51 protein-coding genes and 1 pseudogene (2 of these 52 cut by a window edge) are annotated in these 57,671 nt (G+C 39.1%); 29 read left to right on the forward strand and 23 right to left on the reverse strand.

All coding sequences use genetic code 11. The annotated features are described in order from the left end of the window. The 5 genes from FTU75_RS07335 to FTU75_RS07355 all read left to right on the forward strand — a co-directional run. Positions 1-334 carry the 3' portion of a phosphatase PAP2 family protein gene (locus FTU75_RS07335; RefSeq protein WP_111884339.1) on the forward strand. Its footprint begins 263 nt before the window's first position, so 334 of the gene's 597 nt are visible here — the last part of the coding sequence; its start codon lies off the left edge, out of view; the stop codon is at positions 332-334. A gap of 515 nt (positions 335-849) precedes the next feature. Beyond that, positions 850-1,857: an SDR family NAD(P)-dependent oxidoreductase gene (locus tag FTU75_RS07340; RefSeq protein ID WP_180115566.1), complete on the forward strand. Its 1,008-nt coding sequence runs from the start codon at positions 850-852 to the stop codon at positions 1,855-1,857. 199 nt (positions 1,858-2,056) lie between these two features. Next, positions 2,057-3,451 carry a class II fumarate hydratase gene (gene fumC, locus FTU75_RS07345; RefSeq protein ID WP_078193830.1) on the forward strand — a complete coding sequence of 465 codons (1,395 nt, stop codon included), beginning with the start codon at positions 2,057-2,059 and terminating at the stop codon, positions 3,449-3,451. A 360-nt stretch (positions 3,452-3,811) separates the two neighbouring features. Continuing rightward, positions 3,812-4,312, forward strand: coding sequence for a hypothetical protein (locus tag FTU75_RS07350; RefSeq protein ID WP_180115567.1), 501 nt, complete (start codon positions 3,812-3,814; stop codon positions 4,310-4,312). Between the two features lie 196 nt (positions 4,313-4,508). Beyond that, positions 4,509-5,111: a nitroreductase family protein gene (locus FTU75_RS07355; protein ID WP_180115568.1), complete on the forward strand. Its 603-nt coding sequence runs from the start codon at positions 4,509-4,511 to the stop codon at positions 5,109-5,111. A gap of 154 nt (positions 5,112-5,265) precedes the next feature. Here the strand turns inward: FTU75_RS07355 and FTU75_RS07360 are convergent, their stop codons facing one another. Further along, a complete protein-coding gene (locus tag FTU75_RS07360) occupies positions 5,266-7,053 on the reverse strand; it encodes an acyl-CoA dehydrogenase (RefSeq protein ID WP_180115569.1) in 1,788 nt (595 codons plus the stop codon). Between the two features lie 122 nt (positions 7,054-7,175). Here FTU75_RS07360 and FTU75_RS07365 point away from each other — a divergent pair, with 122 nt between their 5' ends. Next, the gene (locus FTU75_RS07365; RefSeq protein ID WP_180115570.1) at positions 7,176-8,162 is read left to right on the forward strand and encodes a GlxA family transcriptional regulator; all 987 of its coding nucleotides are present in this window, start codon (positions 7,176-7,178) and stop codon (positions 8,160-8,162) included. 7 nt (positions 8,163-8,169) lie between these two features. Here the strand turns inward: FTU75_RS07365 and FTU75_RS07370 are convergent, their stop codons facing one another. The 5 genes from FTU75_RS07370 to FTU75_RS07390 all read right to left on the reverse strand — a co-directional run bounded on the left by FTU75_RS07370 (position 8,170) and on the right by FTU75_RS07390 (position 12,593). Beyond that, positions 8,170-9,369: an MFS transporter gene (locus tag FTU75_RS07370; protein ID WP_373685852.1), complete on the reverse strand. Its 1,200-nt coding sequence runs from the start codon at positions 9,367-9,369 to the stop codon at positions 8,170-8,172. Next, on the reverse strand, positions 9,353-9,799 hold the full coding sequence (locus FTU75_RS07375) for a MarR family winged helix-turn-helix transcriptional regulator (protein WP_180115572.1): 447 nt from the start codon (positions 9,797-9,799) through the stop codon (positions 9,353-9,355). Before FTU75_RS07375 ends, FTU75_RS07370 begins: the two co-directional genes overlap by 17 nt. A gap of 191 nt (positions 9,800-9,990) precedes the next feature. Then, positions 9,991-10,764, reverse strand: a complete 774-nt coding sequence (locus FTU75_RS07380; RefSeq protein ID WP_180115573.1) for a DUF805 domain-containing protein — start codon at positions 10,762-10,764, stop codon at positions 9,991-9,993. A gap of 139 nt (positions 10,765-10,903) precedes the next feature. Beyond that, positions 10,904-11,458 carry a thermonuclease family protein gene (locus tag FTU75_RS07385; protein WP_078193824.1) on the reverse strand — a complete coding sequence of 185 codons (555 nt, stop codon included), beginning with the start codon at positions 11,456-11,458 and terminating at the stop codon, positions 10,904-10,906. A gap of 217 nt (positions 11,459-11,675) precedes the next feature. Then, positions 11,676-12,593 (reverse strand): LysR family transcriptional regulator, encoded by a 918-nt coding sequence (locus FTU75_RS07390; protein ID WP_180115574.1) that lies wholly within the window; start codon positions 12,591-12,593, stop codon positions 11,676-11,678. A gap of 93 nt (positions 12,594-12,686) precedes the next feature. On the opposite strand from FTU75_RS07390, the gene FTU75_RS07395 reads away from it, so the two are divergent. The 5 genes from FTU75_RS07395 to FTU75_RS07415 all read left to right on the forward strand — a co-directional run bounded on the left by FTU75_RS07395 (position 12,687) and on the right by FTU75_RS07415 (position 17,959). After that, positions 12,687-13,928, forward strand: coding sequence for an acyl-CoA dehydrogenase family protein (locus FTU75_RS07395; RefSeq protein ID WP_180115575.1), 1,242 nt, complete (start codon positions 12,687-12,689; stop codon positions 13,926-13,928). 110 nt (positions 13,929-14,038) lie between these two features. Then, on the forward strand, positions 14,039-15,160 hold the full coding sequence (locus FTU75_RS07400) for a phosphotransferase family protein (protein WP_180107131.1): 1,122 nt from the start codon (positions 14,039-14,041) through the stop codon (positions 15,158-15,160). Continuing rightward, complete coding sequence (locus FTU75_RS07405; RefSeq protein WP_180115576.1) at positions 15,157-15,855, forward strand: histidine phosphatase family protein; 699 nt, start codon at positions 15,157-15,159, stop codon at positions 15,853-15,855. The genes FTU75_RS07400 and FTU75_RS07405 overlap by 4 nt, the downstream gene beginning before the upstream one ends. Before the next feature lie 19 nt (positions 15,856-15,874). After that, positions 15,875-16,618: an SDR family oxidoreductase gene (locus FTU75_RS07410; RefSeq protein WP_078193819.1), complete on the forward strand. Its 744-nt coding sequence runs from the start codon at positions 15,875-15,877 to the stop codon at positions 16,616-16,618. 294 nt (positions 16,619-16,912) lie between these two features. Then, positions 16,913-17,959, forward strand: coding sequence for a fatty acid desaturase (locus tag FTU75_RS07415; RefSeq protein WP_180115577.1), 1,047 nt, complete (start codon positions 16,913-16,915; stop codon positions 17,957-17,959). Between the two features lie 64 nt (positions 17,960-18,023). Here the strand turns inward: FTU75_RS07415 and FTU75_RS07420 are convergent, their stop codons facing one another. Further along, the gene (locus tag FTU75_RS07420; RefSeq protein ID WP_180115578.1) at positions 18,024-19,388 is read right to left on the reverse strand and encodes an alpha/beta hydrolase-fold protein; all 1,365 of its coding nucleotides are present in this window, start codon (positions 19,386-19,388) and stop codon (positions 18,024-18,026) included. 227 nt (positions 19,389-19,615) lie between these two features. Here FTU75_RS07420 and FTU75_RS07425 point away from each other — a divergent pair, with 227 nt between their 5' ends. Both FTU75_RS07425 and FTU75_RS07430 read left to right on the forward strand, forming a co-directional pair. Continuing rightward, a complete protein-coding gene (locus FTU75_RS07425; RefSeq protein ID WP_180115579.1) occupies positions 19,616-20,332 on the forward strand; it encodes an SGNH/GDSL hydrolase family protein in 717 nt (238 codons plus the stop codon). Positions 20,333-20,371: 39 nt separating this feature from the next. Then, positions 20,372-20,980 (forward strand): uracil-DNA glycosylase family protein, encoded by a 609-nt coding sequence (locus tag FTU75_RS07430; RefSeq protein WP_180115580.1) that lies wholly within the window; start codon positions 20,372-20,374, stop codon positions 20,978-20,980. A gap of 107 nt (positions 20,981-21,087) precedes the next feature. Here FTU75_RS07430 and FTU75_RS07435 read toward each other — a convergent pair whose 3' ends face one another. Next, positions 21,088-21,525, reverse strand: coding sequence for a hypothetical protein (locus FTU75_RS07435; protein WP_180035746.1), 438 nt, complete (start codon positions 21,523-21,525; stop codon positions 21,088-21,090). Between the two features lie 138 nt (positions 21,526-21,663). On the opposite strand from FTU75_RS07435, the gene FTU75_RS07440 reads away from it, so the two are divergent. After that, positions 21,664-22,332 carry a class I SAM-dependent methyltransferase gene (locus FTU75_RS07440; RefSeq protein ID WP_218948334.1) on the forward strand — a complete coding sequence of 223 codons (669 nt, stop codon included), beginning with the start codon at positions 21,664-21,666 and terminating at the stop codon, positions 22,330-22,332. A 92-nt stretch (positions 22,333-22,424) separates the two neighbouring features. On the opposite strand, the gene FTU75_RS07445 is transcribed toward FTU75_RS07440, so the two are convergent. Then, positions 22,425-23,981, reverse strand: a complete 1,557-nt coding sequence (locus FTU75_RS07445) for a phospholipase D family protein (protein WP_180115581.1) — start codon at positions 23,979-23,981, stop codon at positions 22,425-22,427. A 125-nt stretch (positions 23,982-24,106) separates the two neighbouring features. Here FTU75_RS07445 and FTU75_RS07450 point away from each other — a divergent pair, with 125 nt between their 5' ends. From FTU75_RS07450 to FTU75_RS07460, 3 genes are all read left to right on the forward strand, one after another. Continuing rightward, complete coding sequence (locus FTU75_RS07450) at positions 24,107-25,222, forward strand: S-(hydroxymethyl)glutathione dehydrogenase/class III alcohol dehydrogenase (protein ID WP_180035748.1); 1,116 nt, start codon at positions 24,107-24,109, stop codon at positions 25,220-25,222. A gap of 291 nt (positions 25,223-25,513) precedes the next feature. Then, the gene (locus tag FTU75_RS07455; RefSeq protein ID WP_180115582.1) at positions 25,514-26,533 is read left to right on the forward strand and encodes a flavin reductase family protein; all 1,020 of its coding nucleotides are present in this window, start codon (positions 25,514-25,516) and stop codon (positions 26,531-26,533) included. A gap of 35 nt (positions 26,534-26,568) precedes the next feature. Then, positions 26,569-27,738 carry an acyl-CoA desaturase gene (locus FTU75_RS07460; RefSeq protein WP_180115583.1) on the forward strand — a complete coding sequence of 390 codons (1,170 nt, stop codon included), beginning with the start codon at positions 26,569-26,571 and terminating at the stop codon, positions 27,736-27,738. 122 nt (positions 27,739-27,860) lie between these two features. Here the strand turns inward: FTU75_RS07460 and FTU75_RS07465 are convergent, their stop codons facing one another. After that, positions 27,861-29,444, reverse strand: coding sequence for an ATP-binding cassette domain-containing protein (locus tag FTU75_RS07465; protein WP_180115584.1), 1,584 nt, complete (start codon positions 29,442-29,444; stop codon positions 27,861-27,863). Positions 29,445-30,144: 700 nt separating this feature from the next. On the opposite strand from FTU75_RS07465, the gene FTU75_RS07470 reads away from it, so the two are divergent. Both FTU75_RS07470 and FTU75_RS07475 read left to right on the forward strand, forming a co-directional pair. Continuing rightward, positions 30,145-31,227 carry a 3-deoxy-7-phosphoheptulonate synthase gene (locus FTU75_RS07470; protein WP_180115585.1) on the forward strand — a complete coding sequence of 361 codons (1,083 nt, stop codon included), beginning with the start codon at positions 30,145-30,147 and terminating at the stop codon, positions 31,225-31,227. Positions 31,228-31,497: 270 nt separating this feature from the next. Then, positions 31,498-32,688 carry a PilT/PilU family type 4a pilus ATPase gene (locus FTU75_RS07475; protein WP_180115586.1) on the forward strand — a complete coding sequence of 397 codons (1,191 nt, stop codon included), beginning with the start codon at positions 31,498-31,500 and terminating at the stop codon, positions 32,686-32,688. Between the two features lie 97 nt (positions 32,689-32,785). On the opposite strand, the gene gcvH is transcribed toward FTU75_RS07475, so the two are convergent. From gcvH to FTU75_RS07530, 11 genes are all read right to left on the reverse strand, one after another. Further along, positions 32,786-33,160 carry a glycine cleavage system protein GcvH gene (gene gcvH / locus FTU75_RS07480; RefSeq protein ID WP_180115587.1) on the reverse strand — a complete coding sequence of 125 codons (375 nt, stop codon included), beginning with the start codon at positions 33,158-33,160 and terminating at the stop codon, positions 32,786-32,788. A 72-nt stretch (positions 33,161-33,232) separates the two neighbouring features. Beyond that, positions 33,233-34,261: an AraC family transcriptional regulator gene (locus FTU75_RS07485; RefSeq protein WP_078190954.1), complete on the reverse strand. Its 1,029-nt coding sequence runs from the start codon at positions 34,259-34,261 to the stop codon at positions 33,233-33,235. A gap of 149 nt (positions 34,262-34,410) precedes the next feature. Continuing rightward, positions 34,411-34,860, reverse strand: coding sequence for a MaoC family dehydratase (locus FTU75_RS07490; RefSeq protein WP_180115588.1), 450 nt, complete (start codon positions 34,858-34,860; stop codon positions 34,411-34,413). After that, positions 34,838-36,712 (reverse strand): ABC transporter ATP-binding protein, encoded by a 1,875-nt coding sequence (locus FTU75_RS07495; protein ID WP_168377532.1) that lies wholly within the window; start codon positions 36,710-36,712, stop codon positions 34,838-34,840. The genes FTU75_RS07490 and FTU75_RS07495 overlap by 23 nt, the downstream gene beginning before the upstream one ends. A gap of 99 nt (positions 36,713-36,811) precedes the next feature. Continuing rightward, on the reverse strand, positions 36,812-38,092 hold the full coding sequence (locus tag FTU75_RS07500) for a GGDEF domain-containing protein (RefSeq protein WP_257223738.1): 1,281 nt from the start codon (positions 38,090-38,092) through the stop codon (positions 36,812-36,814). 311 nt (positions 38,093-38,403) lie between these two features. After that, complete coding sequence (locus tag FTU75_RS07505) at positions 38,404-39,654, reverse strand: mechanosensitive ion channel family protein (RefSeq protein WP_180115589.1); 1,251 nt, start codon at positions 39,652-39,654, stop codon at positions 38,404-38,406. Positions 39,655-39,901: 247 nt separating this feature from the next. After that, entirely contained in the window at positions 39,902-40,438 is a 537-nt protein-coding gene (locus tag FTU75_RS07510; protein ID WP_180115590.1) for a DUF2058 domain-containing protein, read from the reverse strand. Between the two features lie 12 nt (positions 40,439-40,450). After that, entirely contained in the window at positions 40,451-41,125 is a 675-nt protein-coding gene (locus FTU75_RS07515; protein WP_078193804.1) for a YoaK family protein, read from the reverse strand. Positions 41,126-41,159: 34 nt separating this feature from the next. Continuing rightward, entirely contained in the window at positions 41,160-42,353 is a 1,194-nt protein-coding gene (sstT, locus tag FTU75_RS07520) for a serine/threonine transporter SstT (RefSeq protein ID WP_078193803.1), read from the reverse strand. 204 nt (positions 42,354-42,557) lie between these two features. Continuing rightward, complete coding sequence (locus FTU75_RS07525) at positions 42,558-44,294, reverse strand: SulP family inorganic anion transporter (protein ID WP_180115591.1); 1,737 nt, start codon at positions 44,292-44,294, stop codon at positions 42,558-42,560. Positions 44,295-44,602: 308 nt separating this feature from the next. After that, positions 44,603-44,920, reverse strand: a complete 318-nt coding sequence (locus tag FTU75_RS07530) for a helix-turn-helix transcriptional regulator (RefSeq protein WP_180115592.1) — start codon at positions 44,918-44,920, stop codon at positions 44,603-44,605. Positions 44,921-45,202: 282 nt separating this feature from the next. Here FTU75_RS07530 and cysK point away from each other — a divergent pair, with 282 nt between their 5' ends. From cysK to FTU75_RS07550, 5 genes and pseudogenes are all read left to right on the forward strand, one after another. Beyond that, a complete protein-coding gene (cysK, locus tag FTU75_RS07535) occupies positions 45,203-46,201 on the forward strand; it encodes a cysteine synthase A (protein ID WP_111884368.1) in 999 nt (332 codons plus the stop codon). A 625-nt stretch (positions 46,202-46,826) separates the two neighbouring features. Further along, positions 46,827-46,934: pseudogene (locus FTU75_RS18660) on the forward strand (cation transporter); the annotation flags it as partial. Positions 46,935-47,006: 72 nt separating this feature from the next. Beyond that, on the forward strand, positions 47,007-49,445 hold the full coding sequence (locus FTU75_RS07540; protein WP_373685854.1) for a copper-translocating P-type ATPase: 2,439 nt from the start codon (positions 47,007-47,009) through the stop codon (positions 49,443-49,445). Position 49,446: 1 nt separating this feature from the next. Further along, positions 49,447-49,866: a Cu(I)-responsive transcriptional regulator gene (gene cueR / locus FTU75_RS07545; protein ID WP_180115594.1), complete on the forward strand. Its 420-nt coding sequence runs from the start codon at positions 49,447-49,449 to the stop codon at positions 49,864-49,866. A gap of 66 nt (positions 49,867-49,932) precedes the next feature. Further along, on the forward strand, positions 49,933-50,127 hold the full coding sequence (locus tag FTU75_RS07550; RefSeq protein ID WP_078190942.1) for a heavy-metal-associated domain-containing protein: 195 nt from the start codon (positions 49,933-49,935) through the stop codon (positions 50,125-50,127). 68 nt (positions 50,128-50,195) lie between these two features. On the opposite strand, the gene FTU75_RS07555 is transcribed toward FTU75_RS07550, so the two are convergent. Beyond that, positions 50,196-50,801 (reverse strand): TetR/AcrR family transcriptional regulator, encoded by a 606-nt coding sequence (locus FTU75_RS07555; protein WP_078190941.1) that lies wholly within the window; start codon positions 50,799-50,801, stop codon positions 50,196-50,198. Positions 50,802-51,406: 605 nt separating this feature from the next. Here FTU75_RS07555 and FTU75_RS07560 point away from each other — a divergent pair. The 4 genes from FTU75_RS07560 to FTU75_RS07575 all read left to right on the forward strand — a co-directional run bounded on the left by FTU75_RS07560 (position 51,407) and on the right by FTU75_RS07575 (position 56,630). Next, complete coding sequence (locus FTU75_RS07560) at positions 51,407-53,185, forward strand: acyl-CoA dehydrogenase C-terminal domain-containing protein (protein WP_111884373.1); 1,779 nt, start codon at positions 51,407-51,409, stop codon at positions 53,183-53,185. A gap of 101 nt (positions 53,186-53,286) precedes the next feature. Further along, positions 53,287-54,456 (forward strand): thiolase family protein, encoded by a 1,170-nt coding sequence (locus FTU75_RS07565; RefSeq protein WP_180008861.1) that lies wholly within the window; start codon positions 53,287-53,289, stop codon positions 54,454-54,456. Positions 54,457-54,589: 133 nt separating this feature from the next. Next, complete coding sequence (locus FTU75_RS07570) at positions 54,590-56,089, forward strand: succinate CoA transferase (protein WP_180054798.1); 1,500 nt, start codon at positions 54,590-54,592, stop codon at positions 56,087-56,089. A gap of 223 nt (positions 56,090-56,312) precedes the next feature. Next, positions 56,313-56,630, forward strand: a complete 318-nt coding sequence (locus FTU75_RS07575; protein WP_373685855.1) for a hypothetical protein — start codon at positions 56,313-56,315, stop codon at positions 56,628-56,630. A 90-nt stretch (positions 56,631-56,720) separates the two neighbouring features. Here the strand turns inward: FTU75_RS07575 and FTU75_RS07580 are convergent, their stop codons facing one another. Then, on the reverse strand, positions 56,721-57,422 hold the full coding sequence (locus tag FTU75_RS07580) for an HAD family phosphatase (protein ID WP_180115595.1): 702 nt from the start codon (positions 57,420-57,422) through the stop codon (positions 56,721-56,723). A 190-nt stretch (positions 57,423-57,612) separates the two neighbouring features. Between FTU75_RS07580 and FTU75_RS07585 the strand changes: the two genes are divergently transcribed. Further along, positions 57,613-57,671: the beginning of a LysR substrate-binding domain-containing protein gene (locus FTU75_RS07585; protein WP_078190935.1), read on the forward strand. 835 nt of this gene lie beyond the right edge of the window; only the first 59 of its 894 coding nucleotides appear in the window; its start codon is at positions 57,613-57,615; the stop codon falls past the right edge of the window.

The raw sequence follows: 57,671 nt of genomic DNA on the forward strand, positions 1-57,671 counted from the left end.
CGTTGGACGCACGATTATAGAACATTCACCGAATGGATCCTTCCCGAGTGATCACATGCTGTTTTTTAGCACGATTGCATTTTCTTATATTTTTTCAAAGCAAAAAGCTGTCGGCTATGTATTTCTAGCTTTCGCTTTTCTTGTGGCGTGGTCGAGAGTCTATTTAGGTGTGCATTATCCAATGGATATGGCGGGAGCGCTGATCATTGCGGTTTTGCTGAATTTTGTTGGACTGTCTTTATGGCGAAAATATGGGTCTTATTTGGTGAGCATGATCTTAAAAGTTTACGAGTTCCTATTCTCAGCCATGATTAAAAAAGGCTATATCCGCTAAATTAAGTTTGCTAGATATTTGCGATTACAAACTTTTGCTGCTGCTATAGTTACATTGCCAACATCCTGCCAGATGAATATTTCTGATGATTCATCTGGCGTTCACATCCAGATCCTATACCTCAAAAAATAGTCAGACTGCTCAATTCAATTTGCTCATTCGATAAGATCATCTCTAATATTTTGTTGCTGTGTAATATGTTTGCAGTGAGACTATTTTTAAATATCTTCTTCTAAACGCGTTCACTCAAATGCCACGAAAACTTGTGATGTCTTCAAAATGGATCGCTAGCGAGGTCATTTGTCGTAAATCAAATACAGTTAATATCCATAACTGCAACACAGTCAAAATTCTAAAGCAGTAAGATAAAACTAGAATGCTCTTGCAGATTGTTCGGCTCATGAAAAATGCTGAGGCGAAGTTTCAAAATTTAGATCTGTATAAAAGTTGGTGACGACACCAAGATGATGCCAAAGAGTTGTAAAAGCTTGATAACTATAAGGAGTATCTAAACAATGATTTTAGTGACTGGTGGTTTAGGCTTTATAGGCTCACATATAGCCTTGAGTTTAATGGCTCAAGGTCAAGAAGTCATTATTGTGGATAATTTATCCAATGCAAATTTACAAACACTTGAACGACTAGAATTTATTTCAGGCATGTATGTGCCTTTTGTCAAACTCGATATTCGCAATACTCCCGCACTCAATAAAGTATTTGAACAATATAACGTCGATGCTGTCATTCATACGGCAGGCTTTAAGTCATTGGAAGAATCCGTCCTTAAACCACTTGAATATTATAATGATAATGTCAGTTGTATCATGAGTTTGCTGCGTGCTATGCAGCGAACAGGTGTACGAACACTGATCCATTTATCAAGTTTAGCGGTATATGGTCAGTCGTCGGCAGAATTAACAGAAGACACAGAAATCAATTTTACCTATCCAAATCCCTATGTGAAATCTCAACAAATGGTGGAAGAAATTATACGGGATACGGCACGTACTGATAATGAGTGGAAAATTGCGATTTTGCGTTTAGGAAACGTCGCAGGTGCTTTCGAGCATGCAGTTTTAGGTGAGTTTGTAGCGCCATTGCCAAAAAATATCGTACCACTAGCGATGCAAGTCGGGGCTTTACAACGAGACTTTATTGAACTTCGCAAACAAGCCAAAACTGAAGATGGTACTGTGGAAAGGAGTTTCTTGCATGTACTCGACTGCTGTAAGGCGGTGTGGCAATGTTTGCAATGGTTGTCGCAGCAACAATTTACTTGCGAGGCCTTTAATATTTCAGGTGAATTGGTTTCGATACAGCAACTGTTGGATACGCTTTCAGAAGTGACACAGGCGGAGATTAAGACGGTCGAATCTAGTTTTTACCCAAGCCATGAATATGACCAGCTTGGGGCAAGTACACAGAAAGCGAAAAGTACTTTTGATTGGCAGCCTGAACAAGATTTAAAGAAAATGCTAGAAGATGAATGGCGTTTCTATCAACAAACATTAAGAGGGAATTAACTCGTCTTGTATTGGGTAAATTTAATCGTCGTGCATGATTTTCTTTATAAAATCACAATAAAGATGATCAAATAAACCACTTATAATTGATAATGGTTATTATTTACAAATCTAAACAAGTTACCTAAACTGTATTTATCAGCAGAGTTTGATTCTGCACAGACGTTCAAGTTTTATAAATAAGGATATGAGGTCATTTATGCAAACACGTATTGAACATGACACAATGGGCGATGTTGAAGTACCTAGCGATGCGATGTGGGGTGCACAAACACAGCGTAGTTTGCAAAACTTTAAAATTGGTGGTGAACGTTTACCACGTCCAATGATTCGTGCAATGGGTCTCGTGAAAAAATCAGCTGCGATCACCAACGCAGCATTGGGTCAAATCCCTCAGGAACTTTCTGGTTATATCGTCAATGCAGCCGAAGAAGTGATCTCAGGACAGTGGGATGCACAATTTCCACTGGTAGTTTGGCAAACTGGTTCAGGTACGCAAAGTAACATGAACTGTAATGAGGTAATTGCCAATATTGCCAATCAAAAACTGGGTAATCCGTTGGGCTCACAAAAACCTGTCCATCCAAATGATCATGTCAATCGTGCGCAATCGACCAACGATTCATTCCCAACCGCAATTCATGTGGCTGCAAGTCTACAAATCAATGAGCTTTTAATTCCTGCAGTAACAAAACTGCGTAATACCTTAGAAGCTAAATCTAACGATTTTAAAGATATTGTTAAAATTGGCCGTACACATTTACAGGATGCAACGCCTTTAACATTAGGCCAAGAGTTTAGCGGCTATGTTTCACAGCTCGATCATGGTTTGAAGCGTTTAAATCAAGCTTTAGAAGGACTGTATGAATTACCACTAGGCGGAACAGCGGTCGGCACAGGTCTGAATGCACATCCTGAATATGCTGTAAAAGCAGCAGCAGAACTTGCGAAACAAACGGGTCTGCCATTTGTCACTGCACCCAACAAATTTGAAGCACTTGCAGGACGTGATGCTGCTGTATTTGCATCGGGGGCGTTAAAAACACTTGCTGTAAGTTTAAATAAAATCGCCAATGACGTGCGCTGGTTAGCCAGTGGCCCACGCTGTGGTTTTGGTGAGCTACGCATTCCAGAAAATGAACCAGGTTCAAGCATCATGCCAGGTAAGGTTAATCCAACTCAAAGTGAAGCTATGACGATGGTGGTTGCTCAAGTACTTGGAAATGACACAACCATTAATGTTGCTGGGGCATCGGGTAACTTTGAATTAAACGTGTTTATGCCGGTTATTGCCTTTAACTTATTGCAATCTATTCAACTCCTCGGTGATGCATGTAATAGCTTTAATGACCACTGTGCAGTAGGCATTGAGCCAAACCGTGAAAAAATCGATCATTTCTTACATGATTCATTAATGTTAGTTACGGCGCTCAACCCAGTAATTGGTTATGAAAACGCTGCAAAAGTTGCTAAAACTGCATATAAAGAAGGCAAAACTCTAAAACAAGTTGCGGTAGAACTCGGTTTAGTCACTGCAGAGCAATTTGATGAAGTGGTTCGTCCTGAGCAAATGGTTTCACCAAATACCAAATAAATTTTTTGAGATCATTCATCTAGAGTGTTTGAAAATAAAAAGAGGGGCTGATTCATATTCAGCCTCTCTTTTTATTGGATAACTTTTTAATTCTTTTTATCGCTGAATACTGGCTAACACATATTTTTTTGAATCATAGTCATCTTGAAATGTATGTATATAAACAGGACTGTTTATTAAAAATAGGGCAACGAACAAAATGCAGCAAGGCCGGAGTATGAAGCAAGTAATTCATAGGATTGGGCTTTGAATTCATTGGCACACTTGTTAAAATGCCTTTCTTTTTCTGTTTTCGTTGCTATTTGACATTTGTTTGAATAAATATTTGCAAGACAGTGTTTTATTTAAGGATTTCCCCCAATGCTCACCATCTATTTGACAGATGTCCAAAAGAACGTTCAATTTAAAGACTATCCGGGCGAGCATCCTGTTAAATTTGTTTTGAATTTTAAAAAGATTTTCCCAAGTGTTATGGAGCTTTTGCTACCAGTTTTGCCTGAGAATGAAAATCTAGAAGAAATGAGCTGGGAATCTACTACTACTGATTTTGAAAAATTCAAATTACTACTCAGTGGTTGGGGCGTAATCGAACTGCGTTTGAATGCTATTGCGCAATATAAAGACCGTGCTTATGCAGATAACTTGGTAAAAAAAGCACAGCAAAAGCGCAAAGAATATAAAAAAGCACAGTCAAAATTACAAACTGTTGAACTGGATTATCTATTCATGCACGAAGTTCATGGTTTGATTGATGCAGAGTTGGTTGAGCTAGGTGAAAAATTCTATCTACCGACTTTACGTGAGCTTTGGAAAAACAAAGTGTCAGCGAATGTGCTAGAAGCAAAATTCTATACTTCATAAGGTTTTAGTCGAAAAATCCTCCGCTTAGGAGGATTTTTTATATGTACAGCAGAACTTCAGATTTACTTCGACAAGTGACTGTTTCATAGTGACCCATCAAGTAACTGAAGCATTCCAACATTTGGAAAGTCGCGATACTTATCATTCCAAATGTTTCTGACTCATCTGCACATTATATTCTAAAGGATCATTTTATATGTCAAATCAGTTTATTGACCTGATAAGCAAACGTCGCACTATTTATGCTATTGGGGACAATGTAAGCCTAAGCACAGAATATTTAACTGATTTGATCCAAACAGCGATTAAACAAAGCCCATCTTCATTTAACTCACAATCTTCTCGTGCTGTTATTTTATTTAATGGTGAAAGCGAAAAATTTTGGGGCTTAGTCGCTGACAAATTAAAATCTTATGCAAAAGATGAAGCAAGTGCTGCGAAGACGACAGCTAAAATGGCAAGTTTTGCAGCAGGTTTAGGTACAGTTCTGTTCTTTGAAGATTTGGATGTGGTCAGTGGCCTACAAGCACAGTTTCCTTCTTATGCAGAAAACTTTCCGATTTGGGCCGAACATTCAACTGCCATTGCCCAATTTGCGACTTGGACCGCATTGCACACCGAAGGTTTAGGCGCATCATTACAGCATTACAACCCAATTGTGGATGAACAAGCGCATGCTAAATGGGACATTCCTGCGCATTGGAAACTTCGTGCTCAATTGGTTTTTGGTTCAGTGGAAGGTGAAGCGAAAGAAAAAGGCTATATGGAAGATGCCGCTCGTTTTAAAGTCTTCCAATAATTGCAGTGTATAACACTCAATTTTGATAAAAAAGGAACGAAAACTAAGTTCCTTTTTTATTGCAATTTTATTGAAATAGATAGGGTTGGACAAGATTTTCATCCGTGAAAACCTTGTCCAGATTAGCCCATTGAGGACTGAGCTAAACGGGTGACTAGAACCAACTTTCTTGCATGTTGAGGCAAGTATCATCAAGTTCTAGCAATAACTTGGCTTGGTGCTCTATTTCAGGTAATTCCCAGCGGATAAAATATTGCGCGGCTTGTAATTTACCGGCTAAGAATTGTTGATCTTCAGCTAAATCTGAATGTTCAAATTTCACTAGGGCTTGATTAGCCATTTCAAGCCATAGCCATGAAATGATGACTTTGCCCATCATGTCTAGATACAACGCAGAATTTCCCAGTGCCTGATCGACACGACCTTGGGCGAGGACTTGTCCCAAACTTTGTGTGGTTTTCTTCACCGTGTTTAAATGCGCTGAAAAAATCGCTGCAAGCGCTTCCGTTTTTGGATGTTGAGCTTGATCAATCGTATTTTGCATACGTTGTAATAACAGCATCAAACCTTTGCTGTTGTGCTGCCAAAGCTTACGACCCAACAAATCCAAAGATTGAATCCCAAATGTGCCTTCATGGATCGGATTTAAGCGGTTGTCGCGATAGCATTGTTCAAGCGGATATTCACGGGTATAGCCAGCGCCACCTAAAACTTGGATGGCTAAATCATTGGCTTTTAGTCCATAGGCAGAAGGGAATGATTTGACGACAGGGATAATCAAATCTAATAACAGTGCACTGTCATCATTGTTAGCGGCTTGATGTTCATCAATTAATCGTGCAGCAAATAGGCATAATGCGAGTGCGCCTTCCACATAGGATTTTTGTGCCAAAAGCATCCGTTTAACATCTGTATGTTGAATGATATTGACAGGTTTCGCAGCAGGATTTTTATCTGATACTATGCGACCTTGTGGGCGGTTTTTGGCATATTCGAGTGACTCTAAATAGCCACGGTACCCAATCATGGCTGCACCTAAGCCGACACCCACTCGTGCTTCATTCATCATCTTAAACATATATTTAAGACCAGCACCTGCTTCACCAATCAGATAGCCAGTACATTGATCTTTTTCACCAAAGCTCAGTACTGTCGATGTTGTACCTCGGTAGCCCATTTTATGTAATAAGCCAGCCAGTTGAACGTCATTGGCGCCTGCAAATGAACCATCGCTCAGGGTTTTAAACTTCGGAACAATAAATAGAGATATACCTTTTACGCCCTGAGGTGCATCTTGGATGCGAGCAAGGACCAAATGCACGATATTTTCAGTGATGTCTTGATCACCCCCTGAAATAAACATCTTTTGGCCTTTGATGAGGTAGGTACCATCAGCTTGCGGTATGGCTTTTGTGGTCAAATCACCTAAAGATGAACCCACATCAGGTTCAGTCATGGCCATCGTTCCAGCAAAGCGACCACTGAACATATGCGGTACAAACCTATCTTTTTGTTCAGTCGTACCGAAAGCCTGAATCACATTTGCAGCCGCAGCGGTTAGAAATGAATAAGCCACTGACGATGGATTTGCCGACATGAAATAGGCATTAGCAGCCATGTTGATCAAAGTCGGAAGTTGCATACCGCCTACATCATAATCATGCTGCGCACAAAGCAAGCCGGCATCTGCAAATTGTTTCCACGCCGTTTTGACTTCTGCAATGGTTTTAACCTGTTGACCATCAAAGGTTGGTTCGTTTTGATCGGCTGTTGCGTTATGGGGTGCAAAAAAGTCTTGAGCAATACCTTGTGCAATTTCTAGGATGCTTTTGAAGGTTTCAGCATCATGTTCGGCAAAACGTGGGTAATGCGTTAAGTCTTGCGCTTTAAACACGTCAAATAGCAAAAAATTTAAATCTTTGTCATTGATTAACTGCGCCATTGATCAATCTCTAATCGGGTTGAATTTTATGCATCAAGACTAGCAGTTGATTTTTAGATATAGAATTGTCAATAATGACACTTAATAAGTCAAAAATGACATTTTGATAATTTGAAATTTAAATGAAGAAAATCATAATTTTAGCATTTGATGGTGCTTTGGCTTCTGCGATTACAGGGGTTGTTGATCTATTTGCAATGGCGGGGGTCAGTTGGAACCGGATTCAAAAACAAAATGTGCAGCGGCTATTTCAGGTTAAAATTGCCTCACAACATGGTCAAGCTGTGCAATGTATCAATGGCATCAAGCTTTATGCAGATTTAGCTTTTTCTGAAATAACAGATGCAGATATCATCATTGTCCCAACGATAGGCGCGCCGATCTTAGATGTTTTAGCACAAAATGCAGCACTGATCGAGTTATTAAAAACTCGTCAATTACAAAGCGGACTGATCGCAGGAAATTGTACGGGTAATTTTTTTCTGGCAGAAGCAGGGCTTTTAGATGGTAAGCAGGCAACGACGCATTGGGGCTTTCAGCAAATGTTTCGTGAACGCTATCCTTTGGTGAAACTGAATGCAGATCAGCTCATTAGCCATGACCAAAATATTTACTGTGCAGGCGGGGGCTTAGCATGGTTTGATTTGGGACTACACCTAATAGAACGTTTTTATGGTTTTGAAACGGCAATCCATACTGCAAAATCATTTGTATTGGATTATCGTCGTGACAGTCAGTTGTCCTATTCATTATTGAAAATATCTAAACCGCATCAGGATGGTTTGGTGCAAAAAGTTCAAGATTGGTTAGAACAGCATTATCATGAAAATATTGTCTTAGATGATCTTGCGGCGCAGTTTAATGTGACAACGAGGACATTGATTCGTCATTTTAAAGGCGCTTTGGATATTCCACCGAATCAATACTTACAATCGATACGGATTGAAGCTGCACGAAAGCGTTTAGAAGAATCGGGACATGCTTTAGATCTGATTATGCGAGATGTTGGCTATAGTGACCCAAGCTCATTTCGACGGTTATTTCAGAAAAAAACTGGGTTGAGCCCCTTAGAATATCGTCGACGTTTCAGCCGACGATTTGATGTTTAAATACAGTTTAAGCGGTTCGAACGGCATAACGACCATGTAAAATGTAGTAGGCACCCATACATGCAAAGGCAGCAAATGCGCTATACAAATACAATTGCGAGTAGCCAATATGGTCGAGCAATTTACCGATAAAGTATGGTCCAAAGCCTAAGCCAGCATCCAAAAAGATAAAGAAAGTCGAAGTGGCAAAGCCCATACGTTCAAGCGGCGCACTTTTCACGGCAACTGTTTGGCAGACCGACTGAATATTTCCATAACCGAGTCCAAGTAGGCCTGCACAAAGTAAAAGCATCCATGAACTCTGAGTGATGCTGAGTAATACCAATGCCACGCCCATAATCACAAAAGCAGGGTAGATCACTACATTTTCACCTTTACGGTCCATTAACGGGCCTGTAAATGGGCGAGAAATTAAAATCGCAATGGCATACATCAAAAAGAAAAACGAGGCTGTTTCAACCAAATCGATTTCTTTGGCATAGAAGTTAATGAAAGATAAAACACCTGAATAGCAGATTGAAGCGAAAAGCATGATGAATGATATAGGTAATGCTTTAGGCTCTACAAATTGAGCAATCCAACTTAGTTTTTTGACGGCTTCAACAGTATCGAGGGGTTTATTGATTTTGGGTAAATCGGGCACTTGAATCAGCAAGGCAACCAATAGGCAGCTCAATGCGATAATCGTAGAAACGATAAAAATCGCGTGATAACCAATGTGTAACATCATCCAAATTGCAAGAAATGGCCCAATAGCCGTACCTAACGTACTACTCATGCTGTAGTAGCCAATGCCTTCACCGCGACGTGTCGCTGGTAAGATTTGGGCAATTAAGGTACCCAGCACTGTTGATGCCATACCCATCATAAAGCCATGCATAAAGCGTATGAAGAGCAACATGCCGACGCCAGACTGAATGAAGTAAAAACCAGAAAAGACTAAAAAGCCAATTAAACCAACGATCAGTGTCGTTTTACGTCCAAAGCGTTCTAGGAACTTGCCTACCAATAAACGCCCGACCAATGTGCCGACAATGAACAATCCTGAAACTAAACCTGCTTGGGCTGTAGTCGCACCCAATTCAGCCACCGCATAGCCCACGATCACCACAACCAAGAGATAAAAGGTTAAAACCAATTGGAAGTTAATGGTGCTAACTAAAATAAAATTTCGAGTCCAAAGTGGTGCGTTATCTTGCATGATCATCACCTACAGTGTTTTGTTCAAGTTCTTGCATGACACGGTGTAAAATTTGAATGGAATGTTGGATATCTTGGCTTGCTAATGGCGCGATCAGGCGCTGCTCAAAGGCATTTATGTCTTTTGCACATTGCTGAAATAACTCACGTCCAGTCTCGCTGAGCATCATTTTCTTTTGACGTTTATCGTCAGTTTGTACATGACTCAAAATATCCATCTGCGCAAGAATTTTGACACGCTTAGTGATGGATGGCTTGGATACGTTTAAATATTCAGCCATTTCAATAGATGTACAAGCGGTTTTTTCACGGATGACAAACATGACTTGCCAAAGCGAATAGTTCAATTGATAGGGCAATAAAATCGTGTTGATTTCATCACTCATCAAACGCGCACAGCGCAGAAGTGAAGAGCGGAAACCTAATGAGGTATTCATGATAGTTAACTAGGGTAACTAAATTATTGGCAACTTTACGCCTAATTTATTTTCAATTCAAGTGAACAACTCAAAGCATAAAAAACAGGTATAAAAAAACCTGTGCGCACACAGGTTTTCTTGCATAACATTTCATTTAAAGCTTATCGTTCAATGCATATCGTTGAATTGATACCTTAAACAATACGTGTTTATTCTACAGAAGCTTCTGCAGCTGCAATTGCTGCATCTTCCGCTGCGCTGTCTGAGTTTTCTGAAATTTCTACACTTTCACCATCTGCATAAGCAAGTTCTTCACCTTCTGATTCAGCTTGCTCTAAATAAGCCGCAATTTGTTCATCCGTTAATTCAGGTTCACCTTCAGACATCATCGCTTGTTCTTGTAATTGCGCTTGTTCTAAATTGTTCATCATACTTTGCATATTGAACATCAATGGGATCATGACCAATAAATAAACAATCATCAGGATTAGATACAATGACCCAATAACTTTCTCTGTTTGTTCCGTTGGACGTTTTATGCCATATTTATTTTTACCTTCGGTGCCTTTTGCAGCCATCACATAAATGCTAAAGATGGTACCGACCAGTGGAATGAGAAAAATTAAACAGAGCCAACCGCTTTTATTTAGATCATGTAAACGACGAATCGTAATGCGGATCATTGCGACAAACATTGCAACGATGGAAACGACAATGAGAGCGATCGCACTGAGTCCTAAAAATGAATTAAAAAGTGCTTCAATACTACGTTCTGCTGAATTGAAAAATGCAAAAAGACCCAGCGCGACGCTGATGCCTAATAGGCAGGTATAAATCATACTAATGATAAATAACCACGCTAAATAGGACAGGCGGCCAAAACGTCCTTCAGGAGACAAGGGATGATCGGCTTTTTGAATTTGAGGCTGAATATTTTGATCTTGTTGAAACGGATTCAATTCGCTTGAAGTAAGTTCAGTCATTATTATTCCAATTTTAATTATCTAATTTATTTTCTATGCCCAAAAGGGCAGCATTATTGTATAGCGAAGTAAAAAAAGGTCAAATATTAGACATGGCTAAGTCATCAAATATTCCTTAGCCATGCTGCACTGTGGTCTGTTATTTATGTAATTTACGATACTCTTTAGGGCGCATTGGACGACTGGCTTTCCACAAACCTTTCTTTTGTTTACGTGCTTTGCTTTGTAAATTCATCATATAGTGCAAATGCTTTTGGTCACGGATGTATTCTTCGTACACCCACGCAGCACCACGTTTTACCATTTCTTCATTCATGCATTTACGATAGCGATAAATAACCCCAACGCAGCGGCCATAACGGTCTACATCAGTGATTTTTACGCGGACAAATTTCTTATAAACCATGGATTTGATCAGGCGGGCTGACTCTTTACCGTAAGCTTGTGTCGATTCTGGCGCATCCACATAAGCAAAGCGAAGTTTGGTTTTAGAACGTCTCAGATTCATCCGATAACAGGTGAGGGTGTCGCCATCACTAATATCAGATACACGGCAGAGGTAAGATTTTCCTTTCTTAAAAGGTTGAAAAAAATCCTTTAAGAATATAGTGACTTTATAGAGAACATAGACTGTGATCAGGCACAATACTGCACCTAACGCCATGAGCCAATTCGCGGAGAGATTTGAAAGCATACACAATGATATGAACGAGCTCATATCGCATAAAAACAGGAATTTAGATTTTATAAGAACTCATGATTTATGGCTGTCGAATAAACCGACGGTCAGTTAAAAATACCTTAAATAATCAGCATTTGATCTATAAATATACAGCAAGTTTCATCACCCAGAATTCAATCTAAACCCATTTAAATAGCCTAAGCAAATTGATATACCATCATAAAATAGCCTAAGTAAAAATTTTAGAAATTTCGCTTCGCAAAAAAACATGCCGTGAATTTAATTCCAAATCATTATGCCAATACATCCCTAGTTTAATTTTCGGTAAGTAGACAGGTACATCAAAAATATTCAGTTCGGGAGCAACCTGTAAATGCGTCAAAATATTTTGTGGAATCGTCAATATTGCCTTGGGTTGCTGTGCCAAAATTTGTAGCGCAGTAGAGTAATGCTGACAGCGTAAAAAAATCTCTCTAGAGTGTTTTTTACGGTTTAAATAAATATCCTCGACTAATACTCCTGCACGTCGTGAAGAAACCCCAATGTGTGGTGCAGACAGGTAAATATGTTCATCCATCTTAGGATGTTGACTACAAACCACGAATTGATCTTCTACTAAAGTTTGAAAATTTATTTTTTCACCAAAGTTTTGCTCAAGGTCAATCGCAAAATCAATTTGCTGTGCAGCAAGGTCAGCCACAATGGTTTTGCGGTCTAATTTAATACTGGAAAATTGGATCTGAAACTGTTGCTGTTGAAAATGTTCAACTAACTTGGGAAAAATAATCGGTTCAATTTCATCATGTACCGCAATTTTTAAGCTCTGCACCATCGACGGAGTAAATTGTTGTTTTTGGATAGAAATGCTTTGAATCGCAATAAGCGCATTTTTAATTACGGGATAAATCTGCTCGGCAAATGGCGTCGGAAGCATTTTTGCTCCCGCACGTACAAATAAGTCATCGTGTAAATGTTGTCTTAACCGTTGAAGTGCATGACTCGCTGCAGATTGAGTAATACACAAAATTTGCGCAGCTTTTGAAATGCTTTTTTGTTCATAAATTGCGATATACAGCGGATATAAATTGATATCCATACGGTGGAAAACACCCATATCGATGACGGTATTTTTATGAATACTATTCATGTTCATCTATTGAATTAAATCATTTTGTTCATATTAGATTTCAGGTTATGGTGTTGTAAAGCGTAAAGAACATAATATTTAAAGGATGTTGTCATGTTTGAACTTTCAGCACGTGCACAAGATTATATTGAAAGAACAAAAAAATTTATTAAAGATGAAATTGAGCCTGTAGAAACTGAGTTTTGGGCAGAAGTTCATGAGCTGAACCAAGGTGGTGATTGGACCAAATGGCAATGGCCGGCACAGTTAGAGGTCTTAAAAGGTAAAGCCAAAGCTGCGGGCTTATGGAATATGTTCTTACCTTGTTCTGAACTTGGGCAAGGCTTATCTGTACAAGAATATGCGCACATCGCAGAACTTTCAGGCCGTAGCTTACTTGCACCTACGGTATTCAATTGCAATGCACCTGACAGCGGCAATATGGAAGTGATTTGGCGTTATGGCACGGAACAACAAAAGCAGCAATGGTTAACACCATTACTGGACGGCAAAATCCGTTCAGTATTTTGTATGACAGAACCTGCTGTTGCTTCAAGTGATGCCACCAATATGGAAGCTACAGCTGTCGTTGAAGGCGACGAAATTGTGTTAAATGGCCGTAAATGGTGGTCTTCAGGTTTAGGTGATCCAAATGCCAAAATCATTATTTTTATGGCGCATACACCTGATGAAAGCAAAGACCGTCACCATCAGCATTCTATGGTTTTAGTACCTGTTGAAACTGCTGGAGTCAAAATCGAACGTATGTTACCTGTGTTTGGCGACTATGATGCGCCACATGGACATGGTGAAATTAGCTTCACAAATGTTCGTGTTCCTGTTGCAAACTTCATTGGCGGCGCAGGTCAAGGTTTTGAAATTGCACAAGGTCGTTTAGGCCCAGGCCGTATTCATCATTGTATGCGTTGTATTGGTGCTGCCGAAAAATCGCTAGAACTGATGATTGACCGTGGTATGAGCCGTACTGCTTTTGGTAAAGAAATTTTAAAACTCGGTGGCAATTTAGAACGCGTAGCAGAAGCACGTGTTGCGATTGATCAGGCACGTTTACTGACCCTTTATGCAGCATATAAAATGGATACTCTAGGGAATATGGCTGCATTAACCGAGATTTCTGCAATTAAAGTAGTTGCGCCGAGTGTCTTAGAAAAAGTTGTCGATATGGCGATTCAAATCCACGGTGGTGCTGGAGTTTCTCGAGATACACCGCTCACAGGTTTCTTTGCGCAAGCACGTTCACTGCGTCTAGCTGATGGCCCTGATGAAGTGCATAAAGGTATGATTGCTAAATTAGAATTGGCAAAGCGCGGTTACAGCAGCCGCCGTAAAAAATAAACAAGTTGTAGTCACATATTTGGCATGGCAACCCTGAGTTGTCCATGCTATAAAACTATAGAAAATTATATTTTTATCATCATGATAGATTCAAGTTTAGGAAGAAAAGCATGTCAGTGATCGATGTAGGCGGTTCAGTTCGTGAGGGTGAAGAACTGGATGTACGTGCTGTAGGAAATTGGTTGATTGAACATGGCGTTGAAATAGAAGGGCCTGTAGAAGTCACTCAATATTCAGGTGGCGCGTCAAATTGGACTTATCGCTTAAAATACGACAATGCTGATTTAATCTTACGTCGTCCTCCAAAAGGCACCAAAGCCAAGTCTGCACATGATATGGCACGTGAATATAACGTACAGAAAGCATTATCTGAATTTTATCCTGTGCTCCCTGAAATGGTGGCACTATGTCAGGACGAATCAGTGATTGGCTGTGATTTCTACGTGATGAAACGCGTAGAAGGCATCATTCCACGTGCAAACTTACCCAAAGAAATCAATTTTGATGAAACTCAAGTTCGAGCGTTGTGTACCAACGTCATCGATAAGTTAATTGAACTGCATCAAGTGCCTTATGAAGGCACCTCTTTAGAAAAAATAGGCAAGGGCGACGGATACTGTCGTCGTCAAGTGGAAGGTTGGGACGCACGCTATGAAAAAGCCAAAACCTTAAATGTTCCTTCTTTTAAATATGTCCGTAATTGGCTCAAAGACAATATTCCTGCTGACTCTAAAACCTGTGTAATTCATAACGATTGGCGTTTTGACAACGTCATTTTAGATCCAAATGATCCTACCCAAGTGATTGGCGTATTGGATTGGGAAATGGCAACGCTTGGCGATCCGCTGATGGACTTAGGTTCAGCTTTAGCGTATTGGGTTGAAAGTGGCGATAACGCAATTTTTAAAGCGACACGCCGTCAGCCGACTAACTTGAAAGGCATGTTTAGCCGTAAAGAAGTCGTTGAATATTACTTAGAAAAAACTGGTCTTCAAACGGACAATTGGACCTTTTATGAAGTGTTCGGCATTTTTCGTTTGGCTGTGATCGCACAGCAAATTTATTATCGCTTTTACCACAAGCAAACCAATAATCCGGCATTCAAAGATTTTTGGATTGTGATCCATGCTTTACATATTCGTGCCTTAAAACTTATTGGTTTGCAAAAACTTGAAGCCAATGATGTGGCACAAAAATATATTGAAAAAATGAAGGATATTTTAGGGAAATGACCACGATATATTTAATTCGGCACGGTCAGGCTTCTTTTGGTGCAGAAAGCTATGACAAGCTTTCTCCCAACGGTGAGCTACAGGCTAAGGTGCTGGGACAGTATTTCGACCGTATTTTAAAAGAAAGTCCTTATGTGGTTGCGGGCTCCATGCAACGTCATCAACAAACAGCCAATCTTGCATTGGCTGAATGCTTTCCAGAAGCACAAGTTGATACAGATAACGCGTGGAATGAATTTAATCATCAGCAAGTTTTTGCTCAATATGAACCTCGATTTAACCAGCCGCATTTATTAAAAGAAGATGTATCGAAGCATGAAAACCCGCGTGCTTATTTATCTAAAATTTTTGAAGGTGCCATTGAACGTTGGACAGGCGGAGAATTTCATCATGAATACGATGAATCTTGGCCACATTTTAAAAATCGAGTCGAAACAGCGCTAGAAAAGTTATGCAGTCAACTGGCTGAAACCAAACCACGTTATGCCGTTGTGTTTACTTCAGGTGGAGTGATCTCCGTTGCAGTCGGTAAAATTTTAGGGCTGAGTCCTGAAAAAACATTTGCACTTAATTGGGCCATTGCCAATACCAGTATGACAACACTGCGTTTGGTTGGAAATGAACCGCAATTACTCAGTTTAAATGAACATCATTTTATAAAAGCAGTTGATCCAAATTTATTGACTTGGATCTAAGATAAACAAAGGAATTATCATGGCTAAAACAATTTTAATTACAGGTGCAAGCTCAGGGATTGGTGCAGGAATGGCACGCGAGTTTGCACAAAAAGGCTACAACTTAGCCATTTGTGCACGTCGTTTAGAGCGTCTAGAAACGCTAAAAAATGAACTAGAAAGCCAATATGGCATCAAAGTGATTGCGAAAACCCTCGATGTCACAAATTACGATCAAGTGTTTGAAGTATTCCGTGCCTTTAAAGCAGATTTTGGCAGTATTGATCGTGTTATTGTCAACGCAGGTGTCGGTGAAGGTCGTCGTATTGGTAAAGGCAATTTTGAAATTAACCGTGCCACAGTTGAAACTAACTTTATCTCTGCATTAGCGCAATGTGAAGCTGCGGTTGAAATTTTCCGTAGCCAAAATGCAGGGCATTTGGTGGTGATTTCTTCGATGAGTGCTATGCGCGGCATGCCTAAACATTTAACGGCTTATGGTGCGAGTAAAGCAGGTGTTGCTGCTCTAGCTGAAGGTATTCGTGCAGAGCTGATTGATACCCCAATTAAAGTGACGACTATTTTCCCTGGTTATATTCGTACGGAGATCAATGAAGGTGCGAAAAAACTACCATTTGAAGTCGATGAAAAAACGGGTTCACATCTTTTAGCAAAAGCCATTGAGAAAGCACCAGTTAAAGCTTATGTACCACAATGGCCGTGGTTGCCTTTAGGTCTTGCGATGAAAGTATTGCCGTTGAAGATCGTGAATAAATTAGGTTAATTCTTTATATAATACAAAAGCTCCAATATTGGGGCTTTTTTATTCTCAAATGATATTCGCCATCCTCTGTAGGTTAAAAAGGAATACATAAAACCTGTGATGAAAAGACATTAAAAGCAACCGATTTTGCAAAGAAAAAATGGAGTAAATACTCAGATTATTTATAAATAAGATATTGAAAATAAATAAAATGTTGAATATTTGAACAGACGATGATTTGTTCTCAAAATAGCGATTTCCTTTTTTTTAATTTGCTTTAATGTACAACTGTTCATTAATTTTTAGGTTTGTACTATGTCTATGTCTTCCGATATGACAGATCAACAGCGAATTAACAAAGTCAGAACTGTCGTAACGAAAGCTGGTGAAGACTTACGTCAGCAATATCCCATTTTAAAACATCAAAACTTTATAGGCGCAACCATCCTTATTTTTGCGCTACTAGGAATGTTGGGTTCAGCTTGGGCGTTTGCTGTTGGCATTTTACCGGCATGGGCTTGTGTGATTTTGGTGGCGATGTTTGCTTCACTGACACATGAATTAGAACATGACCTGATTCATTATATGTACTTTAAAAAGACGCCGTGGGCTCACCATCTCATGTTGGCCTTGGTGTGGTTAGCACGTCCGAATACCATTAGTCCTTGGGCACGTCGTCGTTTGCATCTCAACCACCATAAATATTCAGGTTCACAATACGATTTGGAAGAACGGGGCATTAGTAATGGCATGCCGTGGGGATTACGTCGAATATTGGTCATTAGCGATCAATTGATGACGGTGTATTTGCGCCCATTTCAAATGTTTAAAATGATTGGGAAATTCATTGAAAAACAACCTGAAAAAGAACGTAAAACGGCATTATTCTCTCAATTGACTGGATTTTTCCCTTTAAGTTTTGTTTATTACGGTATTTGGTATGTATTTGTCATTTATCATGTGGTGAATGGTATTGCTCCAATGTTAGGACAAAGTATTAGTTGGTCAGTCAATTTAGTGAAATTAATTCCAACGATTAATTTTCTAGCAGTGGTTTGGATTATCCCGAACTTTGTACGCTCTTTTTGCTTACAATTTATCAGCTCAAATATGCATTATTATGGTGATATTGACCCACGTGATGTCATTAAACAAACTCAGGTGTTAAATCCTTGGTGGTTGTTCCCAATGCAATTATTTTGCTTTAACTTCGGTTCTACCCATGCCATTCACCATTTTGTGGTAAAAGAGCCGTTTTATATTCGTCATCTAACCGCAAAAACTGCACACCAAGTCATGCGTGAGGTTGGTGTACGTTTCAATGATTTTGGAACCTTTAAACGCATAAATCGCTGGAATTAAATCAGTACTAGCTTCAAAAAAAGCCCTCAATTGAGGGCTTTTTTATGATCTAAACTTTTATAAATTACTTGTGTGCAAAAAAATGCTTGAGCGCATCTTGCAAGGCAACTTGCCATACCGCGTAGGAATGTCCGCCGATATATGATTGGTAATGCACATCATGACCTTTATTTTTTAAATCGGCTGCAACAATAGGTGAAGTCTCTAAAATACTCAGTTCATTATTATTTCGAGAGCTTTCATAACTATTGGCAGTAATAAACCAATGCTGTTTAGGTTGTGAGGTTTTATCACGAATGATTTTACTCATGCCATTAGGGAGGTCTGTCGGCGCATTTTGCCACCAAAATGATCCAGATAACGGTACGACGTGACTAATTTGATTTGGATTTTCTAAGGCTAAATAAGCTGAACTTAAACCGCCAAGACTTGACCCAAGTAGTACCGTTTTCTTCGAATCGACTTTTGCAGGTGCTTTTTTTTGAATCCAAGGCATCAGTTCATCACTAAAAAATGCTGAAAATTTTGCATTAGGTGTTAATTCTTTAGGTCGTTCCTGATCATTCGGTGGAGAAACAAATATGGCTTGAATTGGTGGCAATTGACCTTGTCCAACTAAAATGTCTAACGCCTTTGGAACATTCAGTAATTCATTATATTGCTGACCATCAAAAAATATAGCGGTGATATAGCTTTGATTTTTCTTAGCTTTAGATTGGTAAATTTGGATTTTACGTGAGTTATTCAAAATTTTGCTGTCTAGAACAAACTCTTGTAATTGGGGCTGGTGCACATTTGGATATTGTTTTGGATCAATAAAAGGCGGGGCATCTTTAAGCGCCACTAAATTTTCATTACGCAAGCCTGATGTGTCATCACTTGCGAGATAAGTGTTTTTGTTGAAAGGATCGATGCGTTGTACTTGTATCACAGCACGACGCTGCGTTCTTGATTCTTTAAGTTTAGGATTAAGATGCGGACAATAATTTGACAGATAGCCTTCTAAGTTCGGTAAATCGACAGCAAAGCTATAACTGCCAATATAACGATGATCAATAATCGATTCTTTAAACCAAATATCGGTATTTGGTAGGCGTGTTAACCATTCATGGTCATTACTTGGGCCACCAATAAGGCGAACATTATGCTGCGCACCTTTCCATAAAAAAATTATATGGTCATGTTTTTCATCATAGTTTTCAATGATTGGTGTACCTATAAGCTCTACACGCTTCCAAAAATCTTCAAGAATTTGAGCATGTTGTTTTGGATTTTGATTTAACTGATGTTGTAGGTTTAATAATATTTGGCTTTGCGCTTTGACATCTTCACATGCAGCAGCATAAGGGAAATGTTTTTTTTCTGTTGTATCGGTTATAGCGGGTGAATTTTGAGTTTGGGCAAAAGCAGAAGAAACAGCAAAGCTCATAGAACAAGCCAAAAAAAGTAGGGAAAGTTTTTTCATTGAAATAATAAAATAGATAGAATGAAATCAGATAAATGATAATCATTATTAATATAAAAAACTAGCAATATGCCGCAGAATGGTGCTTTTAAAAAAAGAAAATGTAGAAAAATAACAATAGAGTCAATGCTTTGTTTTTTAAAATAATTAAAATAATGCAGTCGACAAGCTCTCAATCATTGCTAAATATTATGCTACTCAAAGTATCAACACTGCTGCTGTTACCTGCATTACTGATCCAAGGTTACCGTGTGAAAAAAAATACCCCACGTTTAGCAGAACCGATGGGAGAACGTTGTGGGATGAGTGGTCAGGGTAATCGACCATTATCGCTATTAATACTAGGTGATTCAGCAGCAGCAGGTGTCGGCGTCGAGCATCAGTCAGATGCGCTATTGGGACAATTGCTTAAAATTTTATCGCCTGATTATCAAGTTCACTTTTGCCTTGAAGCCACAACGGGGCATAACAGCCAGCAAATCATCAATGCTTTGGACAATGTCACTACGCAGAACTTTGATGTCGTGATCAGCTCTGTCGGTGTCAATGATGTCACAGCTTTAAAACAGCCAGACCAATGGTTGAAGCTCCAGCAGCGTTTATATCAAGCTGTCGAGGAAAAGTTTCATCCACAGCTATTGATCATTTCAGGTGTGCCACCAATGGATGCGTTTCCAGCTTTACCGTTTCCATTGTCATGGTTGTTTGGACAATATTCTCAAAAGATGAATGCGCTTTTAAAAAATTATGTTAATACTCAAGCGAATATGCGATTAATTGAATACGATTTACATGAGTACCGTGAAAAAAATTTACAAATGGCCAAAGACGGCTTTCACCCGAGTAAAGAAATTTATCAGTTATGGGCTGAAAAAATAGCTAAACATATCACTGAACAATTTTCATAGATAATATATGATTCAATCACTTGGTGAAGTTACATCTATATGAGTAAAGATATTTCAGACGTGAATCCGCAAATCGAAACGCATCCTTTAGCGCCATTTTTGCCATCAAATGGGAAACTCTTGATGCTAGGGAGTTTTCCTCCACCCAAAACACGCTGGAAGATGGATTTTTATTATCCAAATTTCCAAAATGATATGTGGAAAATCTTTGGCCTATGTTTTTTTCAGGATAAAAATCATTTTCTCAATGTAGAGAGCAAGACATTTAAAGAACAGCTCATTCGAGATTTTTTAAATGAAAAAGGTATAGGCATTTTTGATACGGCCTATCAAGTGATTCGTTTGAAAGGCAATGCATCAGACAAGTTTTTACAGATCCATCAGCCAACCGATATTACGAAACTACTTCAAAAAATGCCGAATTGTCACAGTATTATGACAACGGGAGACAAGGCGACTGATACTTTAATGCTCTCTATGCCAGAAAATACGGAAAAACCACACATTGGGCATGCTGTTCGTACCGAATTTGCAGGCAGAGATTTGACTTTATACCGCATGCCATCATCATCTAGGGCTTATCCACTGGCACTGGAAAAAAAAGCTAAAGCCTACCAAAGCTTATTTAAAGATATAGGCTTACTTTAGGGAAGTTTGCGTTATTGTGAGATACCTTGAAATTTATGTCTCATTTAAACAGGCAAACATTCAATGATTAAAAGGTGGCATCTTAATAATGGATAAACACCAATTCCTTAGCCATCATATTCAACATAATCCCAAAGGTTTAAACGCGCTTTAATTTCTTTGCGAATATGAGGCAGCATAGGCAGTAAAGTGCCATCGATCCATAAACTCAGAGTCTGGGATGAAACTTTTTTGTTTGCATCATCTACAATTTGCGCGCCTTTCACGATCACCAAAGTTTCTTCGCTAGCTGCAGTTTCAATGCCTTTAAATAAAAGCTGTAATTCATGACCTGTATCTTGAATTAACCATTCCAACTCAATTTGAATATTGTGATTAGATTTAAGTACAGCTTGGCCTTCAATTATGTCATTGTCAGATAAGCAGTCATGCTCAACCCGAACTTTCGACAAAAACCATTCTTGATGACCAAGTTCAGGAAGTGTCGTAAAAGGCGTTAAAATATCACTTAAATTAAATTGGCGGCTTAAATCAAAAAATTGCATTGGAAAACTTTAGGGGGAGATAAAACAAAATAAGCGGTGGATGTTAAAGCATCATCAAGTGTGAGTAAAACCTTTGCTTTTATTGAGATATTTTATGTATAAATAGCATTCAATCTATCTAAATTAAGTCTAAGATAAATGAATTGCGAAAATAATATTCACATAAATGATGTGCACAGCCCCATAGACTTAAAAGATCCAATCGAAGCTAAACAATGGGCCGCTGAAGTGAATCTTAAACGACCGTGGCGTTATGACATCTTTCAAATGTATGTCGACTCTATTTTGGCTTTAAACCCGAATGCGCACGTGCTTGAACTCGGTTCAGGCCCAGGCTATTTGGCAGAGTTTTTAATCAATCATTGTCCAAATATAGATTACACAGCATTTGATTTTTCCGAAGCTATGCATGACTTGGCAAAAGGAAAACTAAGTGCAGCGCAACGCTTAAAATGTAATTTTATAACAGGGGATTTCAAACAATCTGCTTGGGAAGAATCACTTCACTTCAATCAAAACAGCACCTTTGATGCGATTATTATTCATCAGGCCTTACATGAATTGAGGCATAAGGCGTATGCAGCAGAGTTTCATCGGACTGTAAAAACGTTGTTAAACACACAAGGCGTGTATTTTGTATGTGATCATTTATATGCACCACATGCACAGCAAAATCATGAGTTGTATATGTCAGTTGAGGAACATTTAGCCGCGCTGAAAGCAGCCAATTATGGCCAAGTGGAATGTCTGGGTGAAGTCAATGGTTTGGTTCTTTTCAAAAGCCAGCACTCATATGAACGAGACTGATTAAGACCGTTTTTGACTTGATCGAACTTATCAGAATATTTCAATAAATAGCCTCGACGAGGGCAATTCAATCATTTAGCAGTACGTTGTCATTACATCATCCATTCAATCGGAAGGTATGACACTGCTTTTATACTAAATCGTTGGAATCGAGTTGTTTCAGGTTCATGGGTATAGGTTTTGGTTTTTCCATTTTTTTGATGCTCTAACCAAATGATTTCGCCGTTTTCATCCAGTTTTAATTCATACGCAATTTGCGGTAAATATTGGTTTAATGCCGCCGAAATATCGTTTTGTAATCGATCAGACTTAACGACAAGGCCAACTTCCGAATTTAAATTTGCGGAACGTGGATCAAAGTTAAATGATCCAATAAACACCATTCCGTCGATATCGAAAAATTTTGCATGCAAACTAGAGGCATTTTTGCCTTTTGCAGGGATGATATTTCCAGTTATGACCTCATACCATGTGCGTTTTGAACGCTCTATATAAGGTTTAAATTCATATAGTTTCACGCCATTTTCGAGTAAGTCTTTGCGATATTTTTGATAAAACGCATGAACGACAGCGACGTCATTGGCTAAAAATGAATTGGTTAACACACGGACTTCTACATTTTTACCTGCAAGGCCCATCAGAAAGTCAGTTCCTTGTTGCGTGGGAACAAAATAAGCTGAAACCAACTCCATGCGTTCTTTGGGCTGTCCCATTAAGGTGGAAAATTGGTTATAAATTAATTCTTGCTCTTTAGCCTCACCACGAATTTTATTCGGACTATCCGCAATGAAATGTGCTTCGGCCCAATTTACCGGTCTAAGTTTAAGCTGAGCCGCCAGTTGTTGCTGTGCATAGTTAATGCGCTGTTGATCTTTAGTCAACGTTGTAGAGTTTTCTTGGTACGTTTGTCTTAATTGATTTAAGTCTTCTTTTGTACCTGCACCAATCCATTGCTGAACAGAATAACTTAAATCATCATTCCAAAAGTTCAAAAACACTTGATTGGCTTGTTGAATGGCTTCCCCATAGAAAAGGATATCCAAATCTGTAAATTGAAAACTTTCACTGGCATCAAAATATTCATTACTGATGTTACGACCACCAGTTACTCCCATAAAACCATCGGCAATAATTAATTTATTATGCATACGATGGTTAATATGCTTTAAGCGAAATGCATAATCAATGACACGTAATTTTCTAAATTTATAGGGATTAAACAGTTTGATTGAAATATTGGGATGAGCTGAAAGGGATTGTAAGGTCGGATCGAGTTTCGTCCCGTTTTGATCATCAATTAGTAGCCTTACTTTTACCCCACGGTCAGCAGCATGCAGTAATTCTTGAAACATCAGATGCCCAATAGCATCATTTTCCCAAATGTAATATTGCAAATCGATGGTGTATTTTGCGTTTCGAATCAAATGCAGGCGAGATGCAATGCTTAAGAAGGCATCATCTAAGGCTAAATAAGCCGTTTGTTTTTGTTGTAATTTTTCTAAATCCTTAGCAGACGTAATCCATTTTTCTGCATGTGATTGTATAGGGACATCTTTTTTTGACTGATTGCTAGGTAAGCTGCATCCAGTTAATAGGCTGATCGAAACAGTTAAACCGACAGTACAACTTATTTCACGTAATTGTATCATTCGAATAGCATTAATCATTCCTTGAAAAATTCATCATAACATCATGTTTTAAGGTTGTATCTAGGCTTAAAAAGAGGTTACTGTAACTCATCTGTTAATATAAGCCATACAGGATGTTTTTAGACATGAAATCACGTGCAGCCGTTGCTTTTGGACCGGGTCAGCCTTTAGAAATTGTTGAAATTGATGTGGCACCACCTAAAGCAGGTGAGGTTTTAGTCAAAATTAGCCATACAGGTGTGTGTCATACAGATGCATTTACATTGTCAGGTGATGATCCTGAAGGCGTATTTCCAGCAATTTTAGGGCATGAAGGTGCAGGTGTTGTGGTTGAAGTCGGTGAAGGTGTGACTTCAGTGCAACCGGGTGATCATGTTATTCCACTTTATACTGCAGAATGTGGTGAATGTTTATTCTGTAAATCGGGTAAAACGAATCTTTGTGTATCTGTACGAGCAACACAAGGCAAAGGTTTAATGCCGGATGGCACAACACGTTTTTCTTATAATGGTCAGCCGATTTATCACTATATGGGCTGTTCAACATTCTCTGAATATACTGTGGTTGCAGAAGTGTCTTTGGCAAAAATTAACCCTGATGCGAACCATGAGCATGTGTGTTTGTTGGGTTGCGGTGTAACTACAGGCTTAGGTGCAGTTAAAAATACCGCTAAAGTTCAGGAAGGTGATTCAGTTGCAGTCTTTGGTTTAGGTGGAATTGGTTTGGCTGTGGTACAAGGTGCTAAAAAAGCCAAAGCAGGTCGTATCATTGCCGTAGATACCAATCCTGACAAATTCAAACTGGCTGAAGAATTTGGCGCGACGGATTTTGTTAATCCAAAAGATTATGATCGTCCAGTTCAAGAAGTGATTGTAGAAATGACGGGTTGGGGCGTCGACCATTCATTTGAATGTATTGGCAATACCAATGTGATGCGCTCTGCTTTGGAATGTGCTCACCGTGGTTGGGGGCAATCTGTGATTATTGGTGTGGCAGGTGCAGGTCAAGAAATTTCAACGCGTCCATTCCAATTGGTTACAGGTCGTACTTGGAAAGGCACTGCTTTCGGTGGTGTTAAAGGTCGTTCACAATTACCGGGTATGGTAGAAGAAGCCATGTCAGGCGAGATCAAACTTGAACCATTCGTGACCCATACCATGGGGCTGGATAAAATCAATGAAGCCTTTGATTTAATGCATGAAGGTAAATCAATTCGCTCTGTTGTACATTTTGAAGATTAAACATTTATTTAAATATTTTTGATTAAACGACTAATCATTTAAATATTAATGCGTTAATTTTCACTGTTTTAAAAACTAGGCTTTGGCCTAGTTTTTTTATTTGTGTCGTTATAACAAATCAAAACTTCAAATTAGGATTTGCAAAAAGTGACAGATTGTTAGACATAAAATGATAAAAAATGCCAAATGATAGATTTTGTCCCGAATTCACATGGTGGGAAATTAGCACTAAACTTAAGGTAAGCATAATTTAAAAACAAATGTATATTAATGCATTATCCGAGGCAAAAAATGACAACTACAAGTTATAAGCCTGAGTGGATTCGGGAAGATTTTATTGATTTTATTGCAGAAAAAATTGATGCAATTTGGGCCTACAAACGTGTTAAAGCGCAATTGGTCAAATCACGTTGTGTGGGGATCGGATTTTATGAACTGAGTTTTTTAGCGAATCACAACTTTAAAGCAGAAAATTATCGACCAGGCCAATGTATTCTAGTGACAGTGGTCAAAGATGGTGTACGTCATCAACGTAGCTATAGCATCGTCGAAATCAATACATCAGGTCATGTGGTCATCGCAGTCAAACAACAAGGCAAAGTGTCCAACTACCTGACGCAATTAAAAACAGGTGATGTTGTTGAATTATCGCAACCGCAAGGTGAGTTTGGCTTAAAGCTAAATTCGGATCGACCAATTTTACTGCTTGCTTCAGGTAGTGGTATTACCTCAATCATGGCTTTGTTTAAACAAGCGATTCAGCTTGGGCGTACGGTTGACCTGATTTACTTCAATCGAGATGATGCGTATTTGGATGAATTGATTCAACTAGCGAAGCAATTAAACCATGCACACTTACATGCGATTAATACGCTGAAAACTAAATTACATATCTCACCAGAGGTGCTAAACCACATGGTCCCCGATTTTAAGCAGCGAGATTGCTATGCCTGTGGTGCAGCGCCAATGATGCAAAGCATTGAACAACTGTATCGTGAGTTTAAGCTTTCTGAATATTTAAATACTGAATATTTTCAGATGATTGCTGATGATTCAGTGCCTGCTCAACCTGTCACTTTTAGTTTAGCCCAACAAGATTTTTTAGCAGAAGGTAACTTACTTGAAAGTGCTGAAAAAGCCGGTTTAAAACCTGCGCATGGTTGTCGGATGGGTATTTGTAATACTTGTTCGTGTACGAAATTGCAGGGTTCAGTGAAAAACTTACTTACTGGCGAAATCGATCATGCGAATAACACACAAATCAAATTATGTGTCTCTCAGGCAATTTCACCTGTACGTATTCAACTCTAATCCTAGCCGCATAAAAAAAAATCAGGGGCATCACCATGAATCAATCGATATATATTCGTCCGAATAGTAAGTCACGTTATTTATCACCCGAGCAAACTGCTGAATTTGGCGAAAAAGTCGAGCAAATACGACGTGAAATCATGCAGAGTGTAGGTGAAAAAGATGCAGCGTATATTTATAAAATTCGTAATTTTGTCCGTTATAGCGAGATCGCATCTCGTGGCATGTTGATGTTTGTAGGTTGGATTCCACCAGTTTGGTTAATGAGTACGGGTTTATTGGGTATTTCTAAAATTGTAGAGAACATGGAACTCGGTCATAATGTGATGCATGGTCAGTTTGATTGGTTAAATGACCCGAGTTTAAATGGTGCTAATTATGATTGGGATACCATTGCCACAGGTCAAGACTGGAAATATACCCATAACTATGTGCATCATACCTATACCAATATTGTCGGTATGGACCATGATATCGGCTATGGCTTAATCCGTGTAAGTGAATCGCAAAAGTGGGAGCCACGTTTCCTTTTTAATATTCCACTGGCTGCCCAACTCATGGTTTTCTTTGAGTGGTATGTCGGCATTCAACGTTTACATTTAGAAGATGTTATTGCGTATAAAACCAAAACTTGGAAAAATGTATGGCATGAAGCGGCCGATGTACGTCAGAAAATTAAGCGCCAAGTGATTAAAGATTATGTATTTTTCCCGCTTATTGCAGGTCCCAATGCGATTCCTGTATTTGCAGGAAATGCGGTAGCCAACGTGATTCGTAGCTTATGGGCTTCCGCTGTCATCTTTAATGGCCATTTTACAGAAGATGCGGAAAACTTTGAGATGGATAATACCGAAAATGAAACTCGAGCAGAGTGGTATCTCCGTCAAATTCGTGGCTCAAGTAATTTTAGTGGAACACAATGGTTGCATATACTCAGTGGTAATTTGAGTCACCAAATTGAACACCATTTATTCCCAGATATGCCTGCAAACCGCTATGCAGAAGCCGCACCTAAAATTAAAGCACTCTGTGAGGAATATGGTATTCACTACAACGAAGCCAGTTTTATCAAACAGTTTGCCAGCGTTTGGGTTCGACTCGCGAAATGTTCAGTGCCAAATGACTGGCGTGCCGAGCTTAAGGAACGTTCAGCTTCACTTCAGCAGCGCCTTAAACAAAAAATCATGAAGAAAATCGGGTGTTAAAATACAGTATTGTTTAGCAATATTGCCCTTAATGCTTCCAATGGATGATTTCTAAAGCATTAAATTCGCCAAAGTAGCGTTCATCTACTTTGGCTTTTTTAGATATATCTAGCGAGCGAGAGTTATTCAACTAATTGCACGCTATTCTGAATGCCACAAGATTCTACAAAATATGCATCATGTGAAACGAGGATTACCGCACCTGTATAATGCTGAATGGCTTGAGCCAATAACATTCTAGACTCTATATCTAAGTGATTTTCAGGTTCATCTAACAATAAAAGCTCAATATTCGGTGTTAAATAATTTAAGCCCAACAAGGTCACTTTTAAACGCTCACCACCACTTAAACAGTGAAATGGCAGTTCCGCTTTTTGACCACGGATTCTAAGTTGACCGAGTTGATTACGCCATTCCGTTGATGAAACCTCAGGATTAAACTTTGCCAAATTATCCAAAACACTCAGTTCTGGTGATAAATCACTCAAGTTTTGGTCTAAATACAGGGTATGCACAGACAAAAATAATTCATGGCTAGACTGTGATGTGACCTGACTCAAATACTTTAGAAATGTAGATTTACCAATACAATTTTTTCCTTTTAAATGAATTTTTTCACCTGCCTGTAAGGCCAAGTCGAAAGGCTGGTGCTGAGATGTTTTGCGATGAAAATGTTTAACTCTTAAGATTTCTCCTGTTTTTTCAGCGTGATGTTGAAAAACGAATTGCTGCTCTTTAACATGCTCAAGTTGTTGCTGTGACTGAATCAGTTGAGATCTCTTTTCTTCCAATTGCTTCTGCTGTTGCGTTTGAACTGTCGCGAGGCTTTGACCAGCTTGTTCCTTTTTGAAATCAAGTAATATTTTAGCTTGTGAGCTTGACTTGCGTAGTGCATGACCTTGTTGTTCTCGTTTTTGCGCTTTCATCTGTGTTTCGTGTTGCTGTAATTTGAGTTGTTTTAACTCACGCTGATGCTGTAAAGCATTACGCTGTAAGGCTTTATTTTGCAGATCATTTTGTTGAACGTAGTCTTCATAGTTTCCAGTAACATGACTGAGTCCAAACTCATTTAAAGCATAGATATGCTCTACATGTTGCAGCAATCCTCGATCATGACTGACGACGAATGCACCCGCAGGATGGTTTTTTAAACGATCGATGAGCCATATACGTGAAGATGCATCTAAATGGTTACTAGGTTCATCCAAAAGTAAATAATGGTCAGTTTTTAAAAATAATGCACACAAAGCCAATTTGGTTTTTTGACCTTCACTCAGCTGAGCGAGTGGAAAATTTAAATCTATTGGTAATGAAGCTTGCTTAAGTTGTTGCTGCCATAGTGCAGGACGGTGCCACTGGTTTTCAGTCAGCTCAAAGTCTTCAAAACTTGCGCTGCCTATTTCGATACGTTGAAATGCGTCATATAAGTCTTCAACACCGAGTCCAGAAGCAATCGTGTCAGCTTCTAGTCGAGAAAATTGTGATAAATAGGCATGTGGTACATTCCATGAAATTTCACCTTCATAGGGGAGATCTTTCAGATTTTGCTCATGTAAGATTTTAAGGATGCAGGACTTTCCTAAACCATTGCGACCAATACATGCCGAAAGCTGTTGTTGATTGAGGTTAAATTTCAGGTTTTTAAAAAGTGTTTTTGATGGATATTCCAAGCTAAATTTGGAAATTGTACAAGCCGTTTGAGTCATAGATGCACCTTGCGATAGCAAAGATGCGCAATACAAATAACTAATTTTATTCTATAAAAAAGACAATATTTGAGAAAATGCAGTCGAAGTCATTAGCCATGTGTTTGCACATCAAAAAAATGGATTTGATGATGAAAAAAACAGGGCTTACTTCATTGGCAAATACTCGAATTAAAAATAAATGGAAAAAAGCTTAAGACAGCCTAATGTTGTGCAGTCTAATAAATGTTCATTTATTAATCAATACATCAAATTTTAAAAATAGGTCGCAATTATTTACAGCAGCGTTATTTAATACAACAAAATAGCAAAAAACTATTGTCAAACCGATGAATACAGCGTATTTTAATTTTCAGACAGATACTTTTTGATGAAATCAATATGTTAAAGCAACCTTTAATCTCAAACGCATATTATTACTTCTGGCAGTTTAGATAATTGCCTGAACGCGTTCGGGCATGAAAAAGGTTGCCCACCAAGTTTATACCTGATCGGCAACCCTGATCAGGTTTTTTTATGTCTTGATTTTTATAATATTTTTGGAGAAATCTCATGTTTACAGTAAATAATTCATATTTTAGCAACGGTTATTGGTTTTACTTTAGTCAGTCTATGTCTAAAGCCTTGAAGTCCCAAAGTCCCATAACGCTCAGATAAAAGATCGGACTGTTTATACGTACAGTCCAAAGGAATAGAACCAATGAATGCGCTAAATACAGCTTTACAACAAACTCAAAATTCAGAAATTCAGAAATCTACTCGGCCAAAAGAAACGCTTTTGAGCTTGCCACATCAACTGAAACAACAATTACCTTTATCAGTTCATGCTGCAGAACAAATTGCTGCACATCGTGCAACTATTCAAAATATTTTGACGGGTCAAGACCCGCGTCTAATGATTATTACAGGTCCATGTTCAATCCATGATCCGATTGCTGCTTTGGAATATGCTGAAAAATTAAAACAATTACAGGCACAGGTTTCAGATCAAATTTTTCTTGTGATGCGCGCATACATTGAAAAACCACGTACTACATTGGGCTGGAAAGGCTATATGTATGACCCAAGTTTAGATGGTTCATCTAATATGCAGTTGGGCTTAGAAAAATCACGTGAGCTGTACTTACAAATTATTGAAATGGGTTTGCCGATTGCCTCTGAAATTTTAAGCCCAATGGCGGCTGGTTATTTTGATGACCTATTGGCGTGGGGTGCAATCGGTGCGCGTACCAGCGAATCACAAATTCATCGTGAAATCTCAAGTCATATGCCATACAGCATCGGTTTCAAAAACGGAACAGATGGTTCAATCCAAATTGCACTAGATGCCATTCAATCTGCTTCGCATCCACACCAGTTTTTAGGTATGAGCCAAACTGGCTTACCGTGTATTTTAGAATCCGTTGGCAACCCGCAAGCACATTTGATTTTACGTGGTTCCAATACAGGTCCAAATTATAGTTTGGCTGAAATAGACAAAATTCGCAGAAAAGTAAAAGGCGATTTACCAGCTTTAGTAATCGATTGTAGTCATGGCAATAGCCATAAAGACCCAATGAAGCAACCTGAAGTATTACGCACAATTGTTGCGGACCGTGAGCATACCCAAGTGCGTGGTGTGATGTTAGAAAGTCATTTAGTGGATGGTAATCAAAAAATTAGTTGTGAAATGACTTATGGTCAATCTGTAACAGATGGATGCTTAGGTTGGGACAAAACCATTGATTTGATTCAACAGGTTGCGAATGAACTTCGTGTATCACAAATCAAACGTAGTGCTTAACAATCCAGAGCATACTCAGTCTGAATTGATGTAGCCCAAAGCCTTAGAATATTGATTGTTCTAAGGCTTTTATTTTGAAAAATCCTTTGTTGCTTACTTCAATATAAAAATTGAAATATGGCCTATATTTTAAAATATATACTGATAATTCAGTATTTTATGTTTGAGTGAATCAAATTTTTTATGCACAATAATGTCTAAGCCCAATACAGCGCCTGAAATAATGACAATCTGTGCTTGGGTGTTTGAAATTTTATATTGGGGAAGTTGATGTACACTGCTGAATTGCTGGAAGAAGCACGCCGTTTTATGTTCCACATGTTAACCAAAGTGGTTGAATATGGTGGTTCTGATTTATTTATTACGGCAGATTTTCCACCAAGTATTAAACATCAAGGCATGATGAAACCCTTTGGGCAGCAAGAGCTTGATGCTGAGAAAACAAAGCTTTTCGCCTATAGTCTGATGAATGAGAAGCAGCGCAAAGAGTTTGAAACAGAATTAGAATGTAACTTTGCGATTAGTGTGCCAAACGTTTCACGTTTTCGTGTCAATGTATTTCAGCAACAGTTACATGTAGGTATGGTCATTCGTACTATTAGCGCAGAAATTCCAAATTTTGAAAAGCTTAAATTACCGGCTTCGCTTAAGCACGTGATTATGGAAAAACGTGGTTTGGTTTTAGTGGTTGGTGGTACAGGTTCGGGTAAATCAACCTCTTTAGCGGCGCTGATTGATTATCGAAATGAAAATAGTGCAGGCCATATCATCACTGTTGAAGACCCAGTGGAATATGTTCATAAACATAAAAAATCTATGATTACGCATCGTGAAGTTGGTGTAGATAGTCATTCGTGGCATAACGCCTTAAAAAATACACTACGACAAGCGCCAGATGTGATTTTAATTGGTGAAATTCGTGACACCGAGACTATGGAACATGCGATTGCCTTTGCTGAAACAGGGCATTTATGTTTAGGTACGCTACACTCAAATAACGCCAATCAAACCCTAGATCGAATCATTAACTTCTTCCCAGAAGAGCGAAGAAATCAATTGCTTATGGATTTATCGAGCAATATGAAAGCGATTGTTTCGCAGCGATTAATCCGGACTGAAGATGGCAAAGGACGACGTGCAGCCGTTGAAATCATGTTAAATACACCGCTTATTTCAGATTTGATTTTGAAAGATGAGTTTCATGAATTAAAAGCGATCATGGCAAAATCTCGTGAACTTGGGATGCAAACATTCGACCAAGCTTTATTTGATTTATATAATGACGGCGCAATTTCTTATGAAGAGGCCTTAAGAAATGCCGATTCAACCAATGAATTACGTTTGCAAATTAAACTGAAAAGTTCACGTGCAAATGGTGCTTCAGCGGCTGCGCAATCCTTTAGTATGTTTGAAGAAAAGAAAGAAGAACCTGAAAGTACCGAAGCTTCGGAAGAAATATAAGCTGCATATTCATGCAAATGGTATATAAGCCAATTCAGCTATCATATTGAAATAAAAAAATCAGCCTGATGGCTGATTTTTTAGATATTAGAAATATTTACAGACCAGCTTCGTATTGTTCGCTGGTCAATAAAGCATCTAAATCAGCCATATTGTCTGGTTTAATTTTATAAATCCAACCTTTGCTATAAGGTGCATCATTTACAAAATCAGGATCATCTTCAAGGTCTGGATTGACTTCAACAACCACACCAGAAACCGGTGCATGAATATCAGAAGCGGTTTTTACCGACTCGACCACACCCGCTTGTTCGCCAGCAGTGATATGTTGACCCACATCTGGTGCTTCAACATAAACTAAATCACCCAATGCGTCTTGTGCATGATCAGAAATGCCTGTAACAACAAGGTCACCTTCAATTCGCACCCATTCATGTGTACTTGCGTACTTTAAATCTGAAGGATGATTCATTGATAACTCCTTAAATCCATTAAATTCATTTTTGGCATGAGTTATACATGCTTTTTACTTAAAACAAAAGACTTATAAGTACGGATCTTTACGCCAATTGCTTGGGCTACGACCACTCCAACGCTTAAAAGCACGGCTAAAATTGGCGACATCGCTATAGCCCAATTCATCAGCAATTTGCTCTAAGGTAAAATCAGTCCGTGATAGAAGCGAAGTAGCATGACGGTAGCGAACTTCGTCAACCAATGTTGAAAATGAAGTCCCTTCGGCAGCAAGTTGGCGTTTAAGGGTTCGATCGGACATGTGTAGCCGTTCAGCAACACTTTCAATACTTAAATAGTGCTGCTCAGAGTTAGTTAAAATGTCACGAACGCGCATGGCAATACGGTGGCGTTCGCCCAAAGCAGAAAGTTCAGCTTCACATTGATTAATGGCGATTTGACTGGCAATCGGGTCTGCATGGACCAATTTATTGGTTAAATATTGCTTATCAAAACTAAGTAAGAGATGTGGCTGATCAAATCTAAATTGGTGTCGTGGATATTTGGCAATAAACCGCTCAAAACCTTCAGGTTGAGGGAAATCAAAATCAATTTCTCCCGCAGAATAATCCACACCAGTAATTGCTTTGCCCATGCTGATCATGCCAAAAATTAAGGCAATTGAAATCTCAGTACGCAAAGGCTCAATCGTAACGTCGGTTTGTAGTTGAACAGTAGCTTTGGTTCCAAAAGTTGAGAAAAAAAGCTGTAAAAAGGGCATGCGTAACTGAATAAAACGGTTTGCCAAGACTAAGGCATCAGTTATGTCCTTCGCCGTCATGATGGCATAGCCAATAAAACCATGAATTGAGATGCGCATTTGGTTGCCTAAATGAAAACCTAGAGTTGGCTCACCAGTTAATCGTAGTGCGTGCTCTACCAATTGATTGGCGATGGGTGTTGGAATACGGAAATCTGGTTCAGCCAATTGTTCGCTGTTTAATCCGAAGGGACTAAATAATGTCTCTGCAGTGTAGCCCCATCGAGAGACCACATCTAATAGGAGCAATCCATATACTCCGGGAATACCCTGATCCTGACGGGAATTAATTGTTTTCATAGCGTTCCGTTGCAATGCGGGTTTTTCTTTTGTTCAAGCTTATATTGGCATGATTCTGTGTTGTATCCCACAAAAATTGTTGGACAAACTGACTAGGCTCAATTATTTATAGCGGCCTACCTTAGCGTTGTAAAGTAGGCCGTTAAGGATTAATTCGATTTAAAATCTTTGGAAAAGACCACAATTTTGGTCGTAGACATATAAAGAACGTCATTGTGCTGATTGAGCGCTTGAGTAACATAGGTCACAATGCCGCGGTCTGTCTTACTTTTCGACGGAGTAATTGCAGATATTTCAACTTCTACACGAATTTTATCCCCCGGACGTGTTGGGCGCGGCCAACGCAGACTTGATTCAGAGCCAATTAAGCCATAAGCCACAGGGAAACATTCAGTCCATAAGCGCATTGTTACAGCAGCAGTATGCCAACCACTTGCCGCTAGCCCTTGAAAGATCGGGTGCTGTTGGGCTTTGACTTCATCTGTATGAAATTCCTGAGGATCATAAGCGTTGGCAAATTGCTTGATTTCTTCAACGGTCATTTCATATTCACGACTGCTAAAGTGATCACCAACTTTAAGGTCTTCCAGATACAGCATTTTCATCTTCCTTTGATTCTACTTTATGTTGTTCTATTAAAAAGCCACCGGTTTGACGCTGCCACAAGTGTGCATAAATACCATTCAAAGCGACAAGCTCTTCATGGGTGCCTTGCTCAGCAATACGTCCTTGATCCAAGACAATCAATCGATCCATTTGCGCAATTGTTGACAGTCGATGCGCAATGGCAATCACAGTTTTGCCTTGCATCAAATCATCTAAACTCGATTGAATCGCGGCTTCGACTTCTGAATCGAGCGCACTTGTGGCTTCATCTAAAATTAAAATCGGTGCGTCTTTTAAAAATACCCGAGCAATCGCAATACGTTGACGCTGACCACCTGATAATTTTACGCCACGTTCACCGACAAATGCGTCATAGCCACGTTGGCCACGTAAATCGATCAATTGAGGAATGAATTCGTCAGCTTTCGCTTTACGCACTGCATCATACATTTCTTCATCGGTTGCATTCGGGCGACCATATTTAATATTTTCTTCAACTGTACGATGCAATAACGAGGTGTCTTGGGTCACCAAAGCAATATTTTTTCTTAAGCTATCTTGAGTAATATCTTCTATATTTTGGCCATCAATCGAAATACGACCATGGTTGATATCGTAAAAGTGGAGTAAAAGTTGAATTAATGTTGATTTTCCGGCACCCGAACGCCCGACAATACCGATTTTTTCACCTGGTCGAATGGTTAAATTAAATTGATCGATGACATTTTTATCATTATAAGCAAAACTGACGTCCTCAAATTTAATTTCGCCTTGCGGTACTTTTAAGTCGGTTGCATCAGCTTTGTCTTGAATATGAATTGGGCGGCCCATGGTTTTCATCCCATCTTGAATGGTCCCGACATTTTCAAATAGGGCAGATGTTTGCCACATCATAAACTCGGAAATACTACTGAGTTTTAAAATCATGGCGGTCGCTGCTGCAATGACCCCAAGCTCAGCTTGACCATCCATCCAGAGCCAAACGGCTGTTCCAAGTACGCCACCATATAAAACAATGATCAGCAAATTCGTCGCGATGTTGTATTTTGCAGCAAGTCGCATTTGCTTATACACCGTCACCATAAATTCTTTCATTGAGGCTTTGGCATATTGGCTTTCACGGCCTGCATGGGCAAACAATTTCACCGTTTGAATATTGGTGTAGGCATCGGTGACACGACCAGTCATTACTGCGCGTGCATTGGCTTGTTCATTTGAAATTTTGCTTAATTTGGGGATGAAATAGCATGCAGAACCAATAAATAAAGCCAGCCAAAGTAATAATGGAACAATCAACAGTGGCGATATAGCACCTAAAATCACGGTGATCGAAATCAGGTAAATGAAGACATAGGCCAACATGTCACCAAGAATAATCCAAAACTCACGTACAGCCAGTGAAGTTTGCATGACTTTGGCAGATAAACGACCTGCAAAGTCGTTGTGGAAGAAATCTAAACTTTGTTTCAGTAATAAGTTATGAAATCTCCAACGTAGGCGCATTGGAAAGGTACTGTATAAAATCTGATGTTTAATAATAGTTTGAAGGCAAGAAAAGAAGATATTTGCCAATAAAATAAAGCTTAAAATGGTCAGATTGGTCTGGTGCTGCTGTAAAAAGGTTTCAGGTTGAGACTTACTGATCCAATTGACTAATTCACCAATTTTGGCATAAAGCAGTGCTTCAAAACTCGCTACACCAGCTGTACAGAGTACCAATATCAATAGGTATTTTTTTACACCCGTTGCAGCTTGCCATACAAAGGGGAAAAATTTTGTCGGCAATGGTTTATTCAAGTCCTGTTCAGGATAAGCGTCAACTAAATTTTCAAACCATTTAAGCATGCAGATAACCTGAGAATTTTACTGTAATTAATCTTTCTTTCTTCAGCTCTGAGTGTAATGGATTCGCTAATTTTTCTCCATTTTGATTTGTTTATTTACTTAAAAAGCTTGGCTGCAAAAATTCATAAAATTAAAATGCACAACCCGATTACGACCTTGGCGTTTTGCTTCATATAAAGCAATATCTGCTTGTTTAATTAACTGATCAAGTTTGGCGTGGTCAGGGTCAATTTTGGAAACTCCAATGGAGATCGAAAATTTCACCAATTGACTATCCATATAAAACTGATGTTGTTCCATTTTATGTCTTAACCGTTCAGCAATTTTTAATGCATCTTCTGGGACGGTAAAAGGCAAAAGTACAATAAATTCTTCACCCCCGAAACGCGCCAATATATCGTAAAAACGCATTTCTTTACGCGCAATTTCAGCAATTTGGCATAACACTTGATCGCCGACATCATGTCCGTATTGATCGTTAATCGCTTTAAAATGATCGACATCAAAAATCAAAAGACTGGTACAGACGGTCATTGGGGTTTCTTGGATTTTTTTATTTGCAGCATGTACAAATTGGCGACGATTGCTTAACTGGGTTAATTCATCCGTATGGGCAATTTTGCGCAGGGTATGAAAGTTCCAGTCATCTAGCAGCGCTCTTAGAAAGGTTTTACGAGAGTTTAGCGTAGAGTTCCAGCAGATATACATACTGAACAGCAGCACAGGAACGTACACCAATAAAAATATTGTAAAATCACCAAAATCATTAATACGCCATGCGCCAAAAAGTATCGCTGCCGAGATCATGGCAGAGGTCATGATCGAAGGGCGAAAATGCACATGAATACTTAAATTACCCAATACAATCAAAATAACGGCAGCATATTGATAGCTATGAACCAGTTCATTTTGCGACTGAAGTAATATCTCAAACCAAAGAATCGCTGAAAGGCAAGTGGCGAGTGGTAAAATCAAATCCAGCAATTTAATCTGTCTGATATATTTAAACAGAACATAATTCAGACCAAATGCAGCAATAATGGCAATGATACGAATCACACCTGAAAGCATTTCTACGTCAGGCAGAACATAGCGATCTGCCCAAAAATAGATTAAAAATGCCAATTGGGCGAAGTAGTTGACCTGCTTTAAATAGTCTTTCTGGTTATAGTACAAAAACTTGTAATAAGCATTTTTAAACTGTGCCGGAATACGTGCAATCGGGTCGGATAAAGCACGCTCAATACGGACACGATTCTTTAGGTCACATGCTTCTGCCTGTATAAGCGTATGTTTGGCAGAAGTGCGATTCATCGATTCTATGAGTAATTGTGATTCGTTTTTAACTGATTTCCGAGAAGGTTGATTGGGGCCTTCCATGATCAAGTTCCTATTTTAGAAGCGTTTTTATGCAACTGTTAACAAATAGTATCTAAAAATATCTACATTTGTATAGTATTTGTTCTGATTATTTAATTATATTTAGTTGTTTCGGATGAATTATATTTTTAAGGAATTGAGCGATTAGCGCATTTATCTGATTCGCTTTTATTCCTTGTATCGCATGATCTAAAGTAATTGCGGAAGTAGAGGGGGGTAACCGATAGCCCCATGTATATTCAAAAGCCATTGTGACTTTTTAAATTTGCAGAATTTCTTCTTTGAATATACATGGGAGAGGAAAGTTTAGCTTAGCTTTTATCGGCATTTGGTTGAACGAGGTCTTTAAAATCGGCACTAGAAGGGGCTTGATAGATTTTAAGACCAAACTCAGGTGTGATTGCAATCAGATGGTCAAAGATATCAGATTGAATCGCTTCATAATCTTTCCATGCAATTGTTTTACTAAAAGCATAAATCTCTAAAGGTATGCCTTCACTCGTGGGTTGTAACTGACGCACCAAAATCGTTTGGTGTTGGGCAATGCCTGAATGCTGTTGTAAGTAGAATTCTATATAGGCACGAAAGGTCCCAAGATTGGTTAAACGGCGCTGATTATATTTCGATTGATTTGAAAGTTGCTGATTAAACTGAGCAAGCTCTTCATGCTTATGATCAAGATATTGATCTAGTAATAAAAATTCTTTGAGTTTGTTTTGCTCATCCTGTGTCATGAAATGAATAGAGCTTTGATCAATATAAAGTGAGCGTTTGATACGACGAACACCTGACTGAGCCATACCACGCCAGTTTTTAAAGGTGTCAGTCACCAGTTTATTGGTTGGAATCGTGGTAAAGGTCTTATCAAAGTTCTGCACGGTAATGGTATGTAATGACATATCAATGACATCGCCATCTGCATTAAGCGACGGCATCTCAATCCAGTCACCAATTCGCACCATATCATAAGAAGAAATTTGTACCGAAGCCACCAGTGACAAAATGGTGTTCTGAAAAACCAACATGAGCACGGCCGCCATAGCACCAAAGCCTGCGAGTAATGTAAATACATCTTTTTTCAGGAAAGTACCTAAAATCATCAGGCCACACACCAAAAAAATGATCAATTTGACCAACTGCAAATAGCCTTTAATCGGTTTGTTTCTAGATTTTGGATTACGTTGGTAAATCAGATTAAAAATATTCAGTAATTCAGAAATTGCCAAAGCAATGGTCAAGAAGATAAAAGCCTGACAAGCCATTTGCACGATTGAAGTAAATTTCACAGATAAATGTGGGACTGTGGTTATGCCATTTAAGATCACAATTGCTGGAACAATGTTAGCAAAGCGTTTAATCACACTATGTTCTGACAAAATTTGACTATGGCTAAAGGCCATTTTAGAAACGAGCTTACGAATTCCACGCACCACGATTTGCTTGGCGATAAAATTTGCAATGATGGCAAAAATAATAATGAGACTGAGCGATGTCAGCATTTCTAACCAAGGGTATTGATCTGACCAATCTTGAATATTTTTAATGAACTGAAATTTTTCCAAAATTATCCTACTCTTATTGAAGTAAATGAAAGGCTTAATGATCAAACTATTGTAATTATGATGATTATATAAGCAATTTTATACTCGTAAACTTTACGGAGTTACGACATGTATAGTCCATAATGTTACTTATTTTGTGCTAAAAATGATTTTTTGAAGGTATAACCTAATTGATGAACTAAAATAAATAAATGTTGAGCTAAAAAAAGCCCCCTAATTTAGGAGCTTCATTAGCGATATGAAATGCTTACCACATTAAATCATCAGGAATTACATAAGCTGCATATGGATCTTCTTCATCCGTGATTTGCTCATTCACTTCAGAATTATTCACAATAATAAAGCCTTCCATTTTCGCATTAATACGGTCGGCTAATTCTTTTGGTAAAAAAGCATAGTTGCTATTTTCACGTGCAATAACAAGACTACCCGCAACAAGGGCATTATAAATTTGCTGATTGATATAAAGCTTTTTGATCTTGGCATCATCGATAAATTGATAGGTCGATTCGCCATCGGTATCACGAATTTTATGCTGATTAATCATTTGCATGATGGCAGCTTTTAATTCTTTTTCTTGCAAAACTGCTTTACGATCTTGCTCTAAAGCATGATCTTTGGCCATTTTCTGCTGCTGATCTTGCTCAATTTTCGCCTTGATTTCAGCATCTTTACTTTCACCAGTACGTTTTTCATGTATGGCTTGTTTAGACAATTTTTTTGCCTTTTTATTATCGACCAGACCTGCTTTAAGCAGTTGCGCCTGTAATGCATTTTTAACCATAATACGTTCCAACTAATCGTGTATATGTCGATAATGAAAATAGATGATCCAATATACTGCGCTCATGACTAAACTGAGTGCGGCAGGAATCAGGAATGCGTTTAATTTTAAATAAGGATAAAGCCAACTGGCAAGTATGCCACCAACGATAAATCCCGCCAAAATTAATAAATGTAAGACCACACGTTTAGACTCAACCGGAAGTCCACGGGCTTTATAACCCAAAGCCAAACCTAAGTCCGTCAAAACACCAGAAAGGTGTGTGGTACGAATAATGGTACCTTTATAGTGGCTAACCATTGCATTTTGTACACCCATAGCCACACATGCCCAAAGCAAAGCGTAACGTGGAAAATAGGGCAATAGTAGCCAACACAGGACAATAAAAAAAGCCACCAAGCTTAATGGGACGCCATAACGTCTGGTTAAGCTAAAGTGACTATTTCCAAGAATAAGCCCACTATAAAATGAGCCAATCACATAACAGAGTAAGACTAAAATCAAATAAATAATCGTATTTGGCTGCCATGCAATGAAGGCCATGGCTAACATACTGACATTACCGGTCATGTGAGATACTGACTGGTGCAAGATGGTCACCAGTCCAAGTACATTAATCATTCCTGCATTCACTGCGAGGAAAAAAGCACCCAGTTGTATCCAAAGCGGTAAAGTCTGTAAAGGCATGGCCTCGCCTTAAAAAGTATCCAATATCAGGATATTATCTTAAACCACGGTCTACTGCAGCTGTAAATAATACGTCAGTCGAAGAGTTTAAAGCGGTTTCAGTTGAATCTTGGAGTACGCTAATAACCATACCAATGGCTACAACTTGCATCGCGATATCACTTGAAATACCAAACAGGCCACAAGCCACTGGAATAAGCAGCAATGAACCACCAGCAACACCTGAAGCACCACATGCAGAAACGGTAGCAACGACTGATAAAATCAACATTGTGCTGAAATCAACAGAAATGCCCAAAGTATGAACTGCTGCTAGTGTGAGGACTGTAATTGTGACCGATGCACCTGCCATATTGACAGTTGCACCTAAAGGAATCGCTACGCTTGCAGTTGACTCTGGTACACCAAGACGCTTTGCAAGGTCTAAGTTAACTGGAATGTTTGCAGCGGAACTACGTGTAAAGAATGCAGTGATACCACTTTCACGTAGACATTGGAAAACCAATGGGAACGGGTTTGAGCGAGTCATAAATGCCACCATTAGTGGGTTAATGACCAAAGCTACAAAGAACATGGTACCGAGTAATACCGCAAGTAAGTGCGCATAACTAACAAGCGTTTTTAGACCTGAGTCGGCAAATGTAACAGCAACCAAACCGAAGATACCAATAGGTGCAAAGTTAATCACTAAACGGATCACTTTATTCACTGCATCAGCAGCGTCAGATAAAAAGACTTTGGTGTTCTCTGATGCATGACGAAATGCAATACCTAAGGCAACAGCCCAAGCCAAAATACCAATGAAATTTGCTTCAGAAATTGCTGTAACAGGGTTTGCGACAAAACTTAATAATAAGTTTTTCAATATTTCAGCAAGACTGCCTGGCGGCACAAGGTTTTCTGCAGCAACATCAAGAATTAATGTACTAGGGAATAAAAGGCTTGCTACTACTGAACTTAAAGCAGCAAGGAACATACCAATAGCGTACATCAATATAATTGGTTTAATATATGCATTACTGCTACCCACTTTGAAATTTGCAATGGATGACAGCACAAGTACAAAGACCAGTATCGGTGCTACGGATTTCAATGCCTTAATGAATAAATCACCAAGCAAACTTAAATAGGGTGCAACGCCTGGAGCAACAACAGCAACCAATACACCTAAAATAATGGCGATAATAATTCGGGTTACTAAACTCAAGCGTGTAAATGCTGAAAACATAGGAGAGCCTTGTCAGAATTACAATGACAAAATGATGAAAATTAGCCCTGTATTTTATACGAAAATGTCGCATGCTTAAAAAATAATTTAATTTAAAAATAAACCTTTGTTTTTTATAATCTATTTTTGTGTATTAAAATGTAAACCCTTCAAAACTCACTGTTTATCAAATTCGCATTGATTAAACAGTGAGCTAATAGGCCTTTAAATTTGGTACTCAGAACTGGCTGTCGCAAGCTCTTTAACTGCTTGATAGTGGGTGAGAAAAATTTGACCACTCAAATGCGTGAGTAGTTTTGAGTGCTGCAATTTGTCCATGACAGGGCCTTTGACCTCGGAAAAATGCAGTCGAATATCTAATTTTGATAATTCAGCATTTAAATCTTCCAACATTTCTAAGGCACTGAGGTCAATTGAACTGACGCTTGAGCAGTTGATAACAACATGTTCTAGGTCAATATTTTCACTGACTTCATTAATCAGGAAACCTTTAAGCGTATTGGCATTTAAAAACGAGATATTTTCATCTATACGGAGCGAGAGAATATGTGGTGCGGTATAGACATGATGGCGCTGTACATTGCGGAAGTGCTGTGTGCCCTCGACTAAACCGATCACCGCAATATGTGGACGACTAATGCGCCATAACAACAGAATAAAGGTAGAAATAATGCCAATAATGAGACCTGTAGAAATGTCGATACACACCACACCGAAAAAGGTCACCCACATCGCTATACCATCAGCTTTTGAATAACGCCATGTATCCACAAAAGGTTTAAAGTCGACTAATTTCCAAATGGAAACAATAATCGTGGCCGCCAAAATGACTAAAGGTAAGTCTTGGAAAAAACCAGTGAAGTAGAGACTGACAACGATAATCAGCAATGACGACAACACGCCAGCCATCGGTGTTTTTGCACCTGCATCTGCATTAACCACTGTACGAGATAAGCTACCCGTCACAGGAAAGGCAGAGCTAACACCTGCGCTTAGATTGGCTAAACCTAAAGCGATCAACTCTTGGTTACTATTGAGTTGGCTGCGTTGTTGTAAGGCAGTGGCTTGGGCGATAGACAGTGACTCAACAAAACTGATCATGGCAATCATTGTTGCACCGGGCAGTAAGGTTTGTACCAGTTCCCAGTTCCAATGTGGAAAGCTTAAGGGTGGAAATCCTGAAGGAATTTCACCGACAGTTTTAATGCCGACATTTTGCAGGTCAAATAACATCACCGATGCAATTGAGATCACCACTAGTATCAATGGAAGTGCTTTACTTAGAAAGGCAGTAGAGCCGAATCGAGATTGGATCGATTGAGTAGCCAACATTTTTGGTACATAGATTAAAAACAGTATGGCCAGCACACCAAAGATGAGTGAAGCAAAGTGAGTCAAACTTAGATATTCCCACAGACTCAAAACAAACTCAGGGATGTTGTTGGCTTTTAGCGGGACATCGACGAGAAACTTAAATTGACCTAGTGCAATGAGCAGAGCCGAAGCAATAATAAAGCTTTTAATGACAGGATGACTGATCAACTGAATTAAAAAACCAAAACGTAGCACACCTAGCATCAGAGAAATCAGTCCGACCATTAAGGCCAAAAGTGTAGCGGCTTCAATATAAACAGGCGAACCGACTTCAAATAGTGGATTGAGCGTGGCGAAGGTCATCATCGAAATGATTGCCACAGGGCCTATCGATAAGGTTGAGCTTCCACCAATGAGGGCGTAGACAATCATCGGTAAAATACTGGCATATAAACCCATGATTGGAGGTAAACCTGCCAGCATGGAATAGGCCATACCTTGAGGAACCAACATGGCAATCACGATCAGCGAAGCAAGTACATCAGATTTAAATTTCACGGGGCTGTAGTGCTGTAACCACTGCCAAGCTGGAAATTTCTGTAAGATATGAGGTTTTAAATCTGACATAAACTTATCTAAATCACAATTTCATATATATTATGCATAAAAAATGCTAAGAAGTCTTGTGCAATAAATTTTGAGCGTACAACATTGCAGTACATTTGTGGGATATATAAGAAACCATCATTCTAAATGAATTAATAAAAAGTATGAGCTGATTTAAAGCTTTGGATATTCGATATAAATATAGATATTGAAATTTTGAAGAAGTCTGGAGGGTAAATTTAGATATTGAATTGCTGTCCATTGCGATAATTCATCTATAGTGGTGCAAGAACAGCATGTCTGGCTTGAAATTTTAAAATAACTGAGTGTTATTTATAAGATTGGTTGCAATACAATTGGTAAAGAGTATTGAGAACTTGAACTAAATTTGTATCTTTAATTGAATAATAAATTTGCTTACCATCACGACGCGTGGTCACAACATCACTTTTACGTAACATCATTAATTGTTGTGAGAGGGTTGGCTGTTTAATATCAGTGATTTCTTCAATCTGAGACACATTCAATTCTTGCTGTGCTAGATGACATAAAATTAGTAGACGATCCGTATTTGCCAGCGACTTTAAAACGCCCACGACTAATTCGGCAGAATCACGCATAGTAGTGATTTCCAGATCGGTATTCATTGGATATGTCCATACGATTAACAACAGCTCAAGTATACGGATATCACGGCTTAATACATTGAATAAATAAGACAATTTCTATGGTTTTTTATGAAATCAAATATCATTAATTTTTATAAGTTTAAATTTAGTTAATCAGTTAAATTTATTGCTTGATTTTAGTGCAAGCTTTCACAAAATGCACATAAATATAAGACATTAGCTTAAAAAATCATGCACACTTTGAAAATAATTGTATCATCTAAAGATCGTATTCAATAAATACACAAGGGATAAATAGTCATGACAACAGATTCAGCTTTTCCAGCAACGAGTAATTTAGGTATCGCAGTATATAGTAATAACGCTGAAGCGATTGGTAATACACCTTTAGTTCGTATTAATCGTGCGATTCAGTCAGAAGCAACGGTCTTGGCTAAAGTTGAAAGCCGTAACCCAGCATTTTCAGTGAAATGTCGTGTGGGTGCAGCTCTCATTGCAGATGCAGAAGAAAAAGGTTTATTAAAACCGGGTATGCATATTGTAGAACCTACAAGTGGTAATACAGGGATTGCTTTGGCATTTGTTGCAGCAGCGAAAGGTTATGCAATTACATTAACCATGCCAGCAAGTATGAGTATCGAACGCCGTAAGGTGTTGAAATCTTTTGGTGCAAATCTCGTATTGACTGAACCTGCTAAAGGCATGAAAGGTGCAGTCGAAGAAGCACAGCGCCTCGTTGCCGAACATCCTGAAACGTATTATTTACCACAACAGTTTGAAAACCCTGCAAACCCTAAAATTCATGAATTGACCACTGGCCCAGAAATTTGGGAAGCGACCGGTGGTAAAGTGGATATTTTAGTTTCAGGTGTAGGTACAGGCGGTACGATTTCAGGCATTTCAAGCTATTTTGAAAAAGTGAAAAATCAGCCGCTTTATTCTGTTGCGGTAGAACCGGCTGAATCTCCGATTATCGCCCAAGCGAAAAAAGGCGAAACACTGACTCCTGGGCCGCATAAAATTCAGGGGATTGGAGCTAACTTTATTCCGGGTAACTTAGATCTAGACCTTGTTGATGAAGTGATCGGTATTGAAAGTGCTGAAGCAATTGAGTGGGCGCGTAAAACGGCTACTCATGACGGTATTTTAGTGGGTATCTCTAGTGGCGCGGCAATGGCAGCTGCGGCAAAACTTGCTGCACGTCCTGAGAATGCAGGCAAAACCATTGTGGTCATTTTACCGGATGGTGGTGAACGTTACCTTTCTTCCGTTTTATTTGAAGATATTAGTGCTGACTAATAATTCTGACATGAAAAAAAGCCCGTTCAATTGAATGGGCTTTTTTATTGATGATTTCGTTATTTATAAGTATCTTAAGCCGCGTCTTGATCATCGTTTTTGGCATTTTGTTGTTTTATTTTTCGTTTAGGCGGTTCATATCCTAACTTTCGAGCGATATATTTAAACAGGAAGCCTAAGAGTATGCATATCGTGACAGCAGGGATAACCACTTGAGTAAGCCAAACATCAATATGATCTAGACTCCAACTTAAAATTAAAAATAAAAAAGCACACAAATATGCGCAGTTAAAGCAAATGTTCGACAGTTTGTACATGCGAAAGAGAGTAATTCGTTTGGTGGTCACGAATCTCTATCTTACTGAATAATGAGGAAAGGTGTATTTTTAATATCAGAAAAATAAACTAATTGAATAATCATTATTCAATATTATTGATTATGTTTTTAAATCTTCGCAATTCTTTATACCTTAAAGAAAAGCCTTGCTGTGAGTCAGAAAAACTTGACCTTCCCATTGTGGTAAAGTTTAAGCTATAGCCTAAAACAAGCACATATGATTGGGATGTTGCCATGACAGATTCGACAGAACGCAAACTTTTTGATGGCACACTTGCTATTGAAGGGATGACCTGTGCTTCTTGTGTGGCACGGGTGGAAAAAGCCTTAAAAAAAGTCGATGGCATCACTGATGCTCAAGTGAATTTAGCCACTGAAACAGCACATGTTCAGAGTGATAAAAATGTGGATTATTCTGCTGTAATTCAGGCCGTTGAAAAGGCAGGTTTTGGCGTTGCACAAAAGCAGATTGAACTTGAAATTGAAGGGATGACTTGCGCATCGTGTGTTGCACGTGTTGAAAAAGCATTAAAGACAGTTCCAGAAGTTATCAATGCACAAGTGAATTTGGCAACTGAAAAAGCCACGATTACGGCATTGGCATCTGTTGAAAATTCTGCATTGGCGAAGTCCGTAGAAAAAGCAGGTTTTCATATTGCACAGCCCAATATTGAATTAAATATTGACGGTATGACCTGTGCTTCATGTGTAGCACGAGTCGAAAAAGCCTTAAATGCTGTTGATGGTGTCAATAAAGCAACTGTAAATTTAGCCAGTGAAAAAGCTTTTGTTCAGGCGCCAGTTTCAAAAACACAGGAATTGATCGCGGCAGTTAAAAAAGCGGGATACAGTGCGACCGTTGCTACGCAGCAACAACCGACAATGGCAGAAAAAAAAGCCGATGAAGCTCGGTTACTCAAGCGTGATTTAATCATCGCACTGGTACTCGCTGTTCCTGTTTTTATCTTGGAGATGGGATCACACATGATTCCAGCTTTTCATCATTTTATTGCGCATAATTTAGGGACACAAAATAGTTGGTATATTCAGTTTATATTAACCACTTTGGTCTTAATCCTACCCGGAAGACGCTTTTATCTGCATGGCATACCAGCACTTGCCCGACTTGCCCCGGATATGAATTCTTTGGTCGCAGTCGGGACTTTATCTGCTTATAGTTTTTCTTGTGTTGCCACGTTTGCCCCGCAATTATTACCGCAAGGTACCGTTCATGTGTACTTTGAAGCAGCTGCAGTAATTGTGGCGTTGATTCTGTTGGGGCGTTTTATGGAGGCGAAAGCCAAAGGTAAAACATCGCAAGCTATTCAATACTTAGTCGGCATGCAACCTAAAACTGCACGTGTAGAGCAATCTGGTACCTTTATAGATTTACCGATTAGTGATGTTGAAACAGGCATGCTGATTGAAATACGGCCTGGTGAACGTTGCCCAGTCGATGGTGCTGTAGTGTCTGGGAACAGTTATATTGATGAATCCATGATCAGTGGAGAACCGATTCCTGTCGAGAAAAAAGCCGGTGATCAAGTTGTCGGCGGAACCATTAACCAAAATGGGGCATTGAAAATACAAGCTACTGCTGTGGGTCAAGATTCTGTTTTGGCACAAATTATCCATATGGTTGAACAGGCTCAGGGTTCAAAATTACCGATTCAAGCTTTGGTGGATAAAGTCACGTTATGGTTTGTACCGGTGGTAATGGCGTTGGCGTTGATCACCTTTTTAGTTTGGTATGTAGTTGGACCTGAACCGAGTTTAACCTATGCCTTAGTCAATGCTGTAGCAGTACTGATCATCGCATGTCCATGTGCAATGGGTTTGGCAACACCAACGTCTATTATGGTCGGTACAGGGCGAGGTGCAGAACTTGGAGTTTTATTCCGTAAAGGTGAAGCCTTACAACAACTCAAAAATACACAAGTGGTTGCAGTTGATAAAACAGGGACTTTGACGGAAGGTAAACCGAAACTGACTGATTTTGAAGTCACTGAAGCTTTTGATAAAGATCGCGTATTTCAGTTATTGGCCTCTGTAGAGCAGAAATCTGAGCATCCGATTGCCTATGCCATTGTACAAGCTGCGAAAGAGATGCAAGTGCAACTTTTAGAAGTTGAACAGTTTGATTCCGTGACTGGTGCTGGGATTCAGGCGGTTGTTGAAGGACAAAGCATTTATATTGGTGCAGATCATTTGATGCATAAACTTGGTTTAGAAACACAAATCTTTTCAGCACTGGCAGAACGCATGGGCAATGAAGGGAAAACCCCGCTATATGTATCGATCGATCAACAGCTTGCTGCCATTGTTGCTGTAGCCGACCCGATCAAAGCTACAACCTATACAGCCATTCAAGCTTTGCATGATTTAGGGCTGAAAGTGGCCATGATTACAGGCGACAACCGACATACTGCTTCTGCCATAGCACGACAGTTGAAAATTGATCATGTGATCGCTGAAGTGATGCCAGATCAAAAAGTGCAATCTGTACAACAGTTGCAAAAAGAACATGGTGTTGTATGTTTTGTTGGCGATGGTATAAATGATGCGCCTGCACTTGCGCAAGCAGATGTGGGCATGGCGATTGGTACAGGGACAGATGTGGCGATAGAGGCCGCGGACGTTGTGCTTATGTCGGGAAATTTACAAATGGTGCCGACAGCAATCGCACTGAGCACAGCGACGATGAATAATATTCGCCAAAACCTATTTTGGGCATTTATTTACAATGCAGCATTGATTCCTGTCGCTGCAGGTGTGTTATATCCATTCTTTGGCATATTGCTTTCACCTATGTTCGCAGCTGGTGCAATGGCACTTTCATCGGTGTTTGTTGTATCGAATGCCTTACGTTTAAAAGCATTTAAAGGGCCAGTTTTTCAGGAGTCTTGAGATGAATATTGGACAAGCAGCGAAAGCTTCGGGCATTTCTGCAAAAATGATCCGCTATTATGAATCGATTGGGCTGTTAAATAATGCAAAGCGCACCGATGCCGGCTATCGAGTTTACTCGGAAGCCGATATTAAAACCTTGAGTTTCTTAAGACATGCGCGTGATTTAGGTTTTTCTTCTGAACAAATGAAAGATTTACTTGGGCTTTGGAAAAATCAAAGTCGGCAAAGTGTAGAAGTTAAAGCATTGGCGTTAAAACATATCCAGACCTTAAATCAAAAAATCGCAGACTTACAGGCCATGGTTGAGATCTTGCAAAAGTCCGTCGATGGCTGTGCCGGTAATGATCAAGCCGATTGTACGATTTTAAATCAAATCGAAACGGGCATGGCTGAGTGCTGCCATACAGCAAAGATTTAAACCCGCTTGACCTTACAATCGTGGAAAGGTTTATAGTGTTGTTATTAGAAAAGAAGGATGAACAGCATGAAATTTCGTATTGATAATATGACATGTGGTGGTTGCGCACGTAGCGTGACAGCAACGATTAAAGACTTAGACGAAAATGCAACGGTCACTATTGATGTAGCTACAAAATTAGTGGACGTTGAATCTAGTGCTAGTGCAGAGCAATTGATTAGCGCTTTAACCGAAGATGGCTTCCCACCTGTGATTGCATAACCTAGATATTGTCGAATGAATAAAAAAGCCGAACAGTTGTTCGGCATTTTTTTATTTATAAATCAATTTTATACGGCTGAAATTTTATCTGGCGTCATCAGCGCCTGATTAATATATAGCTTGATTAAACGTTCACGTGAACCGATTGATTTTTGATAATGCGTTGAATTGAGGAGTAGGGACGCACCATAAGTGACCGTCCAAATATAAGATAAATAATCACGTATCGACATTGCGCTTTCAAGTGATTTTAGATAATCACTGGTCATATCCTTAATTTCAATAATACGTTCTTCACGAACACGATAGAGCTCTTCAAATAACTCTTTTAATTTACGTTCATTATTGGTTAAGCGTTCTTCAATGACATGTAATAATATAGTTCTATTAGAATTCAACATATTATAAAGCATATATTGTGAAACATAAGTTTTAATATCATGATTATATTTTTTTGAAATTTCTAATAATCGTTTTTCATTTAAGATAATCAGTTCTAAATATAATTGGTTTTTACTTTTAAAATGTTTATAAATCGTGCCTTTGGCAATATCTAGTTCACAAGCTAACTCACTTAAGGTGATGTCTTGATTATTATCTAATAGCAGGGTTTCTGCCATGGCTAAAATTTTTTCCTTGCGAAGGATAAAATTTTGTTGGCGTACTGAACTCATGATAACTGTTCCATAAACATCTTGAGGGTGAACAAGCCTAGCTTAAGCTAAATCTTGTGAATCTTACATTCCACTATGGTCTCAAATATTACATAAATTGGTTTAAAAATAAACACATTAGTAGAGTGCGTAAAACATATAGAATTCATAGCATAAAATTAATGTCAATAAAACTGAACCCTTGAGGTCATTTTTTTGAAATAAAATTCCATTTTTATTTTTTTTAATTTATTGTCTTTTCGCTTTTACAACAAAAGCAGCATTTAACAAAACGGTCTTGGTTGTTATGTTATTAATACACCCTAAATTAAACATGATTATAGGTACTATTATGTTTGGTTTTAATCAATTACTAATTATAAATTTATTCAATTCAATAAATTTATTTAATTGTAATAAAATAATGCTGCTCAAAATATCAGGTGGTTATTTTACACTTGTCGGTAAAAACACATTATCTATATCCATTTTAGATATCTATCTGAAAAAACAGATCTTTAAAAAATCCACACAAAATTGATTTGATGATTTTGTGCGGGAGCGTGCAACTTTAAAAAAGTACTTTGTCAAAGACGCTGACAAAGCCTGTAGAAAAGGAAAGTACAATGCCAATATACAATGCGCCGTTAAAGGACATGGACTTCATCTTAAATGATGTATTCAATGCAGATGAGTTCTGGCAGTCAAATGAAAACTTAGCTCATATTGATATGGCGACTGCAAATGCCATTTTAGAAGAAATGGCTAAGTTTTCTAAAAACGTTATTCTAGACTTGAACCGTACTGCAGATGAAGAAGGTGGTGCGCAGTTTAGTAATGGTGTTGTTACTACGCCTACAGGGTTTAAAGACGCTTTTAAACAATTCGCTGAAGGTGGCTGGGTTGGTTTAGGCGCTTCTGAAGAATGGGGCGGCCAAAACATGCCGAAAATGTTGACAGTACTTGCTGACGAAATGATTTGGAGTACCAATCCATCATTTATGTTGTATCCACTACTGACTGTGGGTGCAGGTATGGCGATTAATGACCGTGCTTCGCAAGAGCAAAAAGAAACCTATCTTCCAAAATTTTATACGGGTGAATGGTCAGGCACTATGTGTTTAACTGAACCACATTCAGGGACTGATTTGGGGATCATTAAAACCAAAGCAGAGCCGAATGAAGATGGTTCATTTAATATTACAGGCACGAAAATTTTCATCACCAGTGGTGAACATGATCTGTGTGAAAACATCATCCATCTTGTGTTAGCAAAAACGCCAAATGCACCTGCGGGTTCACGTGGTATTTCATTGTTTATCGTTCCAAAATTCCATGTCAATGCCGATGGCTCAGTCGGTGAACGTAATGCTGTTTCAGCGGGTTCAATTGAACACAAGATGGGTATTAAAGGTTCTGCAACGTGTGTTATGAACTTTGATGGTGCCAAAGGTTATATCGTTGGTAAAGAAAACGAAGGTCTTGCGGCGATGTTTGTCATGATGAACTATGAACGTTTATCGATGGGTATCCAAGGGATTGGCGCTGCAGAATTTGCTTACCAAAATGCTGCACAGTATGCGACTGATCGTCTACAAGGTCGTTCTGCGACAGGTGTGAAATCTCCTGAAAAACCAGCAGACTCTATTTTAGTACATGGTGATGTACGTCGTATGTTGTTGAATGTACGCGCCAACAACGAAGCATCTCGTGCATTTGCTGTGTATGTTGGCCAGCAACTGGATATTACAAAATATTCAACTGACGAAGCTGCTGTGAAAAAAGCCAATGACCGCGTGGCTTTATTGACACCTATTGCAAAAGCCTACCTAACAGATACAGCCCTACAAGCTACTTTAGAAGCGCAAATGTGCTTTGGTGGTCATGGCTATATCCGTGAATGGGGCATGGAGCAATGCATTCGTGACTTACGTATTTCGCAGATTTACGAAGGCACAAATGGCGTACAAGCGATTGATTTAATTGGACGCAAAACCACGAAATGTAATGGTGCATTTATTGCCGAATACATTGCTGAAATTCGTGATTTTGCTGCAACCATGGCTGATTCAAAAGTTAAATCTGCAGCATTGCAAGTTTCTGACGAAGTTGAAGCATTAACGCAATTCATTGTAGAACAATCTAAGACCACCCCAGACTTTAGCAGTTCGGTGGCAGTCGATTACCTGCACGCTGTTGGTTTACTCAGCTTCGTTTATATGTTTGCACGTATTAGCAAAGCTGCGGCTGCAAAACCAGAGAGCTTCTACCAAAACAAACTGGTACTCGCAGATTTCTATGTTGAGAAAGTTCTACCTGACCTTGCTGCCCGTGCTCAACGTATTAAAGCAGGTTCTGAACTTATCATGCAGCTATCTGAAGAATACTTCACCGCTCAATCTTAAGGTTTCATCTAAACCACTGTGAAAAACATTAAGATGGAAAATCTGAGGAACCAGTCATGGTTCCTTGGGGTTAAAAGATTTAAAACAGGATGAAATAAGAAATGATTGTAATTGTAGATGGCGTACGTACAGCGATGGGTGGTTTTCAGGGTTCACTTTCATCTTGTACAGCCCCAGACTTAGGTGCTGCAGCGATTCAAGCTGTTGTTGCACGTGCAGGTTTAGAACCTACAGATATTGACGAAGTTATTTTTGGCTGTGTATTACCGGCTGGTCTTAAACAAGGTCCTGCACGCCAAGCAATGCGTCAAGCAGGTTTGCCAGATACAACGGGTGCCACCACGATTAATAAAATTTGTGGTTCAGGCATGAAGGCAGTGATGCAAGCAGCTGATGCGATTAAAGCCGGTTCTGCTAATATTGTGGTTGCTGGTGGTATGGAGTCGATGTCAAATGCGCCATATTTACTTGAAAAAGCGCGTTCAGGCTATCGTATGGGTCATGGTAAAACCACAGACCACATGTTTCAAGAAGGCTTAGAAGATGCTGAGACAGGTTTATCGATGGGTATTCTGGCACAAGATATGGCAGATAAAAAAGGCTATACCCGTGAACAGCAAGATGCTTTTGCCATCAACTCACTCAATAAAGCCGTTGCAGCGATTCAAGGCGGTTTCTTCAAAAATGAAATCGTGCCAGTTACTGTTAAAAGCCGTAAAGGTGACGTCGTTGTTGACACAGATGAACAGCCATTAAGTGCTAAGCCTGAAAAAATCCCAACACTGCGTCCTGCATTCAAAAAAGACGGCACGATCACAGCTGCCAATGCCAGCTCAATTTCTGACGGTGCATCTGCTTTGGTGGTTACATCAGAAGAAACGGCTCAAGCACGTGGTTTAAAACCACTAGCAAAAGTCGTTGCTTATGCCACAAATTCACAGCATCCGTCAGAGTTCACGATTGCTCCAGTCGGTGCTATTGAGAAAGTACTTGCACAAGCCGGTTGGGATGCACAAGAAGTTGACCTGTGGGAAGTCAATGAAGCATTTGCCATGGTTACAATGCTGGCGATTGATGGATTTAACTTAGATGAAGCAAAAGTGAACATTCATGGTGGTGCTTGCTCACTTGGTCACCCACTAGGTTCATCAGGTTCACGTATTATTGTGACGCTGATTCATGCCTTAAAACGCACTGGCGGTAAAAAAGGTGTCGCAGCACTGTGTATTGGGGGCGGTGAAGCAACTGCAATTGCGGTTGAACTGATTTAATTTGCCTCAATTTATATAAGTAAGCTTTTAGATAAGTACGTTTTTAGATAAGCAATAACAAACGCTATCTCAGTTCGCTGGGATGGCGAAAAAAGATGTTTATTTTGAGATATTTATTTTTTGAGATTTAATTATGAATGGTTTAGATCGCATTCGCTTACTCTCCCTTCGCGACAAAGTAATGTCTGCTGAAAAAGCGATTGAGTTAATTCAAGATGGTTCAGTGGTTGGTTTAAGTGGTTTTGGTGGTGCAGGTGAGGCAAAGACGGTTCCATTGGCACTTGCAGATCATGCAGTTTCACATCCTCTTCGTATCACGTTGGCAACGGGTGCTAGTTTAGGAAATAGTATCGATGGTCGCCTCAATGCGGCGCATGCGATAGAACGTCGTTATCCGTATCAGGCAGATCCTGGTTTACGTAAAGCCATTAACGCTGGCGAGGTCATGTATATTGACCAACACTTGTCTGAAATGGCCGATAATATTCGTCATCATAATTTACCGCGCATTAATGTGGCCGTTATTGCAGCGACTGCAATTACAGAAGATGGTCAAGTTATTCCGACAGGTTCATGTGGTAACTCAGCCAATTTCATTGAAATGGCAGATCATGTGATTATTGAAATTGATAATACGATTAACCCAGTGCTAGAAGGTGTACATGATATTTATGTGCCGAAAGCGCGACCAAACCGTGGGCCAATTCCACTGACTCAGGTCGGTGAACGTATCGGTACGATTGGGATCAATGTCAGCCCCGATAAGATTTCAGCTATTGTGTTGAATGATCTGCCAGATACCCAGTTTAAAATGGATGAACCTGATGCTGAAACCCTAGCGATTGCTCAGCACCTGATTGATTTCTTTGAAGGTGAAGTAGCAGCAGGGCGTTTGCCTGAAAATTTAGGGCCGCTACAGTCAGGTGTGGGTTCGATTGCCAATGCTGTATTTGCTGGTTTTGAGCATTCTAATTTCCATGATTTGGAAATGTATTCAGAAGTACTACAAGACTGTACTTTCCAGCTAATTGATTCTGGAAAAATGAAATTTGCCTCAGGCTGTTCAATGACGTTATCTGAGCCTTGTGCACAGCACGTGATGAACAATTTTGATCAGTACAAAGACAAAATTGTGTTACGTCCACAAGAGCTATCCAATAACCCTGAAATCATTAGACGTTTAGGCATTATTGCGATTAATACTGCGCTTGAGTTTGATATTTACGGAAACGTAAATTCGACCCATGTGACGGGTACGAAAATGATGAACGGTATCGGTGGTTCAGGAGACTTTACTCGTCATGCGCACATTGCCATTTTCGTAACCAAGTCGATTGCAAAAGGTGGTGCGATTTCATCTGTGGTGCCAATGGTGAGTCATACCGACCATACTGACCACGACGTTGACATCGTGGTTACAGAGCAGGGCTTGGCAGATTTACGTGGTCTTTCACCACGTGAGCGTGCACGTAAAGTCATTGAAATCTGTGCACATCCAGATTATCGCGCAGCATTGTTGAGCTACTTTGAACGCGCATGTGAGCGTGGTGGTCAAACGCCGCATATTTTAAAAGAGGCTTTATCTTGGCATGCCACTTTTGAAGAAACTGGTTCAATGCGTCAAATCGTATAAATCTAAAGATTGAAAATTTTTAAATAAGCCCATGATCAAGTGGGCTTATTTTTTATGAAAGACCATAAATGTTTCAAAACATGACAAAAGAAAAACAGCAGCACTTGGTTTGAAACTTTTGCACAACACGAACGGTCTTAAGTTCTGTTCAAGGCTTTCTATAATGCAAAATTCATTGACAAAGAAGGTCAGTATTTTGAAAAAGATTCAATTTTTTTCTGCGATGTTGCTCGCAGTTCTCCTCACGGCATGTAAACAAAGTCCAGCGCCCGATTATGCAGGAACATGGCAAAATACCGCAGTAGATCCGCAACTTGAAAATGCGCTGATTATTAGTAAAAATGGTGAAAACTATTTCATTACCAATACTTTAAAAGATAAACAAAGTGGTAAATCTGAAAAGAAAAATCCTGTACCTGCGTCTGTTGCTGAATCTGGGTTACTGGCTGTAAACTCTGGGACAGGTGCTGTTGAATTTGCGATTGACGAAAAAACGGGAAATTTAGTCGGGTCTGGATCCATTTATAAAAAAGTAAAATAGATCAATTATCTATTGATGCAAAAATATCAAAAGCAGCCTCTAAATTGGGCTGCTTTTTTAACTTTAAAGCGAATGTTTATTTGCTTTAACTCAGTTCAGAACCGAAGAGAAATCATGGATAAAATAATCCGCTTTATTTTTGATTTGCTCAATTTCGTGCTCTGAATATGCGTCATACACCGCAACCACTTCAATACCCGCAGCATTTGCGGCTTCTACACCAATGAGTGAATCTTCAAAAATTAAACATTCTTCAGGTTTTACTGCAAAATGTTGAATAGCTTGTAAATAAACTTCAGGATGCGGCTTAATATTTTTGACACTTTCACGGGTCAGGATCAGATCAAAACTATTTTCAAAATGCAGCTTTGGATAAATGTTGATATTTTTTTGATATCGATAAATATTTTGCAAGCTGGTCGTGGTGGTAATTGCCACCTGAATGCCTTGCTGAATGAGCTGTTGAACAAATAACGCTGCATGTGGTTTAAGCAAGATGATATGTTCTAAAAAATGCTGTGAAATGGCATATCGTTGCTGTTTGATTTGATCTGCTGTGTGTTGTTCAATCTTATAAGTATCTTTTAGATAGTTACAGTACATTAAGTAAGGGTCTGGTGTATTTTTAAATAATTGCAGCTGAAGGTCACGTTCACGTTGAATTAAACCCAGTTGGATGGTTTGTCCAGTTAACTGTTGAATCAAATCTGCGTCGACCTGATTCCACACGCCAACAGAGTCGATAAGTGTGCCATCTAAATCAAAACAAACCAGTTTTTTTCCTTGAAGCATGTTGATATCCAAATTCGAGCTGTGTCTATTATGCGGACGGATTGGAGTGTTGAAAAGCCAAATGCAACTGAGCAGGCTAAACTGGCGTTTCATCTGCAATAAAAGTAATATTTCGTTATTGGCTTTTTGTATAATTCAGCAGATGATGCACAGCATAACTTGCAATATTTAATTAGGGATTAAATCTTTCGTGTTTGAATTGGACTGTAAACTTCTTAGCATTTTTTTTCATGTTTATAAGTACAAAAA

It is taken from the genome of Acinetobacter sp. YH12140 (assembly GCF_013418475.1).
Lineage (GTDB): Bacteria > Pseudomonadota > Gammaproteobacteria > Pseudomonadales > Moraxellaceae > Acinetobacter > Acinetobacter amyesii.

Excerpts from the sequence above, each read along its gene's own strand:
- FTU75_RS07340 (WP_180115566.1), top strand. The coding sequence starts at position 850 with ATGATTTTAGTGACTGGTGGTTTAGGCTTTATAGGCTCACATATAGCC.
- fumC (WP_078193830.1), top strand. The coding sequence starts at position 2,057 with ATGCAAACACGTATTGAACATGACACAATGGGCGATGTTGAAGTACCT.
- FTU75_RS07350 (WP_180115567.1), top strand. The coding sequence starts at position 3,812 with ATGCTCACCATCTATTTGACAGATGTCCAAAAGAACGTTCAATTTAAA.
- FTU75_RS07355 (WP_180115568.1), top strand. The coding sequence starts at position 4,509 with ATGTCAAATCAGTTTATTGACCTGATAAGCAAACGTCGCACTATTTAT.
- FTU75_RS07360 (WP_180115569.1), bottom strand. The coding sequence starts at position 7,053 with ATGGCGCAGTTAATCAATGACAAAGATTTAAATTTTTTGCTATTTGAC.
- FTU75_RS07365 (WP_180115570.1), top strand. The coding sequence starts at position 7,176 with ATGAAGAAAATCATAATTTTAGCATTTGATGGTGCTTTGGCTTCTGCG.
- FTU75_RS07370 (WP_373685852.1), bottom strand. The coding sequence starts at position 9,369 with ATGATCATGCAAGATAACGCACCACTTTGGACTCGAAATTTTATTTTA.
- FTU75_RS07375 (WP_180115572.1), bottom strand. The coding sequence starts at position 9,799 with ATGAATACCTCATTAGGTTTCCGCTCTTCACTTCTGCGCTGTGCGCGT.
- FTU75_RS07380 (WP_180115573.1), bottom strand. The coding sequence starts at position 10,764 with ATGACTGAACTTACTTCAAGCGAATTGAATCCGTTTCAACAAGATCAA.
- FTU75_RS07385 (WP_078193824.1), bottom strand. The coding sequence starts at position 11,458 with ATGCTTTCAAATCTCTCCGCGAATTGGCTCATGGCGTTAGGTGCAGTA.
- FTU75_RS07390 (WP_180115574.1), bottom strand. The coding sequence starts at position 12,593 with ATGAATAGTATTCATAAAAATACCGTCATCGATATGGGTGTTTTCCAC.
- FTU75_RS07395 (WP_180115575.1), top strand. The coding sequence starts at position 12,687 with ATGTTTGAACTTTCAGCACGTGCACAAGATTATATTGAAAGAACAAAA.
- FTU75_RS07400 (WP_180107131.1), top strand. The coding sequence starts at position 14,039 with ATGTCAGTGATCGATGTAGGCGGTTCAGTTCGTGAGGGTGAAGAACTG.
- FTU75_RS07405 (WP_180115576.1), top strand. The coding sequence starts at position 15,157 with ATGACCACGATATATTTAATTCGGCACGGTCAGGCTTCTTTTGGTGCA.
- FTU75_RS07410 (WP_078193819.1), top strand. The coding sequence starts at position 15,875 with ATGGCTAAAACAATTTTAATTACAGGTGCAAGCTCAGGGATTGGTGCA.
- FTU75_RS07415 (WP_180115577.1), top strand. The coding sequence starts at position 16,913 with ATGTCTATGTCTTCCGATATGACAGATCAACAGCGAATTAACAAAGTC.
- FTU75_RS07420 (WP_180115578.1), bottom strand. The coding sequence starts at position 19,388 with ATGAGCTTTGCTGTTTCTTCTGCTTTTGCCCAAACTCAAAATTCACCC.
- FTU75_RS07425 (WP_180115579.1), top strand. The coding sequence starts at position 19,616 with ATGCTACTCAAAGTATCAACACTGCTGCTGTTACCTGCATTACTGATC.
- FTU75_RS07430 (WP_180115580.1), top strand. The coding sequence starts at position 20,372 with ATGAGTAAAGATATTTCAGACGTGAATCCGCAAATCGAAACGCATCCT.
- FTU75_RS07435 (WP_180035746.1), bottom strand. The coding sequence starts at position 21,525 with ATGCAATTTTTTGATTTAAGCCGCCAATTTAATTTAAGTGATATTTTA.
- FTU75_RS07440 (WP_218948334.1), top strand. The coding sequence starts at position 21,664 with ATGAATTGCGAAAATAATATTCACATAAATGATGTGCACAGCCCCATA.
- FTU75_RS07445 (WP_180115581.1), bottom strand. The coding sequence starts at position 23,981 with ATGATACAATTACGTGAAATAAGTTGTACTGTCGGTTTAACTGTTTCG.
- FTU75_RS07450 (WP_180035748.1), top strand. The coding sequence starts at position 24,107 with ATGAAATCACGTGCAGCCGTTGCTTTTGGACCGGGTCAGCCTTTAGAA.
- FTU75_RS07455 (WP_180115582.1), top strand. The coding sequence starts at position 25,514 with ATGACAACTACAAGTTATAAGCCTGAGTGGATTCGGGAAGATTTTATT.
- FTU75_RS07460 (WP_180115583.1), top strand. The coding sequence starts at position 26,569 with ATGAATCAATCGATATATATTCGTCCGAATAGTAAGTCACGTTATTTA.
- FTU75_RS07465 (WP_180115584.1), bottom strand. The coding sequence starts at position 29,444 with ATGACTCAAACGGCTTGTACAATTTCCAAATTTAGCTTGGAATATCCA.
- FTU75_RS07470 (WP_180115585.1), top strand. The coding sequence starts at position 30,145 with ATGAATGCGCTAAATACAGCTTTACAACAAACTCAAAATTCAGAAATT.
- FTU75_RS07475 (WP_180115586.1), top strand. The coding sequence starts at position 31,498 with ATGTACACTGCTGAATTGCTGGAAGAAGCACGCCGTTTTATGTTCCAC.
- gcvH (WP_180115587.1), bottom strand. The coding sequence starts at position 33,160 with ATGAATCATCCTTCAGATTTAAAGTACGCAAGTACACATGAATGGGTG.
- FTU75_RS07485 (WP_078190954.1), bottom strand. The coding sequence starts at position 34,261 with ATGAAAACAATTAATTCCCGTCAGGATCAGGGTATTCCCGGAGTATAT.
- FTU75_RS07490 (WP_180115588.1), bottom strand. The coding sequence starts at position 34,860 with ATGCTGTATCTGGAAGACCTTAAAGTTGGTGATCACTTTAGCAGTCGT.
- FTU75_RS07495 (WP_168377532.1), bottom strand. The coding sequence starts at position 36,712 with ATGCTTAAATGGTTTGAAAATTTAGTTGACGCTTATCCTGAACAGGAC.
- FTU75_RS07500 (WP_257223738.1), bottom strand. The coding sequence starts at position 38,092 with ATGGAAGGCCCCAATCAACCTTCTCGGAAATCAGTTAAAAACGAATCA.
- FTU75_RS07510 (WP_180115590.1), bottom strand. The coding sequence starts at position 40,438 with ATGGTTAAAAATGCATTACAGGCGCAACTGCTTAAAGCAGGTCTGGTC.
- FTU75_RS07515 (WP_078193804.1), bottom strand. The coding sequence starts at position 41,125 with ATGCCTTTACAGACTTTACCGCTTTGGATACAACTGGGTGCTTTTTTC.
- sstT (WP_078193803.1), bottom strand. The coding sequence starts at position 42,353 with ATGTTTTCAGCATTTACACGCTTGAGTTTAGTAACCCGAATTATTATC.
- FTU75_RS07525 (WP_180115591.1), bottom strand. The coding sequence starts at position 44,294 with ATGTCAGATTTAAAACCTCATATCTTACAGAAATTTCCAGCTTGGCAG.
- FTU75_RS07530 (WP_180115592.1), bottom strand. The coding sequence starts at position 44,920 with ATGAATACCGATCTGGAAATCACTACTATGCGTGATTCTGCCGAATTA.
- cysK (WP_111884368.1), top strand. The coding sequence starts at position 45,203 with ATGACAACAGATTCAGCTTTTCCAGCAACGAGTAATTTAGGTATCGCA.
- cueR (WP_180115594.1), top strand. The coding sequence starts at position 49,447 with ATGAATATTGGACAAGCAGCGAAAGCTTCGGGCATTTCTGCAAAAATG.
- FTU75_RS07550 (WP_078190942.1), top strand. The coding sequence starts at position 49,933 with ATGAAATTTCGTATTGATAATATGACATGTGGTGGTTGCGCACGTAGC.
- FTU75_RS07555 (WP_078190941.1), bottom strand. The coding sequence starts at position 50,801 with ATGAGTTCAGTACGCCAACAAAATTTTATCCTTCGCAAGGAAAAAATT.
- FTU75_RS07560 (WP_111884373.1), top strand. The coding sequence starts at position 51,407 with ATGCCAATATACAATGCGCCGTTAAAGGACATGGACTTCATCTTAAAT.
- FTU75_RS07565 (WP_180008861.1), top strand. The coding sequence starts at position 53,287 with ATGATTGTAATTGTAGATGGCGTACGTACAGCGATGGGTGGTTTTCAG.
- FTU75_RS07570 (WP_180054798.1), top strand. The coding sequence starts at position 54,590 with ATGAATGGTTTAGATCGCATTCGCTTACTCTCCCTTCGCGACAAAGTA.
- FTU75_RS07575 (WP_373685855.1), top strand. The coding sequence starts at position 56,313 with ATGTTGCTCGCAGTTCTCCTCACGGCATGTAAACAAAGTCCAGCGCCC.
- FTU75_RS07580 (WP_180115595.1), bottom strand. The coding sequence starts at position 57,422 with ATGCTTCAAGGAAAAAAACTGGTTTGTTTTGATTTAGATGGCACACTT.